General features: G+C 64.8%; 56 protein-coding genes and 1 pseudogene (1 of these 57 running past the window's edge). 16 read left to right on the top strand and 41 right to left on the bottom strand.

Features of this window, described 5'->3' with window-relative positions; translation table 11 throughout:
- The 4 genes in view from QM588_RS14520 to QM588_RS14505 are tightly spaced (at most 20 nt apart) and all read right to left on the bottom strand, a layout consistent with a single transcriptional unit that may run on beyond the window.
- A protein-coding gene (locus tag QM588_RS14520) for a thioesterase family protein (RefSeq protein WP_283314274.1) crosses the window boundary here: on the bottom strand, positions 1-805 show its 5' portion. 53 nt of this gene lie to the left of the window's left edge; the window shows 805 of its 858 coding nt (coding positions 1-805); it begins with the start codon at positions 803-805; the stop codon falls past the left edge of the window.
- Positions 806-825: 20 nt separating this feature from the next.
- Positions 826-1,668: a sugar phosphate isomerase/epimerase family protein gene (locus QM588_RS14515; protein WP_283314273.1), complete on the bottom strand. Its 843-nt coding sequence runs from the start codon at positions 1,666-1,668 to the stop codon at positions 826-828.
- A gap of 12 nt (positions 1,669-1,680) precedes the next feature.
- A complete protein-coding gene (locus tag QM588_RS14510) occupies positions 1,681-2,895 on the bottom strand; it encodes a hypothetical protein (protein WP_283314270.1) in 1,215 nt (404 codons plus the stop codon).
- Positions 2,892-3,845, bottom strand: coding sequence for a Ppx/GppA phosphatase family protein (locus QM588_RS14505; RefSeq protein ID WP_032365208.1), 954 nt, complete (start codon positions 3,843-3,845; stop codon positions 2,892-2,894). Before QM588_RS14505 ends, QM588_RS14510 begins: the two co-directional genes overlap by 4 nt.
- 33 nt (positions 3,846-3,878) lie before the next feature.
- On the opposite strand from QM588_RS14505, the gene QM588_RS14500 reads away from it, so the two are divergent.
- Positions 3,879-4,676 carry a hypothetical protein gene (locus tag QM588_RS14500; RefSeq protein WP_283314266.1) on the top strand — a complete coding sequence of 266 codons (798 nt, stop codon included), beginning with the start codon at positions 3,879-3,881 and terminating at the stop codon, positions 4,674-4,676.
- Positions 4,677-4,744: 68 nt separating this feature from the next.
- On the opposite strand, the gene QM588_RS14495 is transcribed toward QM588_RS14500, so the two are convergent.
- The 11 genes from QM588_RS14495 to QM588_RS14445 form a co-directional block, all read right to left on the bottom strand.
- Positions 4,745-5,434, bottom strand: a complete 690-nt coding sequence (locus tag QM588_RS14495) for a response regulator transcription factor (RefSeq protein ID WP_027498361.1) — start codon at positions 5,432-5,434, stop codon at positions 4,745-4,747.
- Positions 5,431-6,603, bottom strand: a complete 1,173-nt coding sequence (locus QM588_RS14490; protein WP_283314263.1) for a sensor histidine kinase — start codon at positions 6,601-6,603, stop codon at positions 5,431-5,433. The genes QM588_RS14495 and QM588_RS14490 overlap by 4 nt, the downstream gene beginning before the upstream one ends.
- A 137-nt stretch (positions 6,604-6,740) precedes the next feature.
- A complete protein-coding gene (locus tag QM588_RS14485; RefSeq protein WP_283314261.1) occupies positions 6,741-7,496 on the bottom strand; it encodes a phosphoglyceromutase in 756 nt (251 codons plus the stop codon).
- Positions 7,493-8,635 (bottom strand): low temperature requirement protein A, encoded by a 1,143-nt coding sequence (locus QM588_RS14480; protein ID WP_283314804.1) that lies wholly within the window; start codon positions 8,633-8,635, stop codon positions 7,493-7,495. Before QM588_RS14480 ends, QM588_RS14485 begins: the two co-directional genes overlap by 4 nt.
- Before the next feature lie 227 nt (positions 8,636-8,862).
- Positions 8,863-9,264, bottom strand: a complete 402-nt coding sequence (locus QM588_RS14475) for a hypothetical protein (RefSeq protein ID WP_283314259.1) — start codon at positions 9,262-9,264, stop codon at positions 8,863-8,865.
- Positions 9,265-9,285: 21 nt separating this feature from the next.
- Positions 9,286-9,846, bottom strand: coding sequence for a DUF3558 domain-containing protein (locus QM588_RS14470; protein WP_283314257.1), 561 nt, complete (start codon positions 9,844-9,846; stop codon positions 9,286-9,288).
- A 133-nt stretch (positions 9,847-9,979) separates the two neighbouring features.
- A complete protein-coding gene (locus QM588_RS14465; RefSeq protein ID WP_442972936.1) occupies positions 9,980-11,179 on the bottom strand; it encodes a lipase family protein in 1,200 nt (399 codons plus the stop codon).
- Positions 11,180-11,214: 35 nt separating this feature from the next.
- Positions 11,215-12,966, bottom strand: coding sequence for a CocE/NonD family hydrolase (locus QM588_RS14460; protein ID WP_283314253.1), 1,752 nt, complete (start codon positions 12,964-12,966; stop codon positions 11,215-11,217).
- Positions 12,963-14,171 carry a lipase family protein gene (locus tag QM588_RS14455; RefSeq protein WP_442972935.1) on the bottom strand — a complete coding sequence of 403 codons (1,209 nt, stop codon included), beginning with the start codon at positions 14,169-14,171 and terminating at the stop codon, positions 12,963-12,965. The genes QM588_RS14460 and QM588_RS14455 overlap by 4 nt, the downstream gene beginning before the upstream one ends.
- Positions 14,172-14,262: 91 nt before the next feature.
- On the bottom strand, positions 14,263-15,705 hold the full coding sequence (locus QM588_RS14450; RefSeq protein WP_283314250.1) for an MFS transporter: 1,443 nt from the start codon (positions 15,703-15,705) through the stop codon (positions 14,263-14,265).
- Positions 15,702-17,156: a condensation domain-containing protein gene (locus tag QM588_RS14445; protein WP_283314249.1), complete on the bottom strand. Its 1,455-nt coding sequence runs from the start codon at positions 17,154-17,156 to the stop codon at positions 15,702-15,704. Before QM588_RS14445 ends, QM588_RS14450 begins: the two co-directional genes overlap by 4 nt.
- Before the next feature lie 259 nt (positions 17,157-17,415).
- Here QM588_RS14445 and QM588_RS14440 point away from each other — a divergent pair, with 259 nt between their 5' ends.
- Entirely contained in the window at positions 17,416-18,438 is a 1,023-nt protein-coding gene (locus QM588_RS14440) for an alpha/beta hydrolase (RefSeq protein ID WP_283314248.1), read from the top strand.
- A 36-nt stretch (positions 18,439-18,474) separates the two neighbouring features.
- Complete coding sequence (locus QM588_RS14435; RefSeq protein ID WP_283314245.1) at positions 18,475-19,440, top strand: glucosyl-3-phosphoglycerate synthase; 966 nt, start codon at positions 18,475-18,477, stop codon at positions 19,438-19,440.
- A 70-nt stretch (positions 19,441-19,510) separates the two neighbouring features.
- Here the strand turns inward: QM588_RS14435 and QM588_RS14430 are convergent, their stop codons facing one another.
- The 10 genes from QM588_RS14430 to QM588_RS14385 all read right to left on the bottom strand — a co-directional run bounded on the left by QM588_RS14430 (position 19,511) and on the right by QM588_RS14385 (position 31,977).
- Positions 19,511-21,103 (bottom strand): AMP-binding protein, encoded by a 1,593-nt coding sequence (locus QM588_RS14430; protein WP_283314243.1) that lies wholly within the window; start codon positions 21,101-21,103, stop codon positions 19,511-19,513.
- Between the two features lie 99 nt (positions 21,104-21,202).
- The gene (locus tag QM588_RS14425; RefSeq protein WP_283314240.1) at positions 21,203-22,471 is read right to left on the bottom strand and encodes an ABC transporter permease; all 1,269 of its coding nucleotides are present in this window, start codon (positions 22,469-22,471) and stop codon (positions 21,203-21,205) included.
- Positions 22,468-23,724: an ABC transporter permease gene (locus QM588_RS14420; protein ID WP_283314239.1), complete on the bottom strand. Its 1,257-nt coding sequence runs from the start codon at positions 23,722-23,724 to the stop codon at positions 22,468-22,470. The genes QM588_RS14425 and QM588_RS14420 overlap by 4 nt, the downstream gene beginning before the upstream one ends.
- A complete protein-coding gene (locus QM588_RS14415; RefSeq protein ID WP_283314238.1) occupies positions 23,717-25,219 on the bottom strand; it encodes an ABC transporter ATP-binding protein in 1,503 nt (500 codons plus the stop codon). Before QM588_RS14415 ends, QM588_RS14420 begins: the two co-directional genes overlap by 8 nt.
- 18 nt (positions 25,220-25,237) lie before the next feature.
- Positions 25,238-26,329: a BMP family lipoprotein gene (locus tag QM588_RS14410; protein ID WP_283314237.1), complete on the bottom strand. Its 1,092-nt coding sequence runs from the start codon at positions 26,327-26,329 to the stop codon at positions 25,238-25,240.
- 75 nt (positions 26,330-26,404) lie between these two features.
- A complete protein-coding gene (locus QM588_RS14405; protein WP_283314235.1) occupies positions 26,405-27,835 on the bottom strand; it encodes a nucleobase:cation symporter-2 family protein in 1,431 nt (476 codons plus the stop codon).
- A gap of 57 nt (positions 27,836-27,892) precedes the next feature.
- Positions 27,893-28,399 carry a YbjN domain-containing protein gene (locus QM588_RS14400; protein ID WP_283314233.1) on the bottom strand — a complete coding sequence of 169 codons (507 nt, stop codon included), beginning with the start codon at positions 28,397-28,399 and terminating at the stop codon, positions 27,893-27,895.
- Positions 28,396-29,724, bottom strand: a complete 1,329-nt coding sequence (gene mshA, locus QM588_RS14395; protein WP_283314231.1) for a D-inositol-3-phosphate glycosyltransferase — start codon at positions 29,722-29,724, stop codon at positions 28,396-28,398. Before mshA ends, QM588_RS14400 begins: the two co-directional genes overlap by 4 nt.
- A 67-nt stretch (positions 29,725-29,791) precedes the next feature.
- Positions 29,792-30,640 (bottom strand): alpha/beta fold hydrolase, encoded by an 849-nt coding sequence (locus QM588_RS14390; RefSeq protein ID WP_283314229.1) that lies wholly within the window; start codon positions 30,638-30,640, stop codon positions 29,792-29,794.
- Between the two features lie 11 nt (positions 30,641-30,651).
- Positions 30,652-31,977, bottom strand: coding sequence for an ROK family transcriptional regulator (locus tag QM588_RS14385; protein ID WP_283314228.1), 1,326 nt, complete (start codon positions 31,975-31,977; stop codon positions 30,652-30,654).
- A 332-nt stretch (positions 31,978-32,309) separates the two neighbouring features.
- Between QM588_RS14385 and QM588_RS14380 the strand changes: the two genes are divergently transcribed.
- Positions 32,310-33,065, top strand: coding sequence for an SDR family NAD(P)-dependent oxidoreductase (locus QM588_RS14380; RefSeq protein ID WP_283314225.1), 756 nt, complete (start codon positions 32,310-32,312; stop codon positions 33,063-33,065).
- A gap of 59 nt (positions 33,066-33,124) precedes the next feature.
- On the opposite strand, the gene QM588_RS14375 is transcribed toward QM588_RS14380, so the two are convergent.
- From QM588_RS14375 to QM588_RS14365, 3 genes are all read right to left on the bottom strand, one after another.
- The gene (locus tag QM588_RS14375) at positions 33,125-34,363 is read right to left on the bottom strand and encodes a L,D-transpeptidase (protein ID WP_283314223.1); all 1,239 of its coding nucleotides are present in this window, start codon (positions 34,361-34,363) and stop codon (positions 33,125-33,127) included.
- A gap of 122 nt (positions 34,364-34,485) precedes the next feature.
- Positions 34,486-36,036, bottom strand: coding sequence for an MBL fold metallo-hydrolase (locus tag QM588_RS14370; protein ID WP_283314221.1), 1,551 nt, complete (start codon positions 36,034-36,036; stop codon positions 34,486-34,488).
- 62 nt (positions 36,037-36,098) lie between these two features.
- Entirely contained in the window at positions 36,099-37,115 is a 1,017-nt protein-coding gene (locus QM588_RS14365) for a UDP-N-acetylmuramate dehydrogenase (RefSeq protein ID WP_283314220.1), read from the bottom strand.
- 57 nt (positions 37,116-37,172) lie between these two features.
- On the opposite strand from QM588_RS14365, the gene QM588_RS14360 reads away from it, so the two are divergent.
- The 4 genes from QM588_RS14360 (at position 37,173) to QM588_RS14345 (ending at position 40,037) form a co-directional block, all read left to right on the top strand.
- Positions 37,173-37,679, top strand: coding sequence for a DUF2505 domain-containing protein (locus tag QM588_RS14360; RefSeq protein ID WP_283314219.1), 507 nt, complete (start codon positions 37,173-37,175; stop codon positions 37,677-37,679).
- 48 nt (positions 37,680-37,727) lie between these two features.
- Complete coding sequence (locus QM588_RS14355; RefSeq protein WP_032372341.1) at positions 37,728-38,231, top strand: DUF2505 domain-containing protein; 504 nt, start codon at positions 37,728-37,730, stop codon at positions 38,229-38,231.
- 142 nt (positions 38,232-38,373) lie between these two features.
- The gene (locus QM588_RS14350; protein WP_283314217.1) at positions 38,374-39,069 is read left to right on the top strand and encodes a class I SAM-dependent methyltransferase; all 696 of its coding nucleotides are present in this window, start codon (positions 38,374-38,376) and stop codon (positions 39,067-39,069) included.
- Positions 39,066-40,037: a GNAT family N-acetyltransferase gene (locus QM588_RS14345; protein ID WP_283314214.1), complete on the top strand. Its 972-nt coding sequence runs from the start codon at positions 39,066-39,068 to the stop codon at positions 40,035-40,037. The genes QM588_RS14350 and QM588_RS14345 overlap by 4 nt, the downstream gene beginning before the upstream one ends.
- Positions 40,038-40,040: 3 nt before the next feature.
- Here QM588_RS14345 and QM588_RS14340 read toward each other — a convergent pair whose 3' ends face one another.
- Complete coding sequence (locus QM588_RS14340; protein ID WP_283314212.1) at positions 40,041-40,628, bottom strand: type IV toxin-antitoxin system AbiEi family antitoxin domain-containing protein; 588 nt, start codon at positions 40,626-40,628, stop codon at positions 40,041-40,043.
- Between the two features lie 110 nt (positions 40,629-40,738).
- Here QM588_RS14340 and QM588_RS14335 point away from each other — a divergent pair, with 110 nt between their 5' ends.
- On the top strand, positions 40,739-41,485 hold the full coding sequence (locus tag QM588_RS14335; RefSeq protein ID WP_283314210.1) for an LmeA family phospholipid-binding protein: 747 nt from the start codon (positions 40,739-40,741) through the stop codon (positions 41,483-41,485).
- Positions 41,486-41,579: 94 nt separating this feature from the next.
- Here the strand turns inward: QM588_RS14335 and deoC are convergent, their stop codons facing one another.
- Positions 41,580-42,230: a deoxyribose-phosphate aldolase gene (deoC, locus tag QM588_RS14330; RefSeq protein ID WP_135041367.1), complete on the bottom strand. Its 651-nt coding sequence runs from the start codon at positions 42,228-42,230 to the stop codon at positions 41,580-41,582.
- A gap of 58 nt (positions 42,231-42,288) precedes the next feature.
- On the opposite strand from deoC, the gene QM588_RS14325 reads away from it, so the two are divergent.
- Both QM588_RS14325 and purU read left to right on the top strand, forming a co-directional pair.
- Positions 42,289-43,131: a class I SAM-dependent methyltransferase gene (locus QM588_RS14325; RefSeq protein ID WP_283314209.1), complete on the top strand. Its 843-nt coding sequence runs from the start codon at positions 42,289-42,291 to the stop codon at positions 43,129-43,131.
- A gap of 13 nt (positions 43,132-43,144) precedes the next feature.
- On the top strand, positions 43,145-44,029 hold the full coding sequence (gene purU, locus QM588_RS14320) for a formyltetrahydrofolate deformylase (protein WP_032365183.1): 885 nt from the start codon (positions 43,145-43,147) through the stop codon (positions 44,027-44,029).
- A 10-nt stretch (positions 44,030-44,039) separates the two neighbouring features.
- Here the strand turns inward: purU and QM588_RS14315 are convergent, their stop codons facing one another.
- From QM588_RS14315 to QM588_RS14295, 5 genes are all read right to left on the bottom strand, one after another.
- Positions 44,040-45,065 (bottom strand): alpha/beta fold hydrolase, encoded by a 1,026-nt coding sequence (locus QM588_RS14315; RefSeq protein ID WP_442972928.1) that lies wholly within the window; start codon positions 45,063-45,065, stop codon positions 44,040-44,042.
- A gap of 80 nt (positions 45,066-45,145) precedes the next feature.
- Positions 45,146-45,436: a DUF2516 family protein gene (locus QM588_RS14310; RefSeq protein WP_283314206.1), complete on the bottom strand. Its 291-nt coding sequence runs from the start codon at positions 45,434-45,436 to the stop codon at positions 45,146-45,148.
- A gap of 67 nt (positions 45,437-45,503) precedes the next feature.
- Positions 45,504-46,295 carry a heparin-binding hemagglutinin gene (locus QM588_RS14305; protein ID WP_283314203.1) on the bottom strand — a complete coding sequence of 264 codons (792 nt, stop codon included), beginning with the start codon at positions 46,293-46,295 and terminating at the stop codon, positions 45,504-45,506.
- Positions 46,288-46,755, bottom strand: coding sequence for a helix-turn-helix domain-containing protein (locus QM588_RS14300; protein WP_027498394.1), 468 nt, complete (start codon positions 46,753-46,755; stop codon positions 46,288-46,290). The genes QM588_RS14305 and QM588_RS14300 overlap by 8 nt, the downstream gene beginning before the upstream one ends.
- Positions 46,756-46,828: 73 nt before the next feature.
- Positions 46,829-48,103 (bottom strand): DUF445 domain-containing protein, encoded by a 1,275-nt coding sequence (locus QM588_RS14295; protein WP_283314201.1) that lies wholly within the window; start codon positions 48,101-48,103, stop codon positions 46,829-46,831.
- 77 nt (positions 48,104-48,180) lie between these two features.
- Here QM588_RS14295 and QM588_RS14290 point away from each other — a divergent pair, with 77 nt between their 5' ends.
- Positions 48,181-48,921, top strand: a complete 741-nt coding sequence (locus QM588_RS14290) for a TetR/AcrR family transcriptional regulator (RefSeq protein WP_283314799.1) — start codon at positions 48,181-48,183, stop codon at positions 48,919-48,921.
- Here QM588_RS14290 and QM588_RS14285 read toward each other — a convergent pair.
- Complete coding sequence (locus tag QM588_RS14285; protein ID WP_230073331.1) at positions 48,918-49,091, bottom strand: hypothetical protein; 174 nt, start codon at positions 49,089-49,091, stop codon at positions 48,918-48,920. The genes QM588_RS14290 and QM588_RS14285 overlap by 4 nt on opposite strands.
- A gap of 72 nt (positions 49,092-49,163) precedes the next feature.
- Here QM588_RS14285 and QM588_RS14280 point away from each other — a divergent pair, with 72 nt between their 5' ends.
- Positions 49,164-49,709, top strand: coding sequence for a type 1 glutamine amidotransferase domain-containing protein (locus tag QM588_RS14280; protein ID WP_283314200.1), 546 nt, complete (start codon positions 49,164-49,166; stop codon positions 49,707-49,709).
- A 16-nt stretch (positions 49,710-49,725) separates the two neighbouring features.
- Positions 49,726-50,712, top strand: coding sequence for an iron-siderophore ABC transporter substrate-binding protein (locus QM588_RS14275; protein ID WP_283314199.1), 987 nt, complete (start codon positions 49,726-49,728; stop codon positions 50,710-50,712).
- 47 nt (positions 50,713-50,759) lie between these two features.
- Here the strand turns inward: QM588_RS14275 and QM588_RS14270 are convergent, their stop codons facing one another.
- Positions 50,760-51,221 (bottom strand): PPOX class F420-dependent oxidoreductase, encoded by a 462-nt coding sequence (locus QM588_RS14270; RefSeq protein ID WP_283314198.1) that lies wholly within the window; start codon positions 51,219-51,221, stop codon positions 50,760-50,762.
- A 33-nt stretch (positions 51,222-51,254) separates the two neighbouring features.
- On the opposite strand from QM588_RS14270, the gene QM588_RS14265 reads away from it, so the two are divergent.
- On the top strand, positions 51,255-52,112 hold the full coding sequence (locus tag QM588_RS14265; protein WP_283314195.1) for a polyphosphate kinase 2 family protein: 858 nt from the start codon (positions 51,255-51,257) through the stop codon (positions 52,110-52,112).
- Positions 52,113-52,192: 80 nt separating this feature from the next.
- Here QM588_RS14265 and QM588_RS14260 read toward each other — a convergent pair whose 3' ends face one another.
- The 4 genes from QM588_RS14260 to aceA all read right to left on the bottom strand — a co-directional run bounded on the left by QM588_RS14260 (position 52,193) and on the right by aceA (position 56,026).
- On the bottom strand, positions 52,193-53,233 hold the full coding sequence (locus QM588_RS14260; RefSeq protein ID WP_222066204.1) for an NAD(P)-dependent alcohol dehydrogenase: 1,041 nt from the start codon (positions 53,231-53,233) through the stop codon (positions 52,193-52,195).
- A 96-nt stretch (positions 53,234-53,329) separates the two neighbouring features.
- Positions 53,330-53,611, bottom strand: a complete 282-nt coding sequence (locus QM588_RS14255) for a hypothetical protein (protein ID WP_205914000.1) — start codon at positions 53,609-53,611, stop codon at positions 53,330-53,332.
- Positions 53,612-53,696: 85 nt separating this feature from the next.
- Positions 53,697-54,572, bottom strand: a complete 876-nt coding sequence (locus tag QM588_RS14250) for a 3-hydroxybutyryl-CoA dehydrogenase (protein ID WP_283314192.1) — start codon at positions 54,570-54,572, stop codon at positions 53,697-53,699.
- Between the two features lie 164 nt (positions 54,573-54,736).
- Entirely contained in the window at positions 54,737-56,026 is a 1,290-nt protein-coding gene (gene aceA, locus QM588_RS14245; protein ID WP_027498404.1) for an isocitrate lyase, read from the bottom strand.
- A 532-nt stretch (positions 56,027-56,558) separates the two neighbouring features.
- Between aceA and QM588_RS14240 the strand changes: the two are divergent.
- Positions 56,559-56,870: pseudogene (locus QM588_RS14240) on the top strand (hypothetical protein); the annotation flags it as partial.

Genomic DNA, 56,870 nt, shown 5'->3' with positions numbered 1-56,870 from the left:
CGGTCGAGTCGAGTATCAGGTGGTCCTCCTCGAACCAGGTGCTGCCGATGACGGAGCTGGTCGCTGCCACTCGCAGCCACCCCGGAGCCGGGCGGCGACGCAGATATGTCGTCAGCTGGACCGTCGGTGCCCAACCGAACATCCCTCGGTTCATCGTCACCGGGGCCGAGATATCGCCGGCCATCAACGCGAAGAGCACGGAGGTGTCGGCGTCGGCCTCGTCGCCCGCGAAGGGGCGCACCCACAGTCGAATTTCGGCCTCACCCTGCTGACCGGTGAGAAACGATGCCGACGACGGTTCGATCCGCATCTCGCAGCCCTTGGCCACGTGCACGATCGACGCCATGGGGTGATCGCCTGCCACCGCGAGGGTGTCCGCAGGAGGCTCCGCCGCCATCGACCCCAGCGACAACGGAGTCTCGTGGTTCGGTTCCTCCGAGTCGGGCCGACCGAGGGTGACCACCGCCCGCACTGCGACACGTCCGGCCTGAGTCAGCTCGACGTCGACATGCGAGACCTGCCTGCCGCGCTTGTGCACGATCGTCGTGAGCGCCACTTCCCCGGGGTCAGGTGCGGCCAGATAACTGACGCTGACGGCCAGCGGCTGGATCTCGACCTGGGCCGGGTCCATCAGCACGATCTGCTGACGCGCCGCGGCCGCGCAGATGGCGAGCATCGCGCCGCCGTGCACTTTGGGACCGATCGTCCAGGTGGAATCGATCGCACCGGCGAAGGATGCCGTGTCTGCGGAGACGTCGAGAGGGACCAGTGTGGTTGCGGCCCGGAACGGGCTGGCGGAACTCATTCCGGACAACTTACCGGCAGTCAGGACAGGTGTGCGCGGGCGAACTGCAGCGCCTGGTCCAGCATCGACGAACGCTCGGGCACCGTGCGCGCGTTCTGAGTGTTGATCTCGATGACGGCCTGGCCGTCGAATCCACGCCGCACCAGTTCGGTGCAGACCTCGGCGCAGGGCTGGCTGCCGTGCCCCGGGATCAGATGCTCGTCCACGGACGCGCCGCGGCCGTCGGCCAGGTGCAGGTGCGCGATCCCGTCCCCCATCCGGTCGAGCATCTCGAGTGCGTCGGAGCCCGCCGTTGCTGTGTGCGAGAGGTCAAGTGTGTAGTGGCCGTGACCGACGTCGGTCGGGTCGTACGACGGCGAGAACGCCGACAGGGCCGCTCCCGGGCCTCCCCGTCGTTCCAGTCGCTGGGCGGATTTCTCCTTGCGCCCGAAGAATCTGTCGGCACGCATAGGGAACATGTTCTCCACCGCGACCACGACGTGGGAGTTCGATTCGAGTTCCGCCACCTGATCGGCGAACCCGTCGCTGTATTTGCGCTGCCAGCGGAACGGCGGATGCACGACGACGGTCGCCGATCCCAGCTTCTCGGCCACTTCGACCGAGCGGGTCAGTTTGACGATCGGGTCCGATCCCCAGACTCGCTGTGAGATCAGCAGACACGGCGCGTGGATGGCCTGCACCGGTATCGAGTACTCACGCGACAGCGCAGCCACCGCATCGACGTTCTGACTGATCGATTCGGCCCACACCATCAGTTCGACGCCGTCGTAACCCAGATCGGCGGCATAGCGAAACGCTGCCTCGGTGTTCTGCGGGTACACCGAGGCCGTGGACAGTCCGACCTTGATTCGCTTCGCCGCCATCGTCGCCGGAGCTCAGCCGGTACTGAGCTGGAAGGCCAACGGACCGAGCGTGACGAACACGCCGACGGCTATGGCGATGACGATCGAGACCAGATCATCGGTACGCCGCAGAATCCTCACCACGGCGACGAGACCGACGATGACCAGCACCGACAGCACCAGCGCGACCCACGGCAACACGTCCCACAGCTGCTCGAAGCCCTTGAACAGCAGGGCACCGACGACGATCGACACCACTGCCTGCCCGATGAGCACCAGCCACTGCCGAACCGCGCCGCCCTTGCCCTTGACCGGGGGCTTGTCCGTGCTTGCCGTGTCCTTGCTGGCCTTCTCCTTGCCGGCCTTGTCCTTGCCGGCCGACTTGCGACGATCGGCACGCGAACCGGTACTCGGAGTGTCTGCGGTCGTCGAGTCGGCGGTGTCTTCTTCGGTGGTCGGCTTCGTGAGGTCGACTACTTCGGATATGCCCTGTGTGCCGGCCTCGTCGGCCTTCTTGTCAGCGGCCTTCTGGTCGGCGGCCTTCTTGTCGCCGAGCTTCTTGTCGTCGGTCTCGTCGCCGCGGGCGATGCGCGGGGTGACTGCAGTCTTCGCCAGGTCGTCCACCTCGACCAGAGCGGCACGTGGGCTCTCCACGAGAGGTGCACGCGGGGTGACGTCGGTCTTGGGTTCGGCGGATTCGGCCGAACGCGGTGCCTGGAATCCCGCCGATCGACGGGCCCGTCCCTGCTCGGCCTGGGTCGACCCGTACGGGCGTCGCTCCGATCCCTGCGCGGCAGGCGCAGCGGGCCGCAACCCGCGCGCGGTGTCGTCGTGAGATCGATTGAGCAGGTCTCCGGCGACCGTCGTGGAGCCCGACAACAGTTCCGGTTCGGGTTGCTGCTTGTCTCGCTTGCCAGCCGGTTGATACGGGGTCGGGCGGGCGCTCTGGGGCCGGGCCGGTTGCGGCCTGGACGACGCGGTCGTGTCGCCGTCGGATGCACTGCTCGTGGGCTCGTTCGCAGCGGTCTCGGGAGCTTCGTCCTGAGGCTCGTCGACGACGGGTGCGCTGCGGTCGCCGGGTTCGTCACGGACGACGGGGATCTCCCCGGTCAGTTCGGCCACGGAGATACCGCCCTTGACGCCTCGCCGGCGTCGCCCTCCTGCAGTCAGGTTGGTCTTCTGGCCGTTTCTGGCCAACAGCTCGGCGACCGAGATCTGCCCGGTGTCTTCCGGGTTCGCGTCACTCATCTCGAACTCCCCACCAGATCGCCGTCGGCTTCGGTGTCCAGCTTCCTCAAAATCAAACCTTCCCTCAGCGCCCACGGACAGATCTCGAGTGACTCCACCGACAGTGCCCGCATGCTCGCCTCCGCTACCAGCGCCCCGGCCACCAGTTGTGGTGACCTGTCGGCACTGATGCCTTCCAATTCTGCACGGTCGGCGGCCGTCATCCGCGATATGAACGCGATGAGTTGCCTCAGACCGCTCGCTGTCAGCGTTCTCGTCACCCGCGGACCGGCCGCGGAAGGCGCGGCACCGGTCAAGCGAGCCAACGAACGAAATGTCTTCGACGTTCCCACAGCGCGGTCCGCATCCCCCGCAGCCAACAGTTCCTTGGCCGGTGTCGCGAGTTCGGCATCCAACCAGTCACGAAGCACCGCGATACGCCGTTTTCCCGGGGGATCCTCGTCGAGCCAGTCCCGAGTGAGGCGGCCGGCACCGAGCTGCAGGGAGAACGCCACGTCGGGATTCTCGTCGCTGCCGCTGGTCAGTTCCAGTGATCCGCCGCCGATGTCGAGTCCGAGGATGCGCCCGGCGCTCCAGCCGTACCAGCGTCGCACGGCCAGGAACGTCAATCTGGCCTCGTCCACGCCGGACAGGGTTTCCAGGGCCACTCCGGTCTCGGCGAGAACCCGCGCGAGAACGTCGTCGGAGTTGTAGGCGTCGCGGACAGCGGAGGTGGCGAACGCCATCAGTTCACTGCAACCCGATCGAGCGGCAATGGCGGCGAACTCACGCACCTCGTCGACGAGCCGATCTGCACCCGCAGGAGTGATGTTGCCGAACGCGTCGGTGTTCTCCGACAAGCGCAATGTCGCCTTGCTCGAGCTCATCGGGGTCGGGTGGGCACCACGGTGTGCGTCCACTACGAGCAGATGCACCGTGTTGCTACCGACGTCGAGCACCCCTAATCGCACAACCCCACGGTACTGGGTCTACCGTCGTCGTTTGTGACAGCAGGTCGTGAGCAGCAGTCGTTCGCTGCAGAGGTCGAGTTGGATTTCCCGCGAGAATGGGTCGAGTTTCCCGACCCCGACAACGCCGAACATGTCATCGCCGCCGATCTGACGTGGCTGTTGTCCAACTGGACCTGCGTGTTCGGCACTCCCGCCTGCCAGGGCACCGTGGAGGGTCGCCCCGACGACGGATGCTGCTCGCACGGCGCGTTCCTGTCCGACGAGGACGACAAACGCAAGCTCGACGAGTCGGTGAAGTTGCTCACGCCACAGGACTGGCAGCTGATGGACAAGGGTCTGGGCAAGAAGGGATATGTCGAATACGACGATCTCGACGACGAGCAATCTCTGCGTACGCGCCGCTACAAGGGTGCGTGCATCTTCCAGAACCGTCCCGGGTTCGAGGGTGGCATCGGCTGCGCGCTGCATTCGATGGCGCTGCGCAAAGGGATCGAGCCGCTCGAGGTCAAGCCCGACGTGTGCTGGCAGTTGCCCATCAGGCGCACCCAGGATTGGGTGACGCGGCCCGACGGCTCCGAGATTCTCAAGACCACGATCGGCGAGTACGACCGACGCGGTTGGGGCGAAGGCGGACTCGATCTGCACTGGTACTGCTCCGGCTCACCCGACGCTCACGTCGGAGCCAGGCAGGTGTTCGAGTCGTACAAGCCGGAATTGACCGAGCTGCTCGGCAAAGCTGCGTACGAGGAGTTGGCGTCCCTGTGCAAGCGTCGCCGTGGCCTCGGTCTGATTGCCGTACATCCGGCCACTCGTGAGGCTCAGCGCCGGTAGAGCGGCTGCGCCGCACGTGAGTGGAAGCTCGTAGCCCACTACGCGTTTCCACTCACATGCCGCAGGCTCTACCCCTCGAGTTTGTAGCCCAGACCGCGCACGGTGACGAGGTGTTCCGGCTTGGCCGGGTCGGTTTCGATCTTCGAGCGCAGTCGTTTGACGTGCACGTCGAGAGTCTTCGTGTCGCCCACGTAGTCCGCACCCCACACTCGGTCGATCAACTGGCCCCGAGTCAGTACCCGGCCGGAGTTGCGCAGCAGGTACTCGAGCAGGTCGAACTCCTTGAGCGGCAACGTGATCTGATCGGATCCGACCATCACCACGTGACGTTCGACGTCCATCCGCACCGGACCGGCCTCGAGCACTCCGGTGTCGGTGCCGCCGTCGACCTCGGCGTCACTGCCGCGGCGCAGTACGGCGCGAATACGAGCGATCAGCTCTCTAGCCGAGTACGGCTTGGTGACGTAGTCGTCGGCACCGAGCTCGAGCCCGACGACCTTGTCGATCTCACTGTCGCGCGCGGTCACCATGATGACGGGAACGCCTGAGCGCGAACGCAATTGCTTGCACACGTCGGTACCGCTCATTCCGGGAAGCATCAGGTCGAGCAGCACGATGTCCGCGCCGGCACGATCGAATTCCGCGAGCGCCGACGGTCCGTCGCCGACGACGGTGGCCTCGAACCCTTCTTTGCGGAGCAGGAAGGCCAGTGGATCGGCCAACGACTCTTCGTCTTCCACGATCAGAACGTTGGTCACTGATTCTCTCTTTCTGTAACCGCGGCGTCGTCTTCTTCTTCGAAGTACGCGGGGATCTGGAGGGTGAAGGTGGATCCGGTGCCCAGCTTGCTCCACAGCGAGATGCTGCCGTTGTGGTTGGCTGCGACGTGTTTGGCGATAGCCAGGCCCAGGCCTGTGCCGCCGGTGGCCCGCGACCGAGCTTTGTCGACGCGGAAGAATCTTTCGAAGACGCGTTCCTGGTCCGCCTTGGCGATACCGATTCCGCGGTCGGTGACGGCGAACGCGACGTTCGATCCGCGCAGTGCCCTACTGACCGAGACGGGTGAACCGTCGGAGGAGTACGCGATCGCGTTCTGGATGAGGTTGGCCAGGGCCGTCACCAGGAGCGTCTGGTCACCGAGCACTTCGAGCCCGCTCGGATGGTCGGTGGTGACGGAGATGCCGGCGTTCTCGGCGGCGAGCTTGGATCGGTCCATCGCCTCGTTGACGACGGTGTCCACGTCCACCACTTCCAGGTCGGGCAGTTTCTCGGCCCCCTGCAGACGCGACAGCGCGATCAGCTCGGTCACCATGTTGCCCAGCCGTTTGGATTCGGCGACGACCTTGCCGCCGAAGTGCCGGACGGAGTCGGGATCGTCGGCGGATTCGAGCAGCGCCTCGGCCAGCAGGCTCATCGCACCGACCGGTGTCTTGAGTTCGTGACTGACGTTGGCCACGAAGTCACGACGCGTGGCTTCCATCCGTACCTGCTCGGAATCGTCGTCGGCGAAGAGAACGACGAACCGTCGGTCCTCTTTGCTGAGCAGTCTCGCGACGCACCGAACGGCGATCTTGTCGCGGCCGGGCCGGGGGGCCTTGGCACTGAGATCGACTTCGACGGGATTACCGTCGGACAGCACTTTCGTCGCCGCGGCCCACGCCCGCTCGTCGATGGAACGGTTACGCACCAGGCCGAGCTCCTCGGCCCGTGGATTGGACAGCACGACGTCGTGAAATTGGTCGACGACGGCGATACCGCTCTCCGACGCCAGCACGATCAGGTCCAGGACCTGCGACATCGTCAATCCGGAGGTGGCGCGGCGACGCTCCGAGTGTCGAGTGTTGAGGTACGGGATCAGAACACCGCCGACGAGGTATCCCACGAAGGCCGCGGCAATTGCCAGTAGTACGGCCGATGCAACACTCACACCGGAATCGTACGTTCGATGGACGGCTCACATACGCAGGGTGCAGGCATTTCCCTGGTCGTCATAGCCCTCGTCGGCAGTGTTCTTCGTTCGTTCACCTGCAGTTTCGACAAACTGCCGGTTTGTGCGTGGCGGAGTTACTTACCGCCCTGGTTTGCCACGGCGGCCGCACCCGCAGCCGCTGCTTCCGGATCGAGGTAGGTGCCGCCCGGATTGGTCGGCTTCAGCTTGCCGTCGACCTCGGTGAGGTCGTACTGAAGTGGGATGCCGGTGGGGATGTTCAGTTCGGCGATGTCCGCGTCGGAGATCTCGTCGAGGTACTTCACGAGCGCACGCAGCGAGTTGCCGTGTGCGGCGACGAGCACGGTCTTGCCTGCCTTCAGGTCGGCGACGATCGTCTCCTCGAAGTACGGGATGAGCCTCTCGACGACGTCGGCGAGGCATTCGGTCAGCGGAACGCTGTCCAGATCGGCGTAACGAGGATCGGCATCCTGGCTGAACTCGCTGCCGACCTCGATCGCGGGCGGCGGTGTGTTGTAGCTACGACGCCACAGCATGAACTGCTCGTTGCCGTACTTGTCCTTGGTCTCGGCCTTGTTCAAGCCCTGCAGCGCGCCGTAGTGACGCTCGTTCAGACGCCAGTCACGCACGACGGGAATCCAGTGCCGATCGGCCGCGTCGAGCGCGAGGTTCGCGGTGCTGATCGCGCGGCGCAGCAGCGAGGTGTACAGCAGGTCGGGCAGGACGCCCGCCTCGGCGAGGAGCTGGCCGGCGCGCTTGCCCTCGGCCTCGCCCTTCTCGGTCAGTCGCACGTCGACCCAGCCGGTGAACTGGTTGGACGCGTTCCATTCGCTCTCGCCGTGACGAAGCAGGATCAGGGTTCCGATACTCATGTGGTCAGTTTCTCATGCTCTGACTCCGCCGGCCCGCGTGCGACGAGTACGCCGACGACGAGGATCATGACGACCGCGGTGAGGGTGATCGGGATGGGAATGATCGGGTCGAACAACACGAGCACGGCACCGACCGGAACTGCGATGTTGACGACGCGATCCGCGTGGGCGCGGATGGCGATCAGCCAGACGCCGAGGACGAATATCGCAATCGGCACCGTGACGGTGAACGACGCGGCGACGTCGCCGAGCTTGCTGTGTTCGGTGAGCACATCGATCTCGACTTCGATGCCGGCCGAGAACGCGCCCGCCGCGGCGAAGATGAAGTAGTGCGTGTAGCCGTAGATCAGCGAGTTGCCGAACTTTCCGATTGCCCGGTGATGCGGCGGCCAGAAGTAGATCCACCACAGACTCGCGGTGACGACGAGGGTGAGGACGGAAATCGAGATCAACGGTGCCAGAGCCGTCTCGTCGTGCAGCGCTTCGATGATGGCGTTGGCCGATGCGAGCAGACTCTCGCCGAGCAGTATCAGCGTGAACAGTCCGTAGCGTTCGGTGATGTGGTGCGGGTGCCATGGCGTCGACCCGCTGCGTTCGGCGATCAATGGGACCGCCATTTCCGCCGCTGCCAGTACGAAGAACAAGATGATGGCGGCCGTGCCGTCGAACAGCACCAGCCAGAGAATCCACAGAACTTGAACGCCCGCAATGCCTGTCGCGTATGTCAGTGCGGTCTTCTTGTAGTCACCGGTGCGAGACGCTCGAACCCATTGCGTCACCATCGCCACGCGCATCACGACGTAGCCGAGCACTACGACCGCGAAATCCTTGTCCACGAACGCCGATTCGACTCCGGCGGCGAGCACCAGCACGCCGGCCATCTGTACGACGGTCAGCGTTCGATAAAGCCAGTCGTCGGTATCGAAGGACGTGGCGAACCACGTGAAATTCATCCACGCCCACCAGATCGCGAAGAATACGAGCGCGTAGCTGAGTAGACCGTCGGCGACGTGGTTCTCGGTGAGCGCGTGATGGAGTTGCACCGCCGCGATACTGACAGCCACGACGAACACGAGGTCGAAGAACAATTCGAGTGGACTCGCCGCGCGATGCGGTTCGTTCGGATCGCGCGGACGCATCTGTACCAGCCGGGCCGTGGAAAGATTCACGAAGGCAGAGTAAGGCATCCGATTCGCGAATGTTGTCGCGATTGCGTTGCCGTAGTTGCCCTTACGGACATTTCGGGCATGGTCGACGGTTAGGCCCTAGCAATTGCCGCACCTCCCACCCGTTTTGCCGACCGCGCGCACGAGGTCCGCGCAGAGCGGGGGTGCGAGGTCCAGAGAAAGGGTGTGAGGTTGCGGATCTACTCCCCCAGCGCCGCCCCGATCTCGCCGACGCGAGCGCCCATAATCTGATCGACCTCGTCGGTGTCGACGAAATAGCGACGAAACACCGAGCGCATCAATTCGACGACCTCGATATGTTGCCTGATCGCGACAGCCGCCGACCGTTCCTCACCATCGGCCAGTCGCTTGAACTTGCGCCCCAGCTGTCGAGCTGAAGGAAGCGTGCCGAATGCGTCGAAATCAACCAGATAGGCGGTCTTGGTCAACATGTCATCCAGGTGGTCCAAGTAATCTGCGCACACCGTGTCGCAACGAGACGCGACTTCCTCGGGTATTTCGAGGACTCCTGCCTCCGCCTGCTCGGACAGCACACGCCACCTCTCCACGGCATTCCACAGGTGTTCGGAGCCAGTAGCCACAGTGAATCTCCTGAATTCGGTCTAGTTCGTGCGGGGTGGCAGAAACTCGTCAAGCGCGTTGGCGACTCGGTCGAGTTCGATGCACGGGTCGCCCAACGGGGCCCGAGAACCGCGTCCGTCAAGAATGAAGTACACGATTCCTCCGTCGACCTCGTTCGCAAAGCCACAATTGACCTCGACCGCCTGGCCTGCCCTCCGGAACTCCACTCCACCGTCGACCTCTTCGCCGAATTCCTGAAAGCGTTCGTTCTGCTTCAAATACTCGAGATCGTGAAATGACGAGAACACCCCGACGTAGAACCAAGATCCGGGGTCAGGGTTCTTCCAACTGCACACTTTCCACTCGGATGTCGCGGAGTTTCCCCCGCGGAGGGCCGGTTCCTCGCTTTCCACATCCAATCCCGCAGCTTCGACGGCACTGTCCGGGATTGTGCAGGGGTCCCAGGGCTCGGCTGCGATGGGCGCAACAGTCGTCGACGTCGGCAACGCAGCATTCGGTGCACTCGGCGTCGACTCACCACATCCGGCGACCAGCATCATCAGTCCGACCGCACCCGTCACCCACCACCGCGTTGTAGTCACATCTGGTTGGACGCGGCGAGCAACCTCTCGGTTCCCCGGCAACCTCACACACTTATTACCGACTGCGCGCCCCCGCTCACCGAGGAGCAAGGGCGCGCAGTCGACAAATGGGATGTGAACGACCGAGCGGAGATCAGCCGCAGTTCGACGGTGCCGGCTCCCCTCTGAATCGTGCGTCCACGTAGGCGTAGGCCTCGGGCAGTCCGACGAGTGATCCGCTGAAGTGCTCGGCGAGTGGATACGCCCGGAACTGCACGGTTGCCCCGGCTGCGCAGTAGCGGTCGACCGTCTCCTTCACCGGTGCGTAGGGGGTGATGAAGTCGTTGATTCCATGCCAGATGTATACCGGGGCCGTGGGGACGCCTTCGTAGTCGACGAGACTGTTCTTCTTCAGTACCGCCTGCGCAGAGGGCAGGGACGCGATGTCGACGTTCGACAGATCTCTCGCGCTCTTGAACGCTCCGCCGATGATGATGGGGCGCCTGCATTCGTTGCTCACGCGATCTCGCAGGGCCAGGCCCGCTGCATTCAGGTTCTCCGAGACGGGGAATTCGGTCGGGTACTCACGTTCGAGTCCGAGTGATGCCGCGAGTGCCATTCCGAAGGCGGGGTGCGGAATCGCGCTGTAGCCCAGGTTCTGTGCGATCAATCCCAGGTCCGCCGGAGTTCCGCCGTGCACGCTGGCCACGATGTTCAGCTCCGGCGCGTAAGTGGGTGCCATGGCACCGGCCCACGAGGTCGCCAATGCGCCTCCCGAGTAACCCAGCAGTGCAACGGGACTGTCCTTCAGCGGCAACTGCTCGAAGTTCTGCACGGCCCGCACACCGTCGAGCGTGAGACGGCCTTCGTACTCCGCCGCTCCGTAGGCACCGGTCGGTCCGAGGTAGTCCGGCACCGCAACCGCCCAACCACGGGCGACCATACCGACGTACAGGCTCGGCGCTTCACCGATCTCGTACGTGAAAAGACCATGTGACGGTGCACATTTGACGCCCAGAGCATTGATGACGGCCTGATAGGACACCAGTGGGGTTCCCGCGCCTTTGCCTCGGGGCATCAGCACTGTCGTCACCGCGGCGACGGGTGCACCTGCGGAGTTGGTGGACCGATACTTCAGTTGCCAGATGTCGGTGTTGGGATACATCCAGGCGTCGGCCCGACGGCTGGCCAGGATGTCACCCGGCGCGTGATCGGCGATGTCGGCCGGTGTCGCATAGAAGACATCCGGATCCGGGGCCGTCGGCGCGGGAGCCGCCGATGCTGTTGTGCCCACTGCGAACAGGGACGCGCAGAGTGCCACCAGGATGGACCCCAGGGTAAAGAGTTTTCGGATCACGGCGAGCCTTTCGGAGTGAGCAAAATCGAAGATCACGGAACTACGGGAAGAGAGAGCTGGTTGATCGGATCCGTCGAGGACACAGTGACGTCCGCTGGGCCCGGCCCACCTGCGAAGGACGGATCCGACGCGGTGATCTCGACGGCGACGCGGTGCCCGCGGTCGAATCGATGGACGATGCTGGGTAGCGAGATGGTCACCGGTTCACCGGATCCGGTGAGGACGGCGGGTGCAAGGAGTCCGTGAATCGGGCTCCGCGCACCGTCGGGTGCTACGTCGAGCACGGTGACGAAGACGGTCGCGGGACCGGACACCGTGGGACCGATGGACAGTTCCGGTGCGCCGACGACGTCGATGGGTTCGGTCAGTGGCGGCGTCGTCCAGTTCGCGGCAGAGCCGGGTAGCGAGACCCGCGGCACGGGCAACTCGGCCGCGAGATTCGGCAGTCCGAACGTCGTGGGAATCGACGAACCTGCACCCGAAATCGTCTGTTTCCAAGCACCATTCGTCGAATCGTCCTCGGACAGCGAGCCATTCGACAGCCGGAACGTGCGGCGAGCACCGACGGGAAATGTCTCGGATTCGACGTAGGCCGGCGACGCGACGCCGGTATAGGGCACCCAGTCCCGGAAGTAGGTGAAAGCCGGTCCCGGGTCGACGTCACGATCCTTGAGGTGTCGGTCGAGCCAATTGCCCACCAGTGCCGCTTCGTGCTGAGTGAACGGGTCGGGGGCCTTGATGTCGAACTCCCCCGGATAACCCTTGCGATCATTGTGTCCCCACGAGTGCCAGACCATCGAGGTTTCCACTCCCCGCGCCCGCAAAGTCTCGAACGTAGCCGATGCCTCGTCGAGACTGAACAGTGAATCCTTCTGCCCCTGCGTGAGCAGCACCGGCACATCGACTCGATCGAGGTAGTCGACGGGCGAGACATGACGCATCGCCGCCAGAGTTCCCGGATCCGGTTCGCGGTTGGCAGTGAAAGCGGACGCGGCGTCGCACACCCACTGGGCGTAGTTCGGGCACCCCTGTGCCCGTGCCGGATCGACGGCGTAGCCGCCCGGTCCGGTCAGAACGGCACCCGCGGCCAGAAATGCCGAACCGAACACGCTCTTGACCGGACCGACGGATCTGCGGCCGGCCCCGTCCGGTGCCAACGACCGCGCCAGATCGTTCCAGGTGATCATCGACGCCACGGTGTCCAATCGTGGATCGATCGATGCCGTCGCCAATCCCGTTGCGCCGGCATAGGAACCGCCGAGGTAACCGACCCGCGGGTCACCCGGAGCATCGAGTCGAACCACGTCCAGTGCCGGGGCGGCCACCGTCCGCGCGGGATCGGCGAACACCCCGCTGCTCTCACCGGCGAGATAGTCGACGAGAGCCGATGCGGCCATGCCGTCGTAATCGGGATCGGCGAAATAGATCTTGCACGTCGAGCCGCCGAAACCCAGGGCCGAGTACGTCAGAACCACGTAGCCGTGCGTCGCGAATCTCGCTGCGGCACCGGCCTGGTCGTCCTTGGACCCGCCGAAACCGTTGCTGGTCAGGATGGCTGGGGCTCGGTGGTCCGGTCCGAGCCCGACAGGAACGTAGACGTCTCCGACGACGGTGCAGTGCTGATCGCGTTCGGGCCCCACTGCGACGTCGAAGTACCGAGTCTGCACCGAGAAGTCGCCGAGCGTCTGCGGTGCCAGGACCGGAAGATCCGCTGCATATCCGGGCGCGGAAGCCGCGACCAGAGCCGTCGTCACAGCAGCGACGACGGTTGCCAGTCTTCTCATCGGAGGCAGTTCGTCGGCGGCGCGACACCCCTGAACCTGTTGTCCAGGAATGTCAGTGCCGCGGGAAGACCCTCGAACGCCGCCTGAATGTGTTGCGGGGCGTGAACGACGTCGAACTGCAGAGTCGCCCCACTCGCACAGTACCGAGCAGCAGTGTCACGCAACGCACCGATCGGAATGAGCGGATCGTTGTCGCTTCCCCACAGAAGTGTGGGTGCAGTCGGCACACCGGCGTACTTGACCAGACTGTTCTCGTCGATAATCTGCTGCGCCTCGGGGCTGTCCACCAACGACGTAGTGGTCGAGACCGCCAGCGCACTCTTGAAGGCTCCGGTCGCAAGGATCACCGGCGTGCACGCATTCGACACCTGATCCTTCAACGCCAGACCGGTGGGATTGAGCTGCGCGGTGATCGGCAAGCGATCCGGGTATTCGCGTTCGAGTCCGAGGGCGGCCGCGAACGCGAGACCGAATGCCTGATGGGGCTGAAAACCCAACGCGCGAGCGATATTGTCCAGATCCGCAGGTACACCTCCGGCTGCGGCACCCACGATGTTCAGCTCGGGTGCATAGCTGGGAGCGAGCGCCGCGGCCCACGCCGTCGCCATTCCGCCGCCGGAGTAGCCGGCCATACCTACCGGGCTCGCTGCCAAACCGAGTTCCGGCACCCGTTGTGCGGCGCGGACCCCGTCGAGCGTGATCTGTCCGCCCAATTTGGCTGCCCCGTATGCGCTTTTCGGCCCGAGGTGATCCGGTACCGCCACGGTCCATCCGCGCATCAGCGCGAGGTTGAGGAATTCACGTTCCTGCACACCGGTCGTCGGGTCGGCACCGAACAGGGACTCCGACGGTGCGCACTGCAACCCGAGCGCATTGACGAACGGCTGATACGACAGTAGTGGCCCACCGGGTGCGCGGTTCATCGGCGCCAGAACGGTTGTCACTGCGGCGATGGCGTCGCCTCGGGAATCGGACGACCGGTACTGGAGCTGCCAGATGTCTGCACCGGGATACAGGGGGCTCGAAAACCGCCGAGTGGCAACGACATCGCCGTTGTTCTTCCCGTTCAGGTCCGCAGCCGCTGCGTACAACGTGCCGGGTACCGGGGCCGGATCACCGGGCGCAGCCGACGCATGGGGAGCAGATACGAACATCAGCGACATCAGCCCGACTGCGAGTGTCGAGGTCACGAAGGTGCGAAGCATGGTGTAACTCTTCTCGATTTCGATCGGCCCGAACTCCTGGTCCGGGTGAGGCATTGTCGGATACTGTTGCGGAACAATCACTTACGAATATTCACGGCACACCCTGGGAGACCATCGACGAGCTGCGTTCGATGACGCCGCGGGGCAGCGCGGCCGCGACTGCGGTGGCCACCATCATGGTCGCGGCCAGCCCGAACAACACCGTCCGCTGAGACGACAGATAGTCGGCGACAACCGGCTCCGCAGGAAGGAGACCGAAGTACAGGGCCCCTGTCACCGCAGTTCCCACAGCCGATCCGACTTGTTGGACGGTCGGCAGAATCCCCGATGCCGAGCCGATGGCGTGCGGTGCCACGCCCGCGACGATGGTGCTCTGCAACGGCGCGATCACCGACCCCAGACCCGCGCCGAGCACACCGAGCGGCACGACCGCCCACCAGGGAAAGCCGGCCCGGTCGAGGTTTTCTGTCGTGACGCCGAGAACGAGCAGAGCCAGTCCCATGGCGGCCGCTCCGGCCGCGACGACGCGAGAATCCCAGTGGTGGAACGAGATCGGCGCGGCCACGGAAGCGAGTACGGCACCGAGTGCGAAGGGAACAGTGATCGCTCCGACCGTTGCCGCGCTCTCACCCAGTCCGGTCTGCAGTGTCACCGACATCGTCAGAACGAACCCGGTGAACGTGCCGTACACGAGAGCCGATACCGCGCAGCCCAGGGAGAATCCGCGCTCGCCGAAGACGCCGATGTCCACCATGACGTGCGCCCCTGCAGCACGTCGACGACGCTCCCACATCGCGAACCCGGCCAGGATCGCCAGACCGAGCGCAACCGCGGGCAACGCTGCGACGACACTCGAGCTGATCATGACGGGACAGACGATCAGCAGGGCACCGATCGACCACAGGACGGCACCGACCGGGTCGAACCGTCCGCCATGTCCGGCCGGGACGTGCTCGGTACCCGATGCCACGAACCTGCGGCCGAGAATCACTGCCGCCGCCGCGATCGGGACGTTGATCAGAAACAGTGCTCGCCAACCGGTTCCGAGGATGTCGAGGTGCAGCAACGCTGCGCCGATGGACGGCCCGGCGAGTCCGGCCAGCCCCGCGGTGCCACCGTAGAGCGCGAACGCGGTGGTGCGCCGGGTGCCGGAGTAGGCCGCTGTCACGATCGCCACCGTCTGGGCCGACATCGCCGCTCCCGCCAGTCCTTGCAGCACGCGAGCGAGGACAAGCAGTTCGACCGTGGGCGCGTACGCGCAGAGCACCGACGTCACTGCGAACAATGTAGTGCCGGTGACGAATACCGTTCTGCGGCCGAACACCTCACCTGCGCGCGCCATCGAGAGCAGCGCGCAGGCGAAGGCGAGCAGATACGCCGTGGGGATCCAGACCTGCTGGGTGCCCGACGCGTCGATGTCACGCGCGATCGTCGGCAGCGCCACGGTGACGGCGGTGACGTCGATCATCTGCATCGTGACGGCCAGCAGACAGGCACCCAGCGTCAGCCACGACCCGCGGCGAGGGAGCGTCATACCCTGCTGACGTCCGGAAGCTCGTGGGCCAACACGTGAGCCTCGGGTGGCTGTGGGATGTAGTCACCCTTGTCGACCACGGCGGCGTAGATTTCGGAAATCTTGGAGAAGTACAGGTCGATCGAACGATCGGCTTCGTCCGTGCCCGGGTACAGGAACTCGACGCCGGTGTGGTCCTCGAAGCGGTTGATCCACATGAAGACTTCCTCGGAGCTGCCGCGGTTGCCGTAGAGACCGGCCCCTGCCGCGTCCAGTTCGGCTTCGCCCGGCAACTTGCGAACGTCGACGTACGAGATCATCGGCGCGGTCCATCCCGGCTGGGTCGTGATTCCGTGCTCCGGCAAGGCCAGCTCGAGCACCCGGTGGTACGAGGTGTTCGCCAGCAGCTTTCCGGAGTCGAATGCTTCCTGCGCGAGCACCGCGAGGGTACGGAACGTCGGCTGCTCGCCGAGGTCGAATTGCACCGGAATGAGGCTCGAGTACCAACCGATCGACGCGAATTCGCCCGGGGTCGACCGGGTGCTCTTCGGCGTCAGACCGAGGTAGCGGCCCCGGCCGGCGAGCTCGTACTCCGCCAGGGCTGCGGCGGCGAAGATTCCACCGATGAACTTTACTCCCACGGCTGCACACGCCTCGTCCACTGCCCGCGCGGTGGCACCGTCGAACAACGGGAACGAGCTGTGCGAGGTCCGCGTGTAGTCGATACTGCTGCGTCCCAACGGAAGTGGGAACGTCGGCAGATCGCCCCCGTTGTCGGTGACCAAGTCGATCCAGGTCCGAACCGCAGGGCTCTCGAGAGTCGTCGCGTCGCTCTCGAGACGTTCGCGCCGGCAGTACTCGAGGTAGCTGCCCGGGGTGAACAGACCGTCGGACTCCCCCGTCACCGCGTTGCGATAGAGCTGGCGCAGTTCGTAGTAGGTCAAGGCCTGCGAGATGCCGTCGGTGTCGAGGTGATCGACCGCCGCGTACACCACGAAGTGATCGTCGTGTTCGATCGTTCCGAACGAGAAGCAGTCCCAGCTCTCGGGACCGGGCGTGCTGTCCTGCACGTGACGCCGAATGGCCTCGGAGTCCGCAGGCGTTCCGAAATCGGTCGCTTCGAGCGCGATGTCGGCGACGTCGACGAGGTGGCGCGTCGAACCCTCGGCCGTCGTGGAGAACCAGCTTCGGAACGAATCGTGTCGGGTGACGAACATGTTGAATGCTCGTTCCATCGCGACGCGGTCCAGTGCGCCGTCGATCTTGAACGTCACCAGGCACAGCCGAGAGAATCGGAACGACGATCCCCGGTTGCGGTAGGCGGCTTCGAGATACGCCTGCTGGATGTGCGAGGGCGGTGCCGGGTGGACGGGCGCAGCCGCGGCAGCAGCTCGTGAGGCGACGGTGGGTGACCACGTGGTGAGCGGTCCTGGAGCGGGCTTCCACTCGTCGATGAGTCCGAATGCGACCACGACACAACCTTTCGAAGGAGACAGAGCGATTCGACGCGGCGAGGTGCGTCGGAGGGGCCAGTGCATCATCCGGGCAGAGGCCGAGAAACCCGTCGACGAGCATTTTGGAAAATTGACAACGATTCGCGGGATATCTGTGTCAGAACTGAAGGATCGTCAACATTGTTGTCGGCACCAGTGATTCGCATTACCGTCCAAAGGCACATCGCGCTCGCCGGAGGTTTGCCGTGCGCGGCTCCCACAATGTCAGGAATCGTTGATGCCCAGTCGATTTCGCCTAGGTCAGGCGGCCTTGTCGGCTCTGAGTGTGCTCGCTACCGTCGTCGTTCTCCTATCGATCACGGCGGGGTCGGCTTCCGCCGACACAGTCTCGTCGGTGGTCGGCGTCGACGGAATTGCCGACCGACGAGACATCGTGTGGGTGCATTCGGCAGCCATGGACCGAGATATCCAACTCGACGTATTTCGGTCGGCGCAGCCCGGTTCACCCACGCTCTATCTACTCAACGGAGCGGCGGGCGGTGACGGGGGAAGCAGCTGGTTCGATCAGACCGACATCGCCGGCTTCTTCGGAGACAAGAACGTCAACGTGGTGGTTCCGCGGGGCGGCGCTGCGAGCTATTACACCGACTGGTTGCACGACGATCCGGTACTGGGCCGAAACATGTGGTCCACCTTTCTCGGTCGTGAACTTCCTCCGTTGATGGATGCTCTGCTCGACGGCAACGGGGCCAATGCGGTCGCCGGGATCTCGATGGCAGGCACGTCCGTTCTGCAGTTGGCCATCGCCCATCCCTCGGTGTATCGATCCGTCGCCGCGTTCAGTGGATGCGCACGCACCAGCGACCCGGTGGGTGCGATGTACGTCAGGTCCGTCGTCGAGGCCCGCGGCGGTGGTTCGACCGCCAACATGTGGGGGCCACAGGGCAGCGCCGACTGGATTGCCAACGACCCCTACGTCAATGCCGAGGGGCTGCGCGGCATTGCCGTCTACATCTCTTCCGGAACGGGAGCGCCCGGTGCGTTCGACGTGCCGGGCGGCCCGGGTATCGGCAGCGATTACGGCAAGCTCGCCCAACAACTCGCCGTCGGCGCAGTGATCGAAGCAACGACCGATGTGTGCTCGCAACAGATGCGGAAACGGTTGCAGGAGTTGAATATCGAGGCCACCTACAACTTCCGACCCAACGGGACCCATTCCTGGGCCTACTGGCAACAGGATCTGCACGATTCGTGGTCGGTGATCGCACCGTCGTTGGGGCTGCCGACCGGCCCGTCCTGAGCCGTGCATTCCTCGAGCGATGACGAAGGAAAAGCGATGAACCGAACCGACGTTGCGGGCACTCCGGCTCTGGCTGCCACCTGGGCCCGCTCACCGTGGCCACTGGCAGACATCATCCGGGCCAAACGAGGCCGGACCGTCTCGGTCGTGCTGCCCGCTCTCGACGAGGAAGACACCGTCGCCGGCGTCATCGCCTCGATGACTCCCCATCTGGGCAGCCTGATCGACGAGCTGGTGGTGCTGGATTCGGGATCGACCGACCGCACCGCGGCGCGGGCCCGCTGCGCCGGTGCCACTGTCGTCTCCAGGGAGGACGCACTACCCGGCACACCCGTGGTTCGCGGCAAGGGCGAAACGCTGTGGCGCGGTGTGGCCGCCACCTCGGGTGACATCGTGGTGTTCGTCGACTCCGATCTGGTCGATCCCGGTTCGCACTTCGTTCCCTCCCTCGTCGGACCGCTGGTGATGGCCGACGACGTCGAGTTGGTCAAAGGCTTCTACCGTCGGCCGCTGACAATCGGTGACACCACCGACGAGGACGGCGGCGGCCGCGTCACGCAGCTGACGGTACGTCCTCTGCTGACGGCGCTTCGGCCCGAACTCGCCGGAGTCTTGCAACCCTTGGGCGGTGAATACGCCGCGACTCGTCGCCTCCTCGAAGCACTTCCGTTCGCCCCCGGCTACGGCGTCGAGATCGGTGTACTGCTCGACACGTACGACCGGTTGGGTATCGGCGCGATCGGCCAGGTCGGACTGGGAACCCGGCGGCATCGAAATCGGCCGACGTCGGAGTTGGCTGTCATGAGTCGGCAGATCATCGCCACGATGTTCTCGCGCCTCGGTCTGAGCGATTCCGGAGCCGGGTTCACCACGTTCTCGACCACCGGAAGTCAGCTCTCGATGAGCGTGGCACCGTTGTCTCTCGTCGACCGTCCCCCACTGATCACCGTGGACCACTACCTCCATGCCAGTCGTCGGCATTCGATGAGCGCTCCGGTGTGAAACGAACACAGCCGCGCCCTCCACCGTCGAGCATGGTGGAGGGCGCGGCTGGGGTCGTGCAAGGAACGAGCTACTTGCCTGCGGCTTCCGATGCCCGCAGATCCTTTCGGAGAATTTTGCCCGCTGCGGACTTCGGAACGGTGTCGATGAACTCGACGCGTCGAACCTTCTTGTGCGGGGAGACGCGTTCGGCGACGAACGCGATGACGCCCTCTTCGTCGATCGTGGCACCCTGCTGGCGGACGACGAACGCCTTGGGGATTTCCTCGCCCTCGTCGTCGAGAACACCGATGACGGCCGCGTCGGCGATTTCCTCGTGCGTGAGCAGCAGCGCCTCCAGCTCGGCCGGCGGCACCTGGTAGCCCTTGTACTTGATCAGTTCCTTGAGGCGGTCGACGATGTAGACGACGCCCTCGTGGTCGGCGACGGCGATGTCGCCGGTGTGCAGGTAACCGTCGGAGTCGAGGGTCTCCGCGGTGGCGGAAGGATTGTTCAGGTATCCCGCCATCACGTTCGGTCCCTTGACCCACAGCTCGCCCGGCTTGCTCAATCCCTCTGTGGGCAGCTCGATTTCCTCGAGCGTGCCCGGGTCGACGAGCTTGTTCTCGGTGTTGGCCAACGGCTGGCCCACCGAGCTGAGCGGCATGTCGTCGCGATCGAACGGGATCGCGTGGCTGACGGGGCTGAGCTCACTCATGCCGTAGCCCTGGCGCACCCGCGTGTTCAGGCGCTTGGCGACGGCCTTGCCGAGCTCCTCGTCCAGCGGTGCCGCGCCCGAGAAGATGGTGTGCACGCTCGAGAGGTCGTACTGATCGATCATTGGGTGCTTGGCGAGCGCGACGGCCACCGGCGGTGCGATGAACAGGTACGTCAGCTTCTGGTCCTGAATGATGCGCAGGAATTCGACGAGGTCGAACTTCGGCATCGTCACCAGATGCGCGCGCAGCTTGAGCGCGATGTTCAGCAGCACCGTCAGGCCGTAGATGTGGAAGAACGGCAGCAGCGCCAGGATCGCGTCGTTGCTGTCGATGCCCACGCGCGGTTCCATCTGGGCCACGTTTGCGACGAGGTTGCGGTGCGTGAGGATGACGCCCTTGGGCACACCCGTCGTGCCGGACGAGTACGGCAGCACGGCAACGTGCGTCGCGGGATCGAACGAAACCTCGGGAGCAGGTGCGCCCTGGGTGAGCAGATCGCGCAGGCTCGGGTGGCCCTCGGCACCGTCGAGCACGATGACGTGATCGGCGTCGATGCCCACCTTGTCCGCGGCGGCCTTGGCCTGCGGGTACAGCGGGGAGACGGTGAAGAGGAACTTCGCGCCCGAGCCGGTGAGCTGCTTGGCGATGTCCTCGGCGGTGTAGAGCGCATTGATCGTCGTCGCAGTTCCGCCGGCACGCAGAATGCCGTGCAGCACCGATGCGAATGCGGGGACGTTCGGCGAATGCAGTCCGACGACGTCGCCGACCTCGAGCCCGCGGGCAGCGAGTGCCCCGGCGATCGCGTCGACCTGGCCGATCAGGCTCTTGTAGGTGGTGACGTCACCCGACGTGCCGTCGATGAGTGCAGGCTTGTCCAGATCGGACTCGGCGATGGAGCCGAACAGGAAGTCGTAGACGCTCAGATTCGGGATCTCGACGTCGGGAAAGGGACTGCGGAAGCTCATGGCTCTCCTTCGAAAAACTGCGGCAACAATGATCGAACCCTACAGTGAAAGCGGTCACATCGGACAGCGACCCTACCGCTGAGTCAGGTAGAAGCGTCGCTAACTTCGGGACGCGTACGGTTTGCCCGCGGCGGCCGGTCCTCGAACGTGGCCCACCAGGCCGGCGACGGCGAAGATGGTCACCACATAGGGCAGCATCAGCATGAATTCGCTGGGCACCGGAGACCCGATGATGCCCAGTACGTTCTGCAGATTCGACGCGAATCCGAACAGCAATGCGGCCAGGGTGGCCCGTACCGGATCCCACCGGCCGAAGATGACCGCGGCGAGTGCGATGTAGCCGGCACCTGCGGTCATCTCCTTGCCGAAGGCACCGACGGAACCGAGGGTGAAGTACGCACCACCGAGCCCGGCGATGGCACCGGCGAGGCAGACGTTCCAGAACCGCGTTCGAGCCACGTTGATTCCGACGGTGTCGGCGGCCTGTGGGTGCTCACCGACCGCGCGCAGTCGCAGACCCCACTTGGTGTGGAACAGACCGAAGAACACCAGGGCCACGGCGATGTACATCAGGTACACGATGAGCGTCTGCCGAAAGAGCACCGGTCCGAGGATCGGAATCTGCGAGAGCACCGGAATGTCGATGCGGGCGAAACGCGGTGGTGAGTTGAGCGTTTCGGCGTTCTTGGTGAGCACCACCGAGTACAGGAAGCTCGTCAGTCCCACGACGAGCACGTTGAGCACCACACCGACGATGACCTGATTGACGAAGTAGCGAATCGAGAACACGGCCAGCAGAGACGCGGTCAGTGCGCCGGCGACCAGAGCGGCGAGCAACGCCACGTAGGTCGACCCGGTGATCGACGCGACGACGGCGCTGACGAAAGCCCCGGCCAGTAGCTGCCCTTCGATGGCGATGTTGATGACGCCGACGCGCTCGGAGATCACTCCGCCCATCGCACCGAAGATCAGCGGTGTGCTCAAAGCGACTGCGCCGATGAGCAATCCGGGTACGGGGATCGTCTCCCCGTCCGCGGCCCATGCGAGGAATCCGAACACGAACAGCACCGCGAACACGGCGAGCAGCCACAGCGGCGTCGACCGGTAACGCGACGCCAGCAGCGCCGCGTAGCCGGTGATGACGGCCAGTAGTACGACCACGACCAGGCCGGTGCCGTACGACGGTACGCCGACGGCGGGCAGTGCGAAGAAGTCGTCTTCCGAGGCCAGCGCGAATGTACTGGTGCCCGAGCCTTTTCGGACCACGAACAGCACCAACGCCAGCAGTGTCACGACCCCGAGGATCGTGGGCACCTTCCAACTACGACCGAGGACCGTCTCGGCGGGTGAGTCGACGGAGGTGGTCACAGTGCACCCACCTTCGCGGTCTCGGCTTTGGCAAGTTTCTCTTCACCGGGTTTGGGCAATCGGAACACCGCTCGCACCAACGGCGGTGCGGCGATGAACAGCACGATCACCGACTGCACGACGAGCACGATGTCGATGGGTACGCCCTCGGCCGCCTGCATGGCGAACCCGCCGGCTTTGAACGCGCCGAACAGGATTCCCGCGAAGAAGACCCCCCACGGTTTGGATCGGCCGAGCAGGGCCACGGTGATGGCGTCGAATCCGATACCGGCATCGATGTCGGCACTGAAGCCGGTGGTCACGGTGCCCAGCACCTGAGCCACACCGGCCAGTCCGACGAGAGCTCCGGACATGATCATCGCGTACAGGTAGATGCGGTTGACGTTCATACCGGCGACGCGTGACGCGTGTGGGTTCTCACCGACGGCGCGGAATCGGAATCCGAGGCTCGATCGTTCGAGCAGCCACCACACCGCGACGGTCACGAGAATCACCAGTACGAACCCGAGATGGAGGTTGTACTTGTCGCCGAACAGTTTCGGGAAGACGGCGGTCGATTCGATGGGGGCCGTCTTGGGGTTGTTCGATCCCGGCGCCTGCAGCGCACCGGGGGTACGCAGGAGGTACGAGATGAGATAGAACGCAACGTAATTGAGCATGATCGTGACGATCACCTCGTGGGCGCCGGTGCGGGCCTTGAGGAATCCGGCGATGCCTCCCCAGACGGCGCCGCCGAGAACGCCTGCGACGACGGCCACCAGCAGATGGATGCCGGCAGGCAGACTCACTCCGAAACCGACCCAGCCCGCACACGCGGCGGCGATGAGCATCTGGCCACGACCACCGATGTTGAACATTCCGACTCGAAAGGCAAGGGCCACACCGAGTCCGGCGACGATGAGCGGTGTCGCGAACGTCAACGTCTCGGTCAACGGCCGGATCCCGTTCTCGAACCCGGGACGACGGAAGTTGTACACCGAGCCCTGGAACAGCGAGGAGTACGCGCCGGACACCGAATCCCAGATCGCCGTCAGCATGTCCGACGGACGGGAGAAGAAGTAGCCTGCCGATTCCTGGACGCCGGAGTTGGTCGCGGCAATGAGGACGGCACCGACGATCAGCGCAAGCAGGACCGCGAGAACCGAGATGATGGCACTGCCGGTGAAGATCTGCCGAAGCACCACATGCGACTGCGACGGTTCCTGGGATGTGGAGGGCTCCACAGGCTTGGAGGGCTGTGCGGTCTCACTCACCGCGCTCGCCGCCCATCATCAATCCGAGTGTTTCGCGGGACGTATCCCCGGGGACGATTCCCACGATTGCTCCTCGATACATGACGGCTATGCGGTCGGCCAGTGCGGCGACCTCGTCCAGTTCGCTCGACACCACGATGACCGGAATCCCCGAATCCCGGGTGGCGACGATGCGCTTGTGTACGAATTCAATGGATCCCACGTCGATTCCGCGAGTGGGCTGCGCGGCGACGAACAGTCGCAGATCGCGACTCAGTTCGCGCGCGAGCACCACCTTCTGCTGGTTACCACCGGACAGGCGTCCGACAGCGGTTCCGATTCCCGGTGCCCGCACGTCGAATTCGGTCAGTTTCTCCGACGCGAACGTGTCGAGATAGTCCCGCTGTACCGCTCCGCGCTTCACGAACGGCTCACTGATGGAGCGGTCGAGCATCAGGTTCTCGGCAATCGAGAACTCCCCCACCAGGCCGTCGACGGTCCGGTCCTCGGGCACGAACCCCACGCCGGCGTCGAGCACCTGCTGAACTGTCGCCCCGACGAGCGAGCGGCCGTCGAGGGCGATCTTTCCGGATACGTTCTCCTGCAAGCCGAGTAGCGCCTCGACGAATTCGGTCTGGCCGTTGCCCTGCACGCCGGCGATGGCGAGGATTTCTCCTGCGGCGACTTCGAGACTGATGTCGTCGACGGTCTTGTTGCCCTGGGCGTCGAACACCGACAGGTTCTCGACGACCAATGCTGCAGCACCCGGCTCGGCCGGTTCCTTCGAAACGGTAAGCTGCACATCACGTCCCACCATCAACGCGGCGAGTTCGGTGTTGCCTGCCGTCGGCTTCGCTTCGCCGACGACCTTGCCGAGCCGGATGACGGTGATCTTGTCTGCTACTTCGCGCACTTCACGGAGCTTGTGGGTGATGAACACGATGGTGGTGCCCGACGCCGCAAGCTCCCGCATGATCCGCATCAGATCGTCGGTTTCCTGCGGCGTCAGCACGGCCGTCGGCTCGTCGAACACGAGCACCTTGGCTTCTCGTGAGAGCGCCTTGACGATCTCGACCCGCTGCTGCACGCCGACGGGAAGATCGTCGACGAGAGCATCGGGGTCGAGGTCGAAGCCGAACCTCGCGGAAATTTCCCGTACCAGCTTCCGTGCTGCCACGAGGTCGAGTCGTCCACCGAGCGAGGTGGTTTCGTTGCCGAGCACGATGTTCTCGGCGACGGTGAACACCGGAATCAGCATAAAGTGCTGGTGCACCATGCCGATTCCGGCAGTCATCGCCTCGCCCGGACCGGCGAAATTCTGCTCGACGTCGTCGAGCAGGATCTGGCCCTCCTCGGCGCGGTACAGGCCGCTGAGCACGTTCATCAACGTGGACTTGCCTGCACCGTTCTCACCGAGGAGGCAGTGGATCTCGCCGGATTCGACCGTCAGATCGATGTGATCGTTGGCGATCAACGAGCCGAATCGTTTGGTTATACCGCGAAGTTCGAGCTTCATATCCCTTTACGACCGGGGCTACTTGGGTGCCGACGGCGATTCGACGGTGATGGACCCGTCGACGATGCCGGCCTTGATCGTGTCCAGTTCACCCTGCAGTGCGGGGTCGACCTGGGACTCGAAATCGTGGAACGGTGCAATACCGACGCCGTCGTTCTCCAGCGTTCCCACGTACGGGCTGTTGTCGAACTTGTCGGCACCGGAGTTGGCCACTACCTCGTCGACACTGGTCTTGAGGCCCTTGGTCACCGAGGTGAGCAGCAGGTCACCGACCGACGGGTCGGACTCGAAGACGTCGGCGTCGGCACCGATCAGTGCCACCGGACGGGAGGAATCCCGAATCGCCTGCGCCGCACTCTGGTAGATGGGTCCACCGACCGGGAAGATGACGTCGGCGTTCTGGTCGATCAGGCCCTGGGCGGTGTTCTTGGCGACCTCGTTGGCGGTGAATCCGCCGGTGAACGAGCCGTTCTGGGAGGGCACGTCCCAGCCGATGACGCGGACTGCCTTGCCCTTCTGCTCGTTGAAGTAGTTCACACCGTCGGCGAAACCGTCCATGAAGATGGTGACGGTCGGCAGTTGCGAACCGCCGAAGGTGCCGACGACTCCGGTCTTGCTGTAGCTGGCGGCGGCGTAACCGGCCAAGAATGCCGACTGCGACGCGTCGTAGGTCAGCGGCTTGACGTTCGGCAGGTCGATCGTCGAGTCGTCGATGATCGCGAAATCGATGTCGGTGTTCGCCTCGGCCGCGACCTTGGTGGCGTCGGCCAGGTCGAATCCGACGGTGACGATCAGGTTGCAGCCCTGATCGACGAGGTTGTTGATGTTGGGGGCGTAGTCGGTGGGCGACGCGGACTCGACGGTGCGCGGCTCGACGCCGAGCTCGCCTGCGGCCTCGGTGAGTCCCTCGAATCCGAGCTGGTTGAACGACTTGTCGTCGAATCCGCCACTGTCGGAGACCATGCAGGGCAGGAAGTCACTCGAGCCGCCCCCGCCCGATCCTTCGTTCTCGGGTGCGGATCCACAGCCTGCGATCAGGGCGATGGCACCGAGCGACGCGACGCCGCCGAGTGCTGCCTTCCGCGTACTCGTGCGGGTAACGAATGACAAGATGTCCTCCAATATCGATGTGTTTCGTCTGTTTCGGGACGGTACTCGCGCGAACCTGGGTGCGCAGGATTTCACTCAGGTATCGGTGTCGGGCGCAACCTTGCCGGGCAAGGTCCCGCCTTTGCCGAGTACCCGTGCTTCGTCCTCGCGCACCATCACTGCCGGGCCCGCAGCGACCACCGATGGATTCGACGGCGTACCGGGCTTGAATACGTTGAAGAATACGTTGAGCACCACTGCGACAATGCTTGCGGCACTGATTCCGGAATGGAACACCGTGACGAACCAGTTCGGGAACTCGTCCCAGAAGTCGCTGGCAACAACAGGAATGAGACCGAAAGCCAAGGTCACCGCCACGATGACGACGTTGGCGTTGTTGTCGTAGTTCACCTTGCCGAGCGTGCGGATTCCACTGGCGGCGACGGTTCCGAACAAGGCGATTCCGGCACCGCCGAGCACGGGCAGCGGAACCACGCCGACCACCGCCGCGAGAACCGGCGAAAGACCCAGCAGCGCAAGCACGCCGCCGCCCAGGGCGACGACGAAGCGGCTCTTGATGCCGGTCATCGCAACCAGTCCCACGTTCTGTGCGAACGCCGTGGCCGGGAACGTGTTGAAGATGGGGGCGACGGCCGAGGAGACCATGTCTGCGCGCAAACCGTCGCCGACACGTCGCGAGTCGACGTCGGTTCCGACGACCTCTCCCACGGCCAGGATGTCGGCCGTCGTCTCGACCATCACCACCAGGATCACGATCGTCATCGACACGATCGCGCCGACGGCGAAGATCGGTGAGCCGAAGGCGAAGGGGGTGGGCACCGCGACCACCGCGGCGTCGCCAACGCCGCCGAAGTCCGTCTTGCCCACGATCAGTGCTGCGATCGTCCCGACGACGAGCCCGAGCAGGATGGACAGGCGCGAGAGCACCTCGATCTTGGTCATCACCAGCACTGCAAACAGGGTGAACATCGCCAGTCCGATGTTGCCGGGGTTCAGGTAGTCGGGGTTCGGCGCACCGCCCACCATTTCCTGGCCGGTGATCCAGCGCGCGGCTACCGGCATCAGCGACAGCCCGATGACGGTGATGATGCTTCCGGTCACCAGGGGCGGGAAGAAGCGGACGATCTTCGAGAAGAACGGGGCGATGGCCAAACCGATCAGCGCGGCCACCAGCACGGCCCCGAGGACCGTCCGCAATCCGGTTCTACCGTCCTCGGCGCTGCCGATGATGGTCAGCACCGTCGACACCGATGCAAACGAGATGCCTTGCACCAGCGGCAGTTGCGAGCCGAAGAAGGGAACTCCGACGGTCTGCAGCACGGTCGCGACGCCGCTGACGAACAGCGCGCACGAGATGAGCAGTGCTTGATCGGCCCCGGACAGACCCGCTGCTCCGCCCACGATGATCGGGACGGCGATGACACCGCCGAACATGGACAGGATGTGCTGCATGCCGTAGCCGAACATCTGCAGCAGCGGCGGGCGAGTGTCCTCGGGCCTGGTCATGCCCTCAGGCTAGGAACCGGACGTTACCGAGGGCAATACCCAGCCGTTTCCGGCGAGTTACGGATGTTCCGGTTCGTCGCTGCTGCCACTGGCCACCAGGTGCTCGAACGCCTTCAGATTCGCGAGTGATTCACCGCGTGACACACGCCAGGCCCATTCGCGCTTGATCGACTCCGCGAAACCCAGCTCGAGCAACACGTTGAAGTCGCCGTCGGCGGCCTCGAGGGTCTGACCGAAGATCCGATCGAGTTCGTCACCGTCGACGGCGCGCAACGACATTCGGCCCACCAGGTAGATGTCGCCGACCTTGTCGATCGTGTAATGCACTCCGTACAGCCGACGGTTGCGACGCAGCAGGTATTTGTAGACGCCCTCGAAGTTCTCGTCGGGCTTGCGGCAGACGAATGCCTCGATGCGCACCCCGTGGTGTCCGACGGTCACCATGGTCGTCGTCTTGAGTTTGCGTTCCCCGGGCAGTTCGACGGTGAACACCTCGCCGCGCCGCGTGTAGTCCAGTTCGCGATCCTTCAGGACCTGGTCGATCAGTTCAGCGGTTTCGCTCATGCAGTCACTGCTCCCGATCTGCGCAATTTCGACAATCCTCGGACTCGACGCGGCGAGAATTCACTCGGTTCCTCGCCTCGATCGAAGTGGAAGCGGGCCTGCCGGTAGCTCTCGATCAGGCCGTCCGCGGTGTGTTCCCACGAGAAGTTTCGCGCATGGAGCGGTGCGGCAATTGCCATCTCGGACAACGCTGCTCGATCGACGAGCATCGACGCCAAGGCGTCGGCCCAGTCGGTGATGCGGTGTCCCTGCACCAGTCGCCCGGTTTCACCCGATCGCACCGCGACACCGAGCCCGCCGACATCGGCTGCGAGAACCGGTGTTCCGCAGGCCTGGGCTTCGATCGCCACCAGTCCGAACGATTCGTTGTAGCTCGGCACCGCAACGAGATCGGCGGCTCGATACACCTGCGCCAGGCGAGCGGACGGCTGCGGCGGCAGAAACGTGACATGCGGGGTGATTCCGAGCGTGTCGGCCAGATCGATCAGACTGTCGGGTCGGTCCAACCCGCTGCCGGACGGTCCACCGACGATCAGTATCCGCAGCGGCATGCTCGGATGTCGTTGCAGCACTTCGGCGGCCGCAGCGACCAGAACGTCGGGGGCCTTGAGAGGTTGGATCCGCCCGACGAATGCGACGACGGCCTCGTCCTGGGAGAGTCCGAGTTCCGCGCGTGCGGCCCGCTTGTCTCCCGGATTGTATTGCGCCAGATCGGCTCCCGGGGCAACCACGTCGATCGAGTCCTGCGAGGCTCCGTAGATCTCGACGAGAGACTTCGCTTCCTCGGTCGTATTGGCAATCAGCCGGTCCGCCTCGGCGACCACCTGCTGCTCGCCGATCTGACGGGCCGCGGGCTCGGGTGCGTCGCCCTGAGCCAGGGACGCGTTCTTGACGGCGGCGAGGGTGTGCGCCGTGTGCACCAACGGCACTCCCCAGCGATCACGCGCCAACCAACCCACCTGACCCGACAGCCAGTAGTGGGAATGAACCAGGTCGTAGTAGCCGGGCTCGTGCCGAGCTTCCTCGCGGAGCACCCCGGCCGCGAACGCACACAGTTGCGTGGGCAGGTCGTGTTTGTCCAGACCCTCGAACGGGCCCGCGACGATGTTGCGCACCAGCACCCCGGGAGCAGCCTCGACGACCGGCGCATCGCTCGACGACGTCGCGCGGGTGAATATCTCGACCTCGACGCCGCGTTCGGCCAACTGCTTGGCGCTCTGCAATACGTAGACGTTCATTCCCCCGGCATCGCCCGTTCCGGGCTGCGCCAGCGGGGAGGTATGCAAGGACAACACAGCGACCCTGTTCAGCCGGCGTCCAGTCACTTCTTCAGCGTGCACGCCTCCACATTACGTCGCCACGTCTGCCGCTTCGCACGGCCTGCGCTTTTGCTCACCCGTCCAGACTGTCGACGAATTCGCTCACCTCGCCGAGGAAGCGCTGCGGATCGGCGACGAACGGTCCGTGGTCGACGCCGTCCCAGTACGACGCGCCGGCTCCGGGAATCAGGTCCGCGGCGTGCCGACCGGCCGAGACATCGACAACGGTGTCCGCGGTTCCGTGCAGCACGAATGCGGGAAGATCGAGGTTGCGCAGCAGCTCGTCGTGGCCGACGGTCCGATCGAACAGCGCGGCGCGAACCCTCGGCCTGGTGGACAGGGTCAGGCCGAACAGGGCCTGCGCCTCGGTGCCCTTTCCCTCGACGGGGCCTGTCAACGCATTACCGAAACTACCCAGCGCCTTGATGGCGATACGCGGTTCTTCGGCCATCGCCCCGGGGATCGCCGCCCGCATGGCCGTGCCCACCCGTCCGCCGGCTTCTCCCCTGCCGATGCTCGTGATCGCGCCGACGAGCACGATGCCCGCGATCGCGTCCGAGCCGTGGGTCGCGAGATAGTCGCAGATCACCAGCCCGCCGTACGACCACCCCAGCAGCACTGCGCCTGCCGTGATGTTCTCGGCGTCCAGCACCGCGGCCACGTCCCCGGCCCAGATCTTCGAATCGTCGTATCCGGTCGCGGGGGCATCGGAGTAACCGTGACCACGGAGGTCGACGGCGACGACGCGATAGCGCGCGGACAGATCGGCCAGCAGCCCGTCGCCCCAGCACGCCGAACTCTGCGCCCACCCGTGCAGCAGAACCAGCGGTCTCGCCGCCGGGTCACCGATGACGCGGTAGACGATGTTCGTTCCGTCGATGCCGGTGGCCTGCCGAACCGGTCCTGCTGCAGGGGTGCTCATGTGGGGTCAACTTACGCGGCTGCTCGGCGCATCGAGGCCAGTGGATCCGAGTACAGGGAACTGAGCGAAACCACCGTTGCGGCGAACTCCTGCACCCTGTCCCCGAATCCGGTGACCCGAATGTCCCTGCGCGGCAACGTCGAGTTGGCGGCGAAGGCCTCCCCCACGTGCGGAATCCCAGCGGGATACGCCGTGAACGCCTGGCCGCCGAGTACCACTCGATCCGGATTGAACATATCGCGTAACAAGGCGACCGTTCGGCCCAGCGTGACGGCACGTTCGACGAGCAATTCCCGAGCGGCCTCCGAACCGTCGGTCGCGGCTCGGTACACGGCGGAGATAGTCGGCCGGGGTTGCGGGGCAGTCATCTGGGTCGCTCCGCGGGCTACGCCCGCGATGATGTTGCGGTCGATCGCCGCGGTCACGATCGCGCGATCGCTGACGGCCGCTTCGAGGCACCCCCGGTTGCCGCAGCTGCACAGCACCGACGAGCCGGTGGGCAGGTGAGCGATCGACCCGGGTCCGCTGGACGGAGTGTGCACGCGCCCGTCGATCGTCAGCGCCATACCTGCGCTTTCGCGTGCATAGAAGTAGAGCGAGGTGCCGGTGCTGCTCGGCGGAGCAGGGGCGTCGGATACGCGGGGCGCGAGCAGAAGTTCCGACGCCGCCATCGCTTCGACGTGGCCGGACACAGAGATCGGTAGCCCCAGCCCACCGCCGATGACGGTGGCGACCTGGGCGTTCTCCCAGCCCAGACGCGGATGATCGACGGTACCGGTCGTCGTGTCGACACGGCCGCCGAGGGCAACCCCCACCCACAGTGGGGTGCGCCGATGCCATCTGCCGGCGAAGGCCCCGGCGCTGCGGGTGATCGAGACGAGCGCCGCATCGGCGGACCCGCTGGGCGTGGGAATCTCGACAGCCCCCAGGATCTTTCCGCGCGGGTCGCTGACGATGATCCCGGTGACGACGGCACCGATATGGATCCCGATCGTCGAGAACGGCTCGTGATTGACCTCGAACGGCACCCGGGGTCGTCCGATCGCACCGGCGGCCGTGAGGTCCGCGCGCTCGCGTAGCAATCCGACGCCGAGCAGAGCAGACACCTGACGATTGACCGTGGCGGTACTCAAACCCGTTGTACGAGCGGCACTGTCACGCGATATCGGGCCTTCGACGCACGCGACCCGCAGCACCGATGCCGCGGGACTGTCGGCAATCCGCAGATCGGGCGCGACGAGCTGGACCCGCGATCGCGACGGGGTGTGGCCGGTGGACCGCGCCGGCGAGCGCAGGGCGGTGGGGCGAGAGTGGTGGTGCAGCGTGGATACGGACATCCGTCGAGTTCCTCAGCAGTGGAGACCTTCGTCTTGTGTACGACGTCGACAAAGGTGCGAAGTGATGCAGGTCAAGGGGTGAGGCGGACCCGAGAGGTCCACGTCACGCGAATCGACTGTCCGTAGCGCGAGAAGGCTAGAGACAGGTTCCTTGGCCGAGACAACACAATTCCCGAGGAAGCGGGAGGCGAGACCCGAGGGACGCGGTCACATAGGTGACCCGCATCGCGGTGGTCTCGCTGGCGGACATGAACCCAAAATTAGCACTCGACACCCGATTGTCCAATCGGGCCCGTCCGGATGCGCTGTTTCTCCCGAACTAGAATTTCTCCATGACCTCGCCCGCACACATCGCACCCGATACCCGCATCGCCGTCGTCACCGGAGCGAGTTCCGGCATCGGCGCGGCCACTGCGCGCCAACTCGCCGCCGACGGATTCCACGTCGTCATCGGCGCACGCAGGCTCGACCGCCTCGAAGAATTGGCGTCGGAGATCAATGGCACCGCCCTGGAACTCGATGTGACGGACGAGGATTCGGTGGCCGCCTTCACCGCCGTCATTCCCCGCGTCGACGTCCTGATCAACAATGCCGGTGGCGCAAAGGGATTGGCCCCGGTGATCGACGCCGACCTCGACGACTGGCGCTGGATGTGGGAGACCAACGTTCTCGGCACACTCCGCGTCACGAAAGCGTTGCTGCCCAAGCTGATCGATTCCGGTGACGGCCTGATCGTCACCATCACCTCCGTCGCGGCATTCGAGGCCTACGACAACGGCTCGGGCTACACCTCCGCCAAACATGCTCAGGCCGTACTGCATCGGACGCTGCGCGGAGAGCTGCTCGGCAAGCCCGTGCGGTTGACCGAGGTCGCGCCGGGTGCCGTGGAAACCGAGTTCTCACTCGTCCGCTTCGACGGTGACGCGGCCAAGGCCGACGCGGTCTACCAGGGCATCACGCCGTTGGTGGCAAGCGACATCGCCGAGGTGATCGGCTTCGTCGCCTCGCGCCCGTCGCACGTCAATCTCGATCAGATCATCATCAAGCCACGCGATCAGGCCGGTCCGGGGCGCTTCTCCCGCAAGTAGCCCATGTGAGTGGAACTTCGTAGTGGGCTACGAGGTTCCACTCACATGCGCGCAGCGCTCTACCCAGCGGGCGCAGGTGCCGTCGTCGTCGCGGGTGCCGTTGTCGCAGGCGTCGTCGTTGCTGGTGCCCCGCCGGCCGGGAGCGCCGACATCGACTCCCACGTCGGCCAGTCGATGGCCCAGTCGTACAGGTCACCGTCCGCTGCGGAGAGGTCGATGCGGGTCCCGGTGACCTCCACCGGGTCGCCGTACATCGCCGTGCCGAAGTACTGCTGCGCGTCCTCGGTCGAGAGGTTGATACATCCGTTGGTGACGTTCGATGCGCCCTGCACGCCGGTGGTCAGCGGGTTGGCGTGAATGAACTCGCCGTTGTTGGAGATGCGCACCGCCCAGCGTTCGCGCACGTTCTCGTAGAACGGCGGGTTCGACATCAGGAAGTCCTCGTGCTTCTCGGTGACGACGTGGATGCCGCTGCGGGTGACGTTGCGGTCCTCGTTGCCTTCGCCGTAGCTGACGGGAATGTCCATGATCGTCGCGCCGTCGCGCACCACCTGCATGCGGTGGCTGGTGGCGTCGGCGACGACGACCTGGCTGCGTCCGATGCTGAAGTTCAGGGTGACGTCGTCGGCACCGTAAGCACCGTCGCCGTAGTTCACGCCGTAGAGCTTGGCGTTCACCGAGACCGTCGTACCGGGCGTCCAGTAGTTGGTGGGACGCCAGTGGATGCGCGAGCCGTTGTCGTCGGGGAACCACGCCCACGCGCCGGGCGTCGGCGGGTTGGTGGTGACGGTCAGCGCCTTCTCGACGGCTGCCTTGTCCTCGATCGCCGAGTCGAACTGCAGGATGATCGGCGCTGCGATGCCGACTTCCTGGCCGTCGCCGATGTTGGTGCTCACCGAGGTGCGACTGTCCGGTTCGACGGTGGTGAAGCTGCCCTCGATCGGCACGGTCTTGTCGTCCGCGCCGACGGCCGATCCCGACCACGTGTACTTCACCCCGTACCCGAGCGGCTCGGTGACGGCGTAGGACGCCTTGTCGGGTGCCAGCGCCCCCTGAACGACCTTGCCGTCCGGGTTCGTCAACTCGACCTGGGTGAGCGTTCCGTTCGTCACCGACAACGAGATGGGTGCGACGGGGCTGACGTCGGTGGCACCTTCGGCCGGGTTCTGCGTGATCTGCGCGACGGGCGCTGCCTCGGTCGTCGGTGCCGAAGCACCCGGGCTCTTGTCGCCCGATCCGACGGTGCAGCCGGCTACTAGGGCAACCAGTGCGACGAGCACGGTGACCAACCACACCATGCGCGTCCGTTTTGTCTGTTCTACCTGCTCATGCACGTTGTCCAACGTACCTGCGTCTGCGAACTACCACACATTTCCCACTGTTTTTGGGGGCAGTCTCACAGCGGACCGTCGACGACGAGTCAGAGCTTCTGCGAGCGCAGCTCGTGTCCCTTCGACGTCAGGCAGCGGCCCGAGTCCAGGTTCCAGTCCCAGCCGTGCAGGTTGCAGGTGAGCTTGTTTCCTTCGACGATGCCGAACTTCGTCAGGTCCGCCTTCAGGTGCGGGCAGCGACGTTGAATTTCGTAGCCGCCCATCGTGATGGTGGCCGTGTCGTCGTGCGCCTCGGAGAACCACCCGTCCGCGTAGGCGATGCGTTCGTCGGTGAGGCACTTGAAGAACGTGTACAGGAACTCGTTGTACCCGCCGACCCGTCGGGCCCGGAACCGGGTGGACAGGAAGATCGAGTTGACCCAGTCCGGCTCCTGATCACGCACTGCGGTGCGTACGAGTTCTGGCGGGATGGTGAAGCTGTAACGGAATTTCTCGTTCGAGATCGGTTCTCGGACAATCCTTTTCGGGAAGTCCAGCACAACCGTCTCGTCGCCCATCGTAATTCCGACGGGGTAGCCGATGCCGTCGCAGATCAGATCCGTCTGCGCCATGATCGGCTCGAAGAGTCCGCGCAGCGGCTCGAGGAGCGGCTCTCCCTCGGCCGGTGCCCAGCCTGCCTTCTCGGCCGCGATCACCGACGCCTGACGCTGGGCGTAGGCCTCGATGTACTCGGCTTTGCCGGTGGTGAAGATGGCTTCGGCGTCGGCCGTGGGAATGGGATGCTCATGAGACTTCAGGGCCGCGCCCTCGAACGTGGCCGTCGTACCCGGAATCATCAGCAGACCCTTGTCGTGGCCGTGCAGTCGCATCTGCTCGAGAAACACCATCTGGTCCGGGAACACGTTGGCCGGGTCGCCGTAGACGTCGTTGAGCGAGCGCAGTTCGTCGTCGAGGAAACACGGCGGGCCCGCCGACGGAATAACCCAGGTGGAGCCGACCTGCTCGATGTACTGGCGCGCACGATCCATCTGTCGCTGACGCTTCTGGATACCGAAGTTCCGCTTCGCGCGCGAGACCATGTCGTAGACCATCGGGTACCAGATCGCGCCCGAGTACTGCAGCATGTGGACGTCGACCGGACCGAATTGCTCGGTCATCATGTCCAGATCCACCGGCCGCGCGTCGTTCATGTTGAACGCGACGGTCTTCCCATCGGACACCACCAGGCCGGAGTCGCCGATCGGGCCGTCGGCAGGCGCGCGGAGCGCGATGATCATGATGTCGAGGTCGCCCTTGGGCCCGGTCAGCGTGTGCTTGACCGAGTCGGTGGTCTCGTAGAACTTGTGGAAGCCGAGCTTCTCCAGCTCGTGCTTGAGATCGAGCACCGGGTAGTCCGGCAGCAACACCGTCGCGTCCTTGTTGACGTGTTCGGCCAGGTTCTTCGGATCGAAGTGGTCCTTGTGCAGGTGCGAGACGTAGAGGTAATCGCAATCACCCAACTCGTCCCAGTCCAGGCCCGAGTTGTCGGGGAACGGGAACCACGACGCGTAGAACGACGGATTCACCCACGGATCGCACAGGATGCTCCCGGCGTCGGTCCGAATATGGAATCCCGCATGTCCCACGCTGGTGACCTGCACTGATTTACCTCCTACGAGCTTTCACTTGCAAAGCTCCATCGTATGCGCCGTTTCCGGCGGCTCTAACCCAGCGCGCAGTTGACGAGGTCACACTCGGGGGTCAGCGTGACCCCGAACTTCTCCTGCACACCGTCTCGGACGTGCGCGGCAAGAGCCATGATGTCCGACGCGGTGGCCCCGCCCCGGTTGGTGATCGCGAGTACATGTTTGGTCGACAGGGCCGCGGTACCGCGGCCGAACTCGGTGCCGTAGCCCCGAGGGAATCCCGAGTTCTGAATGAGCCAGGCCGCCGGAATCTTGGTGCCGGCCGGGTCGGGGAAGCTCGGCGCGTGGGTTGCCTGCTCCGGCACCTCCGGCAACACCGGGTTGAGGAAGAACGACCCCACGCTCCACGTGTCGTGATCGGCCGCGGCCAGCACCATTCCACGCTCACCGCGCAGCGCGAGCACCGCTGCGCGTACGTCGGGCACCGGAACGACGTCGCCGATCTGCACATCGAGCCGCTCCGACAACGCCGCGTAGCGCACCGGCAGTGATTCGGTGGTCTTCTTCAGCGCGAACGTCACGTCCAGAATCACGTAGCGCGACGATCGCTTGAACACCGACGAGCGATGCGTTCCGAATCCGCACTGCTCCGGCGTCCACACCGACGTCTCCTGGGTCTGCCGGTCGTAGACGGTGAGACTGTGCAGCAATTCCGACGTCGACGCACCGTAGGCCCCGACGTTCTGAATCGGCGTCGCGCCGGTCGTTCCAGGAATCCCCGAGAGTGCCTCCATCCCGGACAGACCTGCATCGATCGTCGCCTGCACGACGGCATCCCACTCGACGCCCGCATCGACGGTCACGATCTCTCCGTCGATGTCCAGTCGCGAACCGGTCACCCGAATCACCCGACCGTCGAACCCGTCGTCGCCGACGACCAGGTTCGATCCCCCGCCGACGACCAGCACGTCTGTTCCCGCCCGGTCCGCGTCGCGCACGGCAGACACCAGTTCGTCACCCGTCGTCGCGACACAGAATTCACGGGCTGGGCCGCCCACCCGGATGGTGGTGAGTTCGGAAATTGCAGTAGGCACGGACTCCCACGCTACCGGTCGCACACGAACGCGAGAGTCACCCGGTAACCTGCGGGGATGCCTCGCCCTATTGAGCACAGTTCGACTGTGCCCGCCTCCGCCGACAAGGTCCACGCAGCGCTGACCTCCGAGCAGTACTGGAAGGACCGCATCGAGCAGATCGGCGGCCCCGGTGCCAGCTTGAAGAGCGTCACCGTCGGCGACGGCACCATCGACGTCGTCATGACCCAGTCGGTCCCCGAAGATGAGTTGCCGTCCGCGGTGACCGCCTTCAAGAAGGGCGACCTCATCATCGAACGCACCGAGAGCTGGGGACGGTTCGACGGCACCCATGCCGCGGGCACCTTCGGAGCCACCGTCGAAGGAGCACCCGCGCGCATCACCGGCACCACCAGCCTCGACGGTAAGGGCGAGACGACCACCGTCGCTCTGGCCGGCACCACCGAGGTCAAGGTCCCCATCTTCGGCGGGAAGATCGAAGCGATGATCAGCGAGCAGGTCCTCTCGCTCATCGACAACGAGCAGGACTTCACCGGTAACTGGATTGCCGCGAACACGAACTGAGCAACCGGGTCGTTCCGCAGGCTCCACTCCTGGGTAACCTGGCGCACTATGGCTCGCCGAATGAACTACTCTGCCCGGTTCACCCACTCGACGCAGCAGGTCTATGCAGCGCTGTCCAGTCGCGATCATTGGGACGCGCGCATCGAGGAGATGCGTAAGTATTCGGAGAACGAGCTGAAGAGCTTCGAGGTGTCCGACGCCGGAATCGACATCGTGATGCACCACGTCATTCCCCGTACCGAATTACCCGACATCGCACAGACGGTGATGAAGAAAGACATGGTCATCACCCGCAACGTGCATTTCGACGCGTACGGGGAAACCACGGCGGGGCACTACGACGCGTCGATTCCGGCCGGACCCGGCTCACTCAAGGGCACCACCTCGCTGTTCCCCACCAACGGTGGCTCGACGCTGCGCACGTCCTCCGAGGCCAAGGTGTTCCTGCCGTTCATCGGCGGCAAACTCGAACAGCTGATGCTCGTCAACCTCATCGACCTGTGGCGCGGCGAGGGCGAAGTGACCGCGACCTGGCTCGAGAAGAACGCCTAGCCCACTGAAGCCTCCTCACCGGGGTCGTTCCGCAGGCTCCACTCCCCATCCGGGTCGTTCCGCAGGCTCCACTCCTGCTGAAGGCGTCATCACTCGCGGCACCACCGGCATCAACCGGTTGCGTCGCAGCGACCGGTGGTTGATGCACGATCCCGATGTGCGACGCGTCCTGCTCGAGTCACCGGATCCCCTCGTCGTCGACCTCGGGTACGGGGCGATGCCGAACACCACCCTCGAACTCGCCGGACGCCTCCGCACGATTCGGCCCGATGTTCGCGTCACCGGTCTCGAAATCGATCCCGCGCGGGTCGTCGAAGGAAGCGACGGCGTCGAATTCGCCCGTGGCGGTTTCGAGTTGGCCGGACTGCGACCGAATCTGGTGCGGGCCTTCAACGTGCTGCGGCAATATCCCGAGGACGCGGTTCCTGGTGCCTGGCACCGCATTCTGTCGGGCCTGGCACCCGGCGGCCTGCTGGTCGACGGCACGTGCGACGAACTCGGTCGACGCTGCGCATGGGTGCTGCTCGACGCCGACGGGCCGCGATCTCTGACCCTGGCCTGGGACCCGTTCGATGTCGAGATGCCGTCGGACATCGCGGAGCGGCTTCCGAAAGTGTTGATACACCGCAACATCGAGGGCGAGCTGATCCACGATGTGCTCCGCCGCGCCGACCGCGCGTGGTCGGTCTCGGCACCACTGGCACCGTTCGGACCCCGACTGCGGTGGCGGGCGTCCTTGAAAGTGCTTGCCGAGCAAGGACTCCCGGTTGCACTCCCCCGCCGCCGCATGCGAGACAACGTGCTCACGGTGCCCTGGTCCACGGTCGCCCCGACGTGACCGATCCTGCTGCGAAGGAGATCCGCATGGACGTCCCTGATCTTCTCACTGTGAGGCCGTGCGAGCCCGGCGACCTCGAGGTCCTCGAGCAGTGGCGCACTGCGGAACCAGTCGAGTGGGTCGATTCAGCTCGCCTCCGCGCGGACATGGCATCGGGCAATTACCGGTTCGAGTGGATATGGCTGGCCGAACGCGCCGGCCGTCCGGTCGGGCGCGCGGTGTGGTGGGGCCGTTCCGACGCAACCAGCCCGGTCACCCTCGACTGCCTGTCGGTCGCCCCGAACGAGGAGAGACCGGACGACGTCGGCGCTGCCCTGGTCGGTGCCGCCCGTGCAGCGTTCGATCACAGCACCGCACTGGAGTTCAATGTCGATGTGCCGGTGGGGAACTCGATGGACCACTCTCTGTCACGGGCGTTGGAGTGGCGCGCATCGGCTGCACACAGGGGCGGTTTCACCCGCACGACCGAACGCGTTTCGTTCGCCCGGACGGCCGACAACCCGCGGCCCGAGACGTCGACCCGCCTGCGCTTCTCGGCGGGCACCGATGCAGAGTTCCTCGAAGTGTTCGAGGCCGTCGCAGCCGGAAGCCTGGACTCCCACACTCGAGAGATGGTCGCCGAGCACGGCGTCGCCGCACTCGCCGCGGACGATCTCGCCTTCTACGGTTCGCTACCGGGGCGGCGGGAGTCCTGGCAGATCGCGGGCCGACTGGACGGCACGACGGTGGGCTTCGTCGTGCCGACGAGAAATGCCTACGACGCGGCCATCAGCTATCTCGGGGTGCTCCCCGAGCATCGTGGTCAGGGCTATGTCGACGATCTACTGTCCGAGATGGTCCGGATACACCACGACGACGGGCAGCACCGGATAGTCGGAACCACCGATGCGGCAAATGTACCCATGCGGGCAGCCTTCGAGCGCGCAGGCTTCGTCGTCACCCGCACCCGGATCGTGCACGCGGGCTAGCGATCACGTACAGGCGGACAGCGCCAGTTCGACGCGTTCGGCCACTCGATCGGTGCTGCCGCTGGCCTCGGAGTACAACGCCTGCGGGTCGACGCGACCGATGGCCACGGCGTCGCCCACCACCTCGTCGAGGGTGATCTGCGAGATTCCGCCCGCCGCGAGGTCGAGAACCGTGCGCACCGGAGTGGTGATGTTGAACGTGCCGGCCGATTCGACGTCACGCGGCTCGAGCTGCAGTCGGTGGACTGCCAGACGGGTGTCGGTCAGTCGTAGGTCGCCGAACGCGCAGAGGTGTACGAACTGCGGGTGCAGGTGACCGAAACCGTGCAGTTCGGCGGCGCTCTGATGTGAAATCACCGCCTCGCCGCCGAACCACGCGCACCACATGGCGAACACTTCGAGTTCGCTGTGCGGCCACTGTCCGAGCCGAAACAGGTTGCGCTCGACGCGAGTCCACGTGGCCGTGGCCAGGTTGACGCGCACCATCGCAGAATCGAAGCCGAGTTCACCGGCCTGTTCGGCGGTGAAGTAGCCGTCCTGCCGGGTAGCGAGCGAGTGCAGCTCCTGCACACTCGGTCCTATCGTGCTCATGCAGCAAGAGTACGTGAGAATGTGTTACACATCACAAACTTTGGCCGCCAATCCCCGGACTCGGTGAGTTTCACAGAGCTTGCTCAGAAACATCGGGAAGACTGCCGGGAATGACATCCTCAGCCAGGCGCAGCACAGTACCGCTGATCGCAGTCTCCGTTGTTGTTGTCCTCCTCGTCGCCGTCATCGGCGGAGAACTGTTCGTTCGGCAGCAGATCAAATCCTGCCTCGCCGGCCAGCTCGAGTCCGAGCTCGGCAGCCAGGTGGAGGTGGGTCTCGGCTTCAAACCGGTCTTGCTGTCCTTGGTCGACAAGAAGGTTTCGTCGGTGACCGTCGACAGCGACGATGCCCGATTCGGTCCGGCCGAGGGCATGGTCGTCCACGCCGAGGCAAACGATCTGAACCTGACCCAGAGCGCCGACAGCGGCGGCACCATCGGCAGCTCGAGTGCCGACATCTCGTGGTCGACCGACGGCATCACTCGCACCCTGCAGAGCCAGGGCATCGGTGCGATCGTCTCGGGCGTCACGTCCGACGCGTCGGCGGGCACCCTCGAGTTCGCCGTCGGCGCGCTCGCGAAGCTGACCGTCAAGCCACAGGTCACGGGCGGCAAGGTCGATGTCCAGACCGTCGACGCGTCGATTCTGGGCCTGGGAATCCCTACCGATCTGGTCGATTCCGTCGTCGGCGTGCTCACCGACAGCCTGCAGGCGTACCCGCTGGACATGGCCCCGACGTCGCTGACCGTCACCGACTACGGCATCGAACTCGCCCTCGAAGGCGGCCAGTACACCATCCCGGCCACTCAGCAGAACCAGAATCAGCAGACGCCCGAGGGTTGCTCGCTGGTTGCGTAATCCATGTGAGTGGAACCTCGTAGTGGGCTACGAGGCAGGAGTGGAGCCTGCGGAACGACCTGAAGGCGCAGCGCTCACATGCGACGCAGTCGCTCTACCCCAGCCCGTCGAGTACCGCGCGGGTGCCCGAGAGCCCCAACCGCGTGGCACCGGCGTCGATCATGGCCAGGGCGGCGTCCGTGGTGCGGATGCCGCCGCTGGCTTTGACGCCCAGTCGTCCGCCGACGGTCTCGGCCATCAGCCGCACCGCCTCGACGCTCGCGCCGCCAGCGGGATGGAATCCGGTGGATGTCTTGACGAAGTGAGCACCGGCCTTCTCCGCGGCGCGGCACACTTCGACGATCGCCTCGTCGGACAGCGCTGCCGATTCGATGATCACCTTGAGTACGGCGTCGCCGATGCCTTCGCGGACGGTCACGATGTCGGCCAGCACGGCGTTGTAGTCCCCGGCAATGGCCGCGCCGACGTCGATCACCATGTCGACCTCGTCGGCCCCCTGCTGCACGGCCAGCCGCGCCTCGGATCCCTTGATCAGCGAATGGTGCTTGCCCGACGGGAATCCGGCAACTACTGCGGTGAGCATTCCCTCGGCGCGAATCGGCAGCATCGACGGGGAGACGCACACGGCGAGCACTCCCAGCTCGCGACCTTCCTCGATGAGGGCCTCCACGTCGGCGGCAGTGGCCTCCGGCTTGAGCAGGGTGTGATCGACCATTCCGGCGAGGGCAGCGCGGGTGAGTGTCATGAACCCAGCTTTTCACAGCACCGCATGTCGCGGCCCTGTCGGTCTACCATTCTCGGCTATGGACGCAGCCTCGCTCGCCGACACGTTCAACGCCACCAGCAGCGAGTTCGACGCGGTGACGCCGCTGGTCTGGGGCCCGGCCGGGCAGTCGCTGACATTCGCTCTCGGGTTGCGATCCGGCGACGCCGTACTGGACGTGTGTTCCGGCACGGGAGCGTCCGCGCTCCTCGCCGCAGCAGCTGTCGGTCCCGACGGCCTGGTCCATGCCGTCGACCTGGCCGACGACCTGCTGGAGGTGGGCCGGGTGAAAGCCACCGAGCGCGCCCTGCGCAACATCGACTTCGTCGTCGCCGACGCCACGGCCTGGGAACCGCCGTCGACCGTTCCCGACGCCGGATACGACGCCCTGGCCTGTTCGTACGGCATCTTTTTCCTGCCGGATCCCGAGCGGGACTTCTCGCGTCTGGTGTCGCTGGTCCGGCCGGGTGGCGGCGTCGGGGTGACGGTCTGGCGTCAGGGCGCGATCGAGGCGTTCTCCCGTGCGTACTTCGAGGTGATCGCAGCACATTCGCCGTCCACCGAGCAGGTGGGCCGCCTCGCGCAGGAGGGGTACGACAAGCACCCGATCCGGCGGATGGAGACGGCCGATCTGCTGGGTACGTGGCTCGCGGCGGCCGGTACGACGGACGTCCGGGTGGTCGAGCTGAGCAATCATGCACCCGCCACGGAGTCGTTCGTGTGGAGCTTCGTGTTGGGCAGTGCTCTGCGCGGTGCCCTCACCCCGTTCGACGACGCAGCCGTCGGGCGGATTCGAGCGGACTTGTTCGCGTCGCTGACCGAGCGCGGCATCGATTCGATCGATCTCGGGACACTGGTGGCAACCGGGTTGCGAGCGCCCTGAGAGAATTGCCCCCATGAGTTCTTCCGTGTCCGAGGATCGCCGCTACGTTCTGTCCCTCGGTTGCCCAGACAAGACGGGCATCGTCGCCCGTATCTCCACGTTCCTCGCCGAGGTCGGCGGCTGGATCGTCGAGGCCGCCTATCACGCCGATCCCGATACCGGTTGGTTCTTCACGCGTCAGGCCGTGCGGGCTTCGTCGGTGAGCATGAGCGTCGAGGATCTGCGGGCCCGCTTCGCCGAAGTGGCTGCCGAGCTCGGCCCGGAAACCGAATGGGCACTGCATGATTCGGGCGCACCCAAGCGAGTCGTACTGCTGGTGAGCAAGGAAGCACACTGCTTGCACGATCTCCTGGGCCGCGCGGCCGGCGGGGAGCTACCCGCTCAGATCTCGGCAGTGATCGGCAACCACAGGTCGCTCGAGCCCGTTGCTGCGGCGCACGGAACACCCTTCCATCACGTCGAGTTCGCCAAGGACCCGTCCGAGCGCGGACCGGCCTTCGAGGAAGTCCGGTCACTCGTCGACTCCTACGACCCGCATGCAGTGGTGTTGGCGCGCTTCATGCAGGTGTTGCCCGAGTCGCTGTGCGAGCACTGGGCCGGTCGCGCCATCAACATCCACCACAGCTTCCTGCCGTCGTTCGTCGGTGCTCGGCCGTACCACCAGGCGTTCGCCCGTGGCGTCAAGCTGATCGGCGCGACGTGCCATTACGTGACCGCCGAGCTCGACGCAGGTCCGATCATCGAGCAGGACGTCATCCGCGTCGACCACTCCGACGAGGTGACCGACATGGTGCGGCAGGGCCGAGACATCGAGAAGCTGGTGCTCTCCCGCGGCCTGCGCTGGCACCTCGAGGATCGAGTCCTGGTTCACGGCCGCAAGACCGTGGTGTTCAGCTAGATCGTTCGGGTCACAGGTTCCGCAGGCGAACCACTTCGGCGTTGAAGTCGTCGATCGCTTCCACCGAGCTCATGTGGCCGATTCCGGGAATCACGATCAGTCGGCTCAGGTGGTCGTGGTCGTCGAGTGCTCGGGCGAGCTTGCGCGCGTGCACCGGCGGGGTCAGCCGATCCGCAGATCCGACGAGCACGCTGGTGGGCACGGACATGTTCTCGAGCGCCTCGCGGATGTCGAGGTCGCTCAGCGCAGCGCCCCAGATCCCTCGGGTACGCGGCGCGCACTCGAGCACGATCTTCTCGCAGAACGCCACCTCGGCCGGCGTGGCACCGGGAGCCATCGAGATGTACTTGATGGCCTGGCGGGTCACCGGGGACGGCCGTAGCGGCAGCGCCGAGCTCAGCACAGCGCGTCCCACCGGGGCTGGTACCCGCGGGAAGCGCTGCGGCAACGGGATGACGGTGGTCTCGCGAACGAGGGAATCCGTCGCCGTACTGGCGAGCAGCACGGCGCTGACCAGACGGTCGACCTGATCGGGGTAGTTTCCGGCCCACGCCATGATCGACATGCCGCCCATACTGTGCCCCACCAGGACGGTCTTGTTGTCCTCGGTGACGGTGGCCGAGAGAACGGCCGACAGGTCGTCGGCCAGTACGTCGGGGCTCAGCGGACGTGTTCCGACGTCGCTGCGCCCGTGTCCGCGCTGGTCGTAGACGATGACGCGGTAGCGACCCGCGAGCGCATTGATCTGCGGAAACCAGTAATCGGCCGAGCATGTCCAACCATGGCTGAACAGGACCGGTTCGGCATCGGGGTCACCGTAGCTACGCACATGCAGGTGTGCGCCGTCGTCGGTGACGACTTCGGTGACGGTCGGCTCGACAGTGGGATGTTGCAGCAACTCGTCGGGTTGCACGTCCGTGGTCTTGGTGAACGAATGCAGTCGACGTCGCCGAACGACGAAGGCCCCGATGCTCGCGGCCGCGGCGATGCCTCCGACTCCGAGCAGCGAGCGTTCGATTACCTTGCGTGAAACCACTGATATTCCCCTCTACCTGTGACCCCCGAGCGGGTGCGGTAGAGATTACGCCCAGCACCGAACGGGTGCTTGAAGCCCCTCTACCAGCGTGGTCCGCGCTGAATGCCGTCGATCTTGGGACGAACATCCACCAGATACACCGCGATCGCGACGACGCCGATGATCCAGAACATGATGACCATCGGGCCGATCAGCGTCAGCAGCAGTCCTACGGCCAGGATGCCCAACCAGGCATTCTTGGTCAGCTTGCCGGTGGCCGGAAAAGCGTCGGCGCGCTGGCGTAGTGCGTGAAAGATTGCGTACGCCGCTCCTGCAATCGAGATGATTTGCAGGAGCAAGAAGATCGTCTGGGAGAAGCTGCTCGCAATCACGTCGCCCAGTGTACGAGAAACGACCCCTGCACCGTGCGGTGCAGGGGTCGTTTCCTTTACGAGTGCTTTAGCTGGTGGTCTTCTTGGCCGGAGCCTTCTTGGCCGGTGCCGGTGCGGTCTTCTTGGCAGCCGGTGCCGGTGCCGTCTTCTTGGCCGGTGCCGGAGCAGCCTTCTTGATCGGTGCGTCGGCGGTGCCGCGGGTCTTGGATTCGACCTTGCCTGCCACGCCGCTCACCTTGTCGGACGCCTCGACGGCCTTGTCCTTGGCTTCGTCGCCGGCTTCGTCGATGTTCTCGGCGAGCTCGTCGGCAGCCTCGGAGATCTCGTCGGCACCTTCGCGAACCTTGTCCGACGCGATGCCGGCCAGAGCCGCGGCCCGCTCGCCGACTGCGCGAGTCTGCGAGGCGACGGTTCCCAGTGCCTGCTCGGTGAGGTCGACGACGTCGTTGGCGGCGGAGTTGGCGCGCTCGAGGCCGTCTTCGACTGCCGGGGTGCGGCGGATGCGCTCGACGGTCTCTTCGCCGCGCTCGGCGAGCGAGGTGTACAGATCGGACGCGACCTTGAGGTACGCCTCGGCTACCTTGCGAAGCTCGTCCGGGGTGAAGCGCTCGCGGAGTTCGGCGATCTCGTCGGGCAGCTCTGCAGGCAGGTTCGTCAGGCGCTCGCGGAGCGACTCGACGCCTTCGGTGACCTCTTCGGAGAGGTCTGCGATGCGAGCATTGACCTCGCTGGTGCGGCTCTCGGCGCGCGAACGCACCTGAGCGACGACGTCCGCTACCGCCTGGACGACCGCGTCGCCGGCACCGACGGCTGCGAAGATGGGGGTCTTGACGTTCTCGAAGTTCTTGGAATCAGACATCTGGTGTCTCCTGTTCGTCGGTTTCGGGCTCTTGCGTCGACTCGTTCTCACGACAGAACGAGTCGTAGATCTCGATCAGCACTTGCTTCTGCCGTTCGGTGATGTGCTCATCGCCGAGCAGAGCTTCGCGCACCGGACCGTGGGGACGCGCTTCCAAGATCCCGGCCCGGACGTACAGCACCTCGGAGGAGACGCGCAGACCCTTGGCTATCTGCGCAAGCACTTCTGCGGACGGGTTACGTAGTCCGCGTTCGATCTGGCTCAAATACGGGTTGCTCACTCCGGCCCGGCTCGCGAGCTGCCGCATGGATACTTGTGCGGCTTCTCGCTGGGACCGGATGTAGCTTCCGATGTCCTGGGCTGCAGTCGTGACGACTGCGGCGACAAGGTCCCCGGCCTCGGCGACCACCTGCGTCGCCTCGGTCGCTTTGGCGACCAGATCCCCCTCGTTCTCGGCCATCTCGGCCTCCTGGTTTCGGTGTCCTACTGGACGGTACCGAAGGGTGCTAACTATTGCAAGCACTCTGCTAGCACTAGTGCCCGAAGATCAGATCGGAGATGGTGAAGATCGCCAGTCCTGCGATGGAACCGACGACGGTGCCGTTGATCCGGATGAACTGGAGATCCCGTCCGACCTGCAGCTCGATCTTCCTGCTCGCTTCCTCGGCGTCCCAGCGCGCGACGGTGTCGCCGATGATCGTCGTGATCTCGTCCGCGTAGTTGGCAGCGATGTAACGGGCCCCACCGAGCAGCCAACCGTCGGCCTTTCCGCGCAATTCGTCGTCGTCGCGCAGCCGAATGCCGAAGTTGGCCGTGTTCTCCTTGATCTTGTTACGCAAAGTACTCGTCGGATCGTCCACCGACTCGGTGATCAGACGCTTGGCCACCTTCCACGTCGACGCGGCGAGGCCGGTGATCTCCTCGCGGCCCATGATCTGCGCCTTGAGCTTCTCGGCCTTCTCGATGGTGGCCGGATCGTTCTGCAGATCGTTGGCGTAGTCGACGAGGAACTTGTTCGCCGCCAGGCGCACCTCGTGTTCGGGATTGGAGCGGATCTTCCACGTGAACTCGACGAGTTCCTTGTAGACCTTCTCCCCCAGCAGCGTGTCGACGAACTTCGGCGACCAGTTGGGCGAGTCCCGGGCGACCACGCGATCGATCATCTCCTGGCTGCCCAGTGCCCACTGATGAGCCCGTTCGGCCAGCATGTCGATCAGCGGCAGCTGACGATTCTCGCGAAGCAGCTCGTCGAGGATGCGGCCGATCGGCGGTCCCCATTGCGGATCGGCCAGTCGGCGCACGATGGTGCTGTCGATGACGGCGGTGATGTCTTCGTCGTTGAGCACGTCGACCACACCGTGCAGCACCGTTGCCGCCTCGGCCGCCACCCGTTCCGCATTGTCGGGTTGGGCGAGCCAGGTGCCGAGCCGCAACGGCACCTGAGCCGACGCGACCTTCTCCGAGACCACCTCGGGGGCGAGGAAGTTGCTGCCGACGAAGGAGCTCAGACTGGCACCGAGCTGATCCTTCTTCTTCTTGATCAGGGCCGTGTGCGGAATCGGAATGCCCAGTGGGTGCTTGAACAGCGCCGTCACCGCGAACCAGTCCGCCAGCGCGCCCACCATGCCCGCTTCCGACGCCGCTCGGACGTACCCCACCCAAGCCCCGGCACCGGTGGACTCCTGCCAGCGGCAGAAGAGATAGACGATCGAGGCGAAGACGAGGAATCCCGTCGCGACGGTTTTCATCTTGCGGAGGTCGCGACGCTTGGTCTCGTCGTCGAAGTTCATGAGCTGCACACCCGACATTGTGCCCAGAATCGCAACCGATCAACCGGGCACGGCCCCCTCCTGTGTCGTGCCCGACGCATAAGGTGGGTGACGTGGTGAAAAATAGTGCGGCGGCAGCTTCGGAGGACGCCCCCGAGGCGGACGCGGACAAGCCCAAAACCGAGAAACCGGACGGCCGCAAGCGTCGATGGCGAGAGCACAAGATTGCCCGACGCGAGGAGCTCGTCGACGGTACGTTGGCCGCGATCCGGCTGCGTGGTCGTGAGATCGGGATGGACGAGATCGCGTCGGAGATCGGTATCTCGAAGACGGTTCTCTACCGGTACTTCACCGACAAGAACGATCTGACCAGCGCGACGATGTCCCGGTACGTCGAGACCACCCTCGCGCCGCGCATCTACTCCGCGATCTCTCACGAGCTCGACGAGTACGAGCTGACCCGGGTGGTGGTCACCGCCTACGTCGAGACGGTGGCCACCGATCCCGAGGTGTACCTCTACGTGATGGCCAACAACGCCGGCAACAACCGGGACGTGGTGGCCGAGTCCGAGCGCATGATCGCCGAACTCCTCTCGACCGTGTTGGGTGAGCGGCTGCGCCAACGCGAGATGGATTCGGGCGGTTCGGTGCCGTGGGCGTTTGCCATCGTCGGTGCCGTCCAGTTGGCCACGCACTGGTGGATCTCGAACAAGTCCATGTCCGCCGACGACCTGATCGACTACCTCTGCATGATGATGTGGGGCGGCATCCACGGGGTAGCGATGGCCGACGGCTCACCGGCCAAGTTCAAATCTCAGCCGCATCCTCTGGTGGACGGCGAGCCGGGTAAGTCCTAGCGCTCGTCGTACTCGTCGTCGAGAGGAACTTCGGTGCGTTGTTCGATGACGTCCGTGGCGTCGGCCTCGACGGGGAGGTCGATCGCACTGGGCTCATCCGGTTCGTCCGCGATCGGCAGGTTCTGCTCGACGCGATCCTCGGTCGGTGATTCGATCGGTGATTCGCTCATGTGTTCATTCGTACCATTGCCGCGCACACGGTTCTCGTTTGAAAGTCGATGGTGCCGGTAATCCGAACGAGCATGAGCAACGAAACATTGTCCGGACGCCGAATTGCCGTACTCGCCACCGACGGTGTCGAGCAGGTCGAACTGGTGCAGCCGCGCGAAGCCGTCGAAAATGCCGGCGGCACAGTCACATTGGTGTCGCTCGATCATGGCGACATCCAAGCCATGAACAGCGACGTGAACGCAGGCGACACGTTCAGTGTCGACAGGATCGTCGGCGAGGTATCGGTCGACGACTTCGACGCATTGATTCTGCCCGGCGGCACCACGAACCCCGATCAACTGCGCGTGGACGCCGACGCCGTGGAGTTCGTCCGCGCGTTCGTACAGGCGCGCAAACCGGTGGGAGTGATCTGCCACGGCGCGTGGACGTTGGCCGAAGCAGACGTACTGACAGGCCGCACGGTGACGTCCTACCCGAGCATTCGGACCGACCTGCGCAACGCCGGTGCCACCGTCGTCGACGAGGAAGTGGTCGTGGACGGCAACCTGGTGTCGAGTCGTAACCCCGACGACCTGCCGGCTTTCTGCGCGAAGATCGTGGAGCACTTCCGCGCTTGATAGGTTAGCGTGCCCTATGCGCATTTCTCGATCTCTGGCCCTGCCTGCGGCAGTCGTGGCCCTCGCTCTGACCCTGTCCGCGTGCGGATCCAGTAATTCCGACGGCGACTCGGCCGATTCGGCCTCTGCGGGCACCGTCGTCACCGACATGTTCGGGGAGGTCGAGGTACCGGCCGATCCTCAGCGGGTAGTTGCGCTCGGCTGGTCCGATGCCGAGACCGCACTGGCCCTCGGCGTGCAACCCGTCGGGGCCAGTGACTGGCTCGGCGTCGGAGGCAACGGCCTCGGACCGTGGGTCACCGAAAAGTACGACACCGACCCCACGATCCTGGCCACCTACGACATCGACGCCGAGTCGGTCGCAGCCTTGGCACCGGACCTGATCCTGTGGACCCGAAGCACCAACGACAAGGCCGTGTACGACCAGCTGTCCGACATCGCACCTACGGTTGCGGCCCCACCGGGAACCGATGTCGCCTACGGCACCACGTGGGACGGGCAGACCGAGATCGTCGCCGAGGCGCTCGGGAAGGTCGACGAGGGCAAGAAGTTGATCGACGACACCAAGGCCCAATTCGCCGAGACCGTGGCTGAAAACCCGGAATTCGCCGGAAAGTCCGTCGCCGTCGGCACCCTGTACAGCGGCCAGAGCGGGGCCTACGTACGCGGCGACACCCGAGTCGACTTCCTCGAAGCGCTCGGGCTGACGAACGCCCCGGCCATTCAGGACCTCGCTCAACCCGGGAAGTTCAGCGTCGACCTCTCCGAGGAGAACATCGCGAACCTCGACGCCGACCTGACGGTCATGTTCCCCATCGGCAGCGGACCCGAGGTCATCACCGAGAACCCCCTGATCCAGGGACTGCCATCGGCCCGCGACGGACGCCTCGTGGTGCTGGGTGATACCGACCTGTCCAACGCATTCTCGGCCGCCTCGGTGGCAGGCACCCGATACGCACTGGACAACGCAGTACCGCTCTTCGCGGCACCGCTGAAGGGCTAGCTGACACCCTCCCGGGCGGGCTTGTCACACCCTCCCGGGCGGGCTTGTCACACCCTCCCGGGCGGGAAGCCACCCGCGGCGATCGGTCCCCAGGTCTCGATCACGATGCGTATCAACGACTTTCCCTGCTTCACCATCGCTGCGCGGTACTCGTCCCAGTCCGAGTGCTCGCCGGCGATGCTGCGGAAGTACTCCACCAGCGGCTCGACGGCGTCGGGGAGATCGATGATCTCGGCCGTACCGTCGACCTGCACGTAGTCGCCGTTCCAGTCGTCACTGTGCACCAACACGGTGACGGCCGAGTTGCGGCGGATGTTGTGCACCTTGGCGCGCTCGGGGTACGTGGCGATGACGATGCGGCCTTCCGAGTCCACGCCTGCGGACACCGGGGAGACCTGCAGACCGTCGTCGCGCTTGCGGGTGATCAGGGTGTGATGATGCCGCGGCGAGACGAACTCGAGCAGTTGCTCACGCGACACGGTCTCGGCTTTTGCGATGGTAGGGGCCATGAATCCCATGGTAGAGAAGTAGTCTTCTCGCCTATGGCCGACAAGTCGAAACTGTGGACTCTTTCTCCCGTCGATGTGCTGCGGGCCAGTTCCTCTCCCCGTGTGGAGGACATCGATTTCACCGCCACTCCAGGATTCGACGGCGCGAAAGCACACGGCAACGACGTCCTCGAGCAGCGCGGTGCAGTGCTGGCAGCGCTGCAGGAAAAGCTCTATGCCCATGGCCGCGCAGGCGGAAACAAGTCGGTCCTGCTGGTACTGCAGGGCATGGACACCGCAGGCAAGGGCGGCATGGTCAAGCACGTCATCGGGATGGTCGACCCGCAGGGCGTCGACCTCGCGTCGTTCGGGGTGCCGACACAGGAAGAGAAGCAGCACCACTACCTGTGGCGCATCCGCAAAGCCCTTCCGCGAGCAGGCCGAATCGGGGTGTTCGATCGGTCGCACTACGAGGACGTTCTCGTCGTCGCGGTCCACGACCTCGTGCCACGGCAGGTGTGGGAGAAGCGATTCGACGAAATCAACGCTTTCGAGAAGGAATTGGTCGACGAGGACACGGTCGTCGTCAAGGTGGCCTTGTTCGTGTCGGCGGACGAGCAGAAGAAGCGATTGCAGGAACGGCTCGACCGACCCGAGAAGCACTGGAAGTACAACCCGGGTGACGTCACCGAGCGTGGATTCCTCCCGCAGTACCGGACGGCGTATCAGCGGGTTCTCGATCGCACGGATACCGACCACGCACCGTGGTACGTCGTGCCGGCCGACCGCAAGTGGTACAGCAGGCTGGCAGTCACCGAAATCTTGATCGACGCGCTCGAAAAGCTCGATCTCGATTGGCCCGCAGCAGATTTCGATGTCGAACACGAGAAACAGCGACTGGCCGAAAGCTGAAACTTTCTTCGAACCCGTGAATGGTCCATCGACCCCCGTCTGGGCAGGTCAATGGACCATTCACGCGTACAGGGAGTTAGTTACAGCGTCGCTGCGTCGATGACGAAGCGGTAGCGCACGTCGGACTTGATGACGCGGTCGTAGGCCTCGTTGATCTTCTCGGCCGGGATGACCTCGATCTCGGCTCCGATGTGGTGCTCGGCGCAGAAGTCCAGCATCTCCTGGGTCTCGGCGATGCCGCCGACCATCGAGCCCGCGAACGAGCGACGGTTGGTCAACAGGGCGAATGCCGGGATCTCGAGGGGCTTTTCGGGAACACCGAGCTCGACGAGGGTACCGTTGCGGGCCAGCAGTCCCAGGTACTTGCCCATGGGCAGGTTCGCCGAGACGGTGTTGAGGATCAGGTCGAACTTGCCCTGCAGATCCTTGAGCGCGGTGGTGTCCTTGGTGGCGTAGTACTCGTCGGCACCGTAGGCCTTGCCGTCTGCTTCCTTCGCATCCGTCTGGCTCAGCACGGTGACGTGCGCGCCCATGGCGTGAGCGATCTTGACGCCGATGTGGCCGAGTCCGCCCATACCGATGATGGCGACCTTCTTGTCCGGGCCGGCTCCCCAGTGCTTGAGGGGCGAGTACAGCGTGATGCCGGCACACAGCAGCGGCGCGGCGACGTCGAGCTCGACGCCTTCCGGGATTCCGAGAACGAACTTCTCGGTGACGACGATCTGGGTGGAGTAGCCGCCGTGGGTGAACTCACCCTCGTAGGTCTTCGAGTTGTACGTCTGGACGACGCCCTTGGTGCAGTACTGCTCGTCGCCGTCCTTGCACGCCTCGCACTCGCCACAGGAGTCGACGAAGCAGCCGACGCCCACGCGGTCGCCCACCTTGCGGGTGGTCACCTCGGAACCGACCTCGGCCACGATGCCGGCGATCTCGTGTCCGGGAACGACGGGGTACGTGGTGCCACCCCACTCGTTTCGAGCGGTGTGGATGTCGGAGTGGCAGATGCCTGCGAACTTGACGTCGATGAGGATGTCGTTCGGTCCGACTGCGCGTCGCTCGATCGTCGCCTTCTCGAGCGGGGCGTCCGGAGCGGTGGCCTGGTAAGCGGTAGCTGAAGTCATGTCTACATTGCTACCTACGCATCTGTGTAAGCGCAACACAGCTACCGCTGCGACCAGGCTATTCCTGCTCTAAACGAGTCGTTCGCAACAGTAACTTCAGCTGTTCTTGGCGATATTGACGCCGAGCCATCCAACATACGCTGCCAGACCGACCAGTCCGATCTTGCGGGTCTTGGGGTATGCGATCGCCACGCCGACGGCCAGTTCGGTGGCCCCGTTACGACTGATCCAGGTTCGAGTGTCCTTGGGGAACGGAAGCTTGGTAATTCCTTCGAAAGCCTCCGGCACCACGAAATGGGCCGCGCCGGTGGCGGCCAACCCGATTCCGAATGCCTTGGGCACCAGACCGTTCGACTTCTTGGACTTGCTCACTGACATGCTCCCTGGGATCGAAGGATTTGCATCGGCAGACCGACAATAGCGCTCGGCAGGCCGCTGCGCGGCGACCCGCCCGAGACGCCCACTACTTTGCTACGCGGCCGTTCTCGTAGCGGTAGAAACCGGCCCCGGTCTTCTTGCCCGTCTGTCCTGCCTCGACCATGCGCAGCAACAGCGGCGGTGCCGCGAACAGCGGCTCGTCGAATTCCGAATACATGGAGTCGGCAATGGATTTGACGGTGTCCAGACCGACGAGATCCGCGAGCGCGAGCGGTCCCATCGGGTGCGCCAAACCAAGAACCGTTGCTTTGTCGACGTCTTCCTTCGTGGCAAATCCCGACTCGACCATGCGGATCGCCGAGAGCAGATACGGAACGAGAAGCGCATTGACGACGAAGCCCGAGCGATCCGCGGACCGCACCACCTGCTTGCCGAGAACATCTCCGGCGAAGGCTTCGGCGCGGTCGGCCACTACATCGGACGTTGCGCTCGTGGTAACCAGTTCGACGAGCGGCAGGACCGGTACCGGATTGAAGAAATGAAGTCCGACGACGCGCTGCGGTGCCGCGGTGGCCGACGCGAGCGTCGTGATCGGAATGGACGAGGTGTTCGAGGCGAGCACGGCTTTCGCGTCGGACACCACCGCGTCGAGCTCTGCGAAAATTGCCGACTTGACCTTCTCGTCTTCGAGGACTGCTTCGACAACCAGTTGACGGTCCGCGAAGTCCCCGAGGTCGCAGGTGAACCGCAATCGGGAGGCGGCGTGTTCTCGTTCGCGCTCGGTGATCTTGCCGCTGCTCACTCCGCGGTCCAGTGATCGAAGGATGCGGCTGCGGCCGGCTGCCGACAGTTCGCGAGTCTGTTCGTAGACCAGCACGTCGACGTGCGCACGGGCGCAGACCTCTGCAATTCCTGCGCCCATCTGTCCCGCTCCGACGATCCCCACCCTCTCGACCGTCATACAGCACTCCTGTTCATTTGCATTGCGGCACAACAGCATAAGGCGAGATGAGGGTAACTCTGCTGGGGTACCAGCAAACGTGCCCAGATACGAGTCAGGCGGCCCGCAACGAAACGCTGGGGCCGCCTGACTGGTGCGCTAGAAGGTGAGGAGAGGCGGTACCTCTAGTGGAACTGGCCTTCTTCGGTGGAGCCCTTCAGTGCTGCCGTCGAGGTGTTGGGGTCGACGGTGGTGGCGATGCGGTCGAAGTAGCCCGCGCCGACCTCACGCTGGTGCTTGATGGCGGTGAAGCCGCGCTCTTCGGCAGCCTTGAACTCGCGCTCCTGCAGGTCGACGAACGCGGTCATGCCTTCGCGGGCGTAGCCGTGTGCCAGGTCGAACATGCCGTAGTTGAGCGAGTGGAAGCCCGCGAGCGTGATGAACTGGAACTTGAAGCCCATTGCTCCGAGTTCCTTCTGGAACTTCGCGATGGTCGCGTCGTCCAGGTGCGCCTTCCAGTTGAACGACGGCGAGCAGTTGTAGGCGAGCAGCTGGTCCGGGAATTCGCTGCGAACCGACTCGGAGAACTTCTTGGCGACCTCGAGATCCGGGACGCCGGTCTCCATCCAGATGAGGTCTGCGTACGGCGCGTAGGCCTTGGCGCGAGCGATGCAGGGCTCGATGCCGTTCTTGACGCCGAAGAAGCCTTCTGCGGTGCGGGTTCCGTCGAGGAACTCGCGGTCACGCTCGTCGACGTCGGAGGTGATCAGCGTGGCTGCCTCGGCGTCGGTGCGGGCGATGATGACCGAGGGGACGTCGGCGACGTCCGAGGCCAGACGGGCGGAGGTCAGGGTGCGGATGTGCTGCTGGGTGGGGATGAGCACCTTGCCACCGAGGTGGCCGCACTTCTTCTCCGATGCGAGCTGGTCTTCCCAGTGCACACCTGCAGCGCCGGCCACGATCATGGCCTTCTGCAGCTCGTAGGCGTTCAGTGCGCCACCGAAGCCGGCTTCGGCGTCGGCCACGATCGGTGCAACCCAGTTCTTGACGGACGTGTCGCCCTCGATCTTGGCGATCTCGTCGGCGCGCAGGAGCGCGTTGTTGATGCGACGCACGACCGACGGCACCGAGTTGGCCGGGTAGAGGCTCTGGTCCGGGTAGGTGTGGCCCGAGAGGTTGGCGTCGCCGGCGACCTGCCAGCCGGAGAGGTAGATCGCCTGGAGGCCGGCGCGAATCTGCTGCACGGCCTGGTTGCCGGTGAGGGCACCGAGCGAGTTGATGTAGTCCTCGTTGTTGACGAGATCCCACAGGATCTCGCTGCCGCGGCGAGCGAGTGTGGCTTCTTCCACCACAGTGCCCTGGAGGTCGGAGACCTGCTGCGCGGTGAAGTTACGGGTGACGCCCTTCCAGCGCGGGTTGGTGTCCCAATCCTGCTGAATCTCGGCGGTGGTCTTCGGGGTGCCGGTGGTCGACATCGGAGCTCCAGTCTCTTCTCTGCTTCTCGGCCTGCCGCGAGACGAATCTTCACATCGTTGCCAGGCCCTTCTGGTGTACTCCAAAACAATGGCACACCCGAAAACAGGCGTCTACCAGTTGTTAGTGCCAATCTTGGCTAGCTTTCCAGAGCCCTTTGCTAAGTCTGCTAATTTTCGGCGCTCACATACCTCGCCGATCGGGCAACGTGGTTACTCGTCGGTAGCGACGAATCCCCAGTTGGTGAACGGAATGAACAAAATTCTTTACGGGACGCTTGTACGGTTTGAATCGGGCGTCTGAATCGAGTCAGAAATCTGCTAAATAGTGATGGACGTCACACACGCTGCGTCTCACGATGTGGACGCTGCACAACGTGCTCCACTCGCGATCTCTCGTTGGAGAATCCCCCGTGCGAGTGCGTCGAGTGGAGCAGGAATTGCACCATCCACAGGCAACCGGCCATGCACAGGGCATTCCATTTCCCCAGGCCGACCGATCAACGCCGTACAGCGAGACACCGATGCTGCAGCCATGACACGCCAGAACCCCACAGGTCGTTCCGCAGGCCCCACTCCCACCCCCACAGGTCATTCCGCAGGCCCCACTCCCACCCCCACAGGTCATTCCGCAGGCCCCACTCCCACCCCCACAGGTCATTCCGCAGGCCCCACTCCCACCCCCACAGGTCATTCCGCAGGCCCCACTCCCACCCCCACAGGTCATTCCGCAGGCCCCACTCCCACCCCCACAGGTCATTCCGCAGGCCCCACTCCCACCCCCACAGGTCATTCCGCAGGCCCCACTCCCACCCCCACAGGTCATTCCGCAGGCCCCACTCCCACC

The sequence above is a fragment of the Rhodococcus sp. IEGM 1354 genome, from assembly GCF_030056855.1.
Taxonomy (GTDB): Bacteria; Actinomycetota; Actinomycetes; order Mycobacteriales; family Mycobacteriaceae; genus Rhodococcoides.
This window is presented reverse-complemented; position numbering and strand designations above follow the sequence as displayed.

What these genes read in the sequence shown, in the direction of transcription:
- QM588_RS14265 (WP_283314195.1), top strand. Translation starts at nt 51,255, where the DNA reads ATGGCCGACAAGTCGAAACTGTGGACTCTTTCTCCCGTCGATGTGCTG.
- QM588_RS14255 (WP_205914000.1), bottom strand. Translation starts at nt 53,611, where the DNA reads ATGTCAGTGAGCAAGTCCAAGAAGTCGAACGGTCTGGTGCCCAAGGCA.
- QM588_RS14430 (WP_283314243.1), bottom strand. Translation starts at nt 21,103, where the DNA reads ATGAGCTTCCGCAGTCCCTTTCCCGACGTCGAGATCCCGAATCTGAGC.
- QM588_RS14440 (WP_283314248.1), top strand. Translation starts at nt 17,416, where the DNA reads ATGCCCAGTCGATTTCGCCTAGGTCAGGCGGCCTTGTCGGCTCTGAGT.
- QM588_RS14515 (WP_283314273.1), bottom strand. Translation starts at nt 1,668, where the DNA reads ATGGCGGCGAAGCGAATCAAGGTCGGACTGTCCACGGCCTCGGTGTAC.
- QM588_RS14380 (WP_283314225.1), top strand. Translation starts at nt 32,310, where the DNA reads ATGACCTCGCCCGCACACATCGCACCCGATACCCGCATCGCCGTCGTC.
- purU (WP_032365183.1), top strand. Translation starts at nt 43,145, where the DNA reads ATGAGTTCTTCCGTGTCCGAGGATCGCCGCTACGTTCTGTCCCTCGGT.
- deoC (WP_135041367.1), bottom strand. Translation starts at nt 42,230, where the DNA reads ATGACACTCACCCGCGCTGCCCTCGCCGGAATGGTCGATCACACCCTG.
- QM588_RS14385 (WP_283314228.1), bottom strand. Translation starts at nt 31,977, where the DNA reads ATGTCCGTATCCACGCTGCACCACCACTCTCGCCCCACCGCCCTGCGC.
- QM588_RS14295 (WP_283314201.1), bottom strand. Translation starts at nt 48,103, where the DNA reads ATGTCGGGTGTGCAGCTCATGAACTTCGACGACGAGACCAAGCGTCGC.
- QM588_RS14460 (WP_283314253.1), bottom strand. Translation starts at nt 12,966, where the DNA reads ATGAGAAGACTGGCAACCGTCGTCGCTGCTGTGACGACGGCTCTGGTC.
- QM588_RS14285 (WP_230073331.1), bottom strand. Translation starts at nt 49,091, where the DNA reads ATGAGCGAATCACCGATCGAATCACCGACCGAGGATCGCGTCGAGCAG.
- QM588_RS14390 (WP_283314229.1), bottom strand. Translation starts at nt 30,640, where the DNA reads ATGAGCACCCCTGCAGCAGGACCGGTTCGGCAGGCCACCGGCATCGAC.
- QM588_RS14260 (WP_222066204.1), bottom strand. Translation starts at nt 53,233, where the DNA reads ATGACTTCAGCTACCGCTTACCAGGCCACCGCTCCGGACGCCCCGCTC.
- QM588_RS14325 (WP_283314209.1), top strand. Translation starts at nt 42,289, where the DNA reads ATGGACGCAGCCTCGCTCGCCGACACGTTCAACGCCACCAGCAGCGAG.
- QM588_RS14270 (WP_283314198.1), bottom strand. Translation starts at nt 51,221, where the DNA reads ATGGCCCCTACCATCGCAAAAGCCGAGACCGTGTCGCGTGAGCAACTG.
- QM588_RS14250 (WP_283314192.1), bottom strand. Translation starts at nt 54,572, where the DNA reads ATGACGGTCGAGAGGGTGGGGATCGTCGGAGCGGGACAGATGGGCGCA.
- QM588_RS14405 (WP_283314235.1), bottom strand. Translation starts at nt 27,835, where the DNA reads ATGACCAGGCCCGAGGACACTCGCCCGCCGCTGCTGCAGATGTTCGGC.
- QM588_RS14455 (WP_442972935.1), bottom strand. Translation starts at nt 14,171, where the DNA reads ATGCTTCGCACCTTCGTGACCTCGACACTCGCAGTCGGGCTGATGTCG.
- QM588_RS14300 (WP_027498394.1), bottom strand. Translation starts at nt 46,755, where the DNA reads ATGGCCGAGAACGAGGGGGATCTGGTCGCCAAAGCGACCGAGGCGACG.
- QM588_RS14415 (WP_283314238.1), bottom strand. Translation starts at nt 25,219, where the DNA reads ATGAAGCTCGAACTTCGCGGTATAACCAAACGATTCGGCTCGTTGATC.
- aceA (WP_027498404.1), bottom strand. Translation starts at nt 56,026, where the DNA reads ATGTCGACCACCGGCACCCCGAAGACCACCGCCGAGATTCAGCAGGAT.
- QM588_RS14510 (WP_283314270.1), bottom strand. Translation starts at nt 2,895, where the DNA reads ATGAGTGACGCGAACCCGGAAGACACCGGGCAGATCTCGGTCGCCGAG.
- QM588_RS14305 (WP_283314203.1), bottom strand. Translation starts at nt 46,295, where the DNA reads ATGTCTGATTCCAAGAACTTCGAGAACGTCAAGACCCCCATCTTCGCA.
- QM588_RS14340 (WP_283314212.1), bottom strand. Translation starts at nt 40,628, where the DNA reads ATGAGCACGATAGGACCGAGTGTGCAGGAGCTGCACTCGCTCGCTACC.
- QM588_RS14350 (WP_283314217.1), top strand. Translation starts at nt 38,374, where the DNA reads ATGCACGATCCCGATGTGCGACGCGTCCTGCTCGAGTCACCGGATCCC.
- QM588_RS14485 (WP_283314261.1), bottom strand. Translation starts at nt 7,496, where the DNA reads ATGAGTATCGGAACCCTGATCCTGCTTCGTCACGGCGAGAGCGAATGG.
- QM588_RS14360 (WP_283314219.1), top strand. Translation starts at nt 37,173, where the DNA reads ATGCCTCGCCCTATTGAGCACAGTTCGACTGTGCCCGCCTCCGCCGAC.
- QM588_RS14335 (WP_283314210.1), top strand. Translation starts at nt 40,739, where the DNA reads ATGACATCCTCAGCCAGGCGCAGCACAGTACCGCTGATCGCAGTCTCC.
- QM588_RS14275 (WP_283314199.1), top strand. Translation starts at nt 49,726, where the DNA reads ATGCGCATTTCTCGATCTCTGGCCCTGCCTGCGGCAGTCGTGGCCCTC.
- QM588_RS14450 (WP_283314250.1), bottom strand. Translation starts at nt 15,705, where the DNA reads ATGACGCTCCCTCGCCGCGGGTCGTGGCTGACGCTGGGTGCCTGTCTG.
- QM588_RS14280 (WP_283314200.1), top strand. Translation starts at nt 49,164, where the DNA reads ATGAGCAACGAAACATTGTCCGGACGCCGAATTGCCGTACTCGCCACC.
- QM588_RS14435 (WP_283314245.1), top strand. Translation starts at nt 18,475, where the DNA reads ATGAACCGAACCGACGTTGCGGGCACTCCGGCTCTGGCTGCCACCTGG.
- QM588_RS14355 (WP_032372341.1), top strand. Translation starts at nt 37,728, where the DNA reads ATGGCTCGCCGAATGAACTACTCTGCCCGGTTCACCCACTCGACGCAG.
- QM588_RS14400 (WP_283314233.1), bottom strand. Translation starts at nt 28,399, where the DNA reads ATGAGCGAAACCGCTGAACTGATCGACCAGGTCCTGAAGGATCGCGAA.
- QM588_RS14480 (WP_283314804.1), bottom strand. Translation starts at nt 8,635, where the DNA reads ATGCGTCCGCGCGATCCGAACGAACCGCATCGCGCGGCGAGTCCACTC.
- QM588_RS14375 (WP_283314223.1), bottom strand. Translation starts at nt 34,363, where the DNA reads ATGGTGTGGTTGGTCACCGTGCTCGTCGCACTGGTTGCCCTAGTAGCC.